Below are 57,671 nucleotides of genomic sequence, written 5' to 3'. Positions count from 1 at the left end.
AGCCTATACAAATACACATGCACCAGTAGAAGTATTAAAGCAAAAATTCGAGCCTATTTTAGAGCAAGAAGGTGTTGTTGGTTTATCAATTGCAACAAGACCAGATTGCTTACCGGATGATGTAGTAGAATATCTTGCGGATTTAAATAAGCGAACTTACTTATGGGTTGAATTAGGGTTACAGACTGTTCATGAGAAAACTGCAAATATTATTAATCGTGCACATGATTATAAAACTTATGTAGAAGGCGTTGAAAAACTAAGAAAGCACAATATTCGTATTTGTTCACATATAATTAACGGGTTGCCTCTTGAAACACCGGAAATGATGATGGAAACTGCAATGGAAGTTGCTAAACTTGATATTCAAGGAATTAAAATTCATTTACTCCACCTTCTAAAAGGTACTGCTATGATGAAGCAGTATGAAAAAGGACTTGTTGAATTCATGGATTTTGATGCTTATATTAACTTAGTAGTTGATCAGCTTGAAATCATTCCTAGCGATGTAATTGTTCATCGTATAACAGGTGACGGTCCACCGGACTTACTAATTGGACCTATGTGGAGCCTAAAAAAATGGGAAGTATTGAATGCAATTGATCGAGAGTTCGAACGTAGAAATAGCTGGCAAGGTAAATTTGCAAAAAATCGAGTACAATTAACATGATTCTAGAGCGTATTTTACCGTATGCTAGAAAACTCCTACAGTCAGCCTTAAAAGAAGGCGATATTACCGTTGATGCTACCGTTGGCAATGGTCATGATACCGTTTTTTTAGCAAAAATAGTTGGCGAAAATGGACACGTATATGGATTCGATATTCAAGATGTAGCGATCCAAAAGACAACTGAAAGAATAGCCAATGAAAATGTAAGCAAGCAAGTTACACTTGTACAAAGAAGTCACGCGGATGTAAAAGATGTAATTCCAGTTTCATTACACGGCAAGTTAAAAGGTGCAATTTTTAATCTTGGCTACTTACCTGGCAGTGATAAAAAGATCGTAACAGTACCCGCGTCAACAATTTCAGCAATTGAACAATTGATTGAAATAATGGCACCTGAAGGAATTGTTGTAGTTGTCATTTATCACGGTCATGAAGGTGGAGATATTGAAAAAGATGCATTGATGAACTTTGCTCAAAACATCCCACAAGACCTCGCTCATGTTTTAACTTATCGTTTTTTAAATCAAGCAAATAATCCCCCTTTCATATTAGCAATCGAAAAAAGAGGTTAAAAAACTGTCTAACTTTGGACAGTTTTTTTTATTGCAAAATTACTAACCACAGCAAAAACAGTTCATACTCCATGCTAAAAACATTAAAATTTGATTAAGATTTCAATAAATTTTCATTAATGGTAAATTTTTCTTAAATAATTGGTAATCATAAAAAAATCAAAAAGAAAAGGAGTTTTGAAAATGAAAAAAGCTATTTTTGCAGGTGCAGTAGTTAGTGTTTTCGCACTTAGTACACTTTCTGTAAATGCCCAAAAAATTGAGGCAGCAAATTATTATGTTCATCCACAACATGACCATGATGCTACAACAAATGATGGTGAACACCATAGACACCACCATCACCACGATAAAAAAGCAAATAAAATGTTAGAAAAACACAAAAAAGAGGTTGTTAAATATGTTTCTAATTATTTAAAACAACCTGAAGCTAATATTAATAAAGCAGTTGAGCAAAATAAACTAGAGATGAAAAAATTAATTTTTATAGCAGTTGTATCAAAACTTTCAAATAAACCATTAGAAAATATCATCGCTCAAAAAGGTAAAACAAATTCGTTTAAGGATATATTAGATAATAATAATATTAAACGTGAGCAATTCTTTGAAGAAATGAAGAGAGTTCATCAAGATTTATTTACTCAAATTAAACCAGCTAACTAATTAAAAATTATATTAGGGTGCCATTTAAGTCTAGATACTTATATGGCACCTTTTTTAACTGCACTTTTATGCACTATTCCCTCCTCGAAACCATCTCTTTATTAAAAGTTTCATCAAGTTTTTTATGCTAAACATAAAATTTATGAAGGATCTAAGCTCTATTAACAAAAAATTATTAATAATTATCTATTTACGGCTTATTAAAGACAACAACTGAATATTATGTAAAGAAAAAATGTGTTTAGACAAACCACAAAGTAGTAGAAAGATATCATCCAACTCAGGGGCGTGAGGAGTTGACTACAAATCTAAACAATTTAAATAAAATATTTCGCAATACATTTCAATTCATTGTACGGAATTCGAATTGGGTATTATTATTAATAGGATTAATCGCTATAATCAATTACTGGTCAGTTTTTTATCTAATTTCATTATTTAGAGGATTTCATACGGAATCTTCGCAAGTAAATCAGATGACACTGTGGGTAATTTATGGCTATTTTTACGGTTTCTTTGGGAGTATGATTTTAATTTTTCTACATAATTTCGTTTTGAAATATATGTTAAGCTTTCGAAAAATTAAAAGCGCAATTTCATTTATACTCCTACACTTTACTTATTTTATCTCGCTTATTTTATTGATTCTATTAAACTAAGTTTCTACTTAAATTGGTACCATTTACTTACTTTAGCTTGTTTTCGTATTTAATTTCGGTTTATACTTATAGTAATTAAATGCATCGTTTGGAGGAGCCTGTCACTATAGGGATTAGTATGTACTTTATTTACATACCCTATTGTGGCAGGTTCTTTTTTTATGCGATCAGATGGGAGATGGAAATATGCTTTATGTGCAACTGGCGATTATTTTGATTGCCTCTAAAATTTTTGGGGATTTAAGTACTAAACTTGGTCAACCTGCAGTACTAGGTAAGCTGTTAATAGGGATCATCCTTGGTCCAGCTGTTCTTGGTATTATTACAGAAACCGAAACATTGCATGAAATGAGTGAAATTGGCGTTATTCTACTCATGTTCATTGCTGGTTTAGAAACTGATATTAATGAATTTAAAAGAACTGGTAAAGCCTCTTCTTTTGTAGGATTTCTAGGTATAATATTCCCTTTATTTTCAGGTTATCTTTATGGAATAGCTATTAATTTAAGCCAATTTGAAGCTATTTTTTTAGGACTGATTCTTTCTGCAACTAGTGTAAGTATTTCAGTTGCCACACTAAAAGAAATAGGAAAACTAAAGACTAAAGAAGGAGCAACAATTTTAGGTGCCGCCGTAATCGACGATATTGTTGTCATTATTGCATTAGCGTTTGTCATGAGTTTCAGCGGGAGTGCAGTTAGCCTACCAATTCTTCTATTTAATAAGTTTATATTTTTTACATTTGCCATCTTAATTGGTTGGAAAATTGTACCATGGTTCCTAAAAAAATTTATTAAACTAAATGTTTCAGAAACATTAATCTCTGCTGCTTTAATCATTTGTTTCCTATTCTCAGCCTTCGCAGACAAAACTGGTATTGCTGCAATAATTGGTGCTTATATCGCGGGCATTTCGATTTCCGTTACTAAGTTTAAGCAAGAAGTTTTTGAAAAGGTCGAAACAATTGCATACTCTATATTTGTACCTGTCTTTTTCACATTAATTGGTGTATCAGTTCAATTTACAGGATTAAGTCATTCAATTCCAACTATCATCATATTAAGTATGATTGCCCTTTTAACTAAACTAATTGGTGGAGCATTGGGCGCAAAACTTGCTGGATTTCCAACTAAAAATTCATTAGGAATCGGTTCAGCTATGGTATCGCGAGGGGAAGTCGCACTTATTATGGCATCAACAGGTTTAGCAAATAATCTGTTAACTAAAGAAATGTTTGCGATTCTTGTTATAGTTGTGCTCATCACAACCATTGTAACCCCACCACTAATGAAGTTATTTTTTACAGAAAATAATAAAGTTTCAACGTCCTGAGCCACAAGATCGTAAAGAAAAAAGAATAAATAAATGAAAGCAGTTTGTATAGTTCCGATACAATTGCTTTTTTTTTTTGGCGTGATTCATTAGAAAGAAAACTTTTAAAAATTTCCATTTCAAAATTCATATTTTGTTCATAATCAGTTTATATAATTCGCTTATCAAATGTTGAAAGGATTTAGATAGAGATGGAAAGCATTTCAAAATATAAAGAACCAGTTTTAGCTAATAAGAGCAGTAAAATACTGGTGATGATGGGTTTAATAATTGGACTGATTTTTTCCGAGCTGGATGAAACAGTTGTTAATACAGCAATGCCGACAATTATCCGTGATTTAGGCGGATTAGCCATGTATGGTTGGGTCGGAGGTGTGTATATGTTAACCATGTCTGCATTCATGCCAATATTGGGGAAATTAGCAGATTTAATGGGGCGCAAAAAAATATATTTAATGAGTATGGCCTTTTTCATAGGTGGCTCGATTGTCTGTGGGTTTTCACATTCAATGACACTTCTCCTTATTGGGCGCGGAATTCAAGGTTTAGGTGCGGGAGGCTTAATGCCGCTTGCTATGACCATTTCAAGTGATTTATTTCCAGTTGAGCAGCGTGCAAAAGTCCAAGGATTTATGGGACCAATCATGTTTATTCCTATGCTATTAGGACCATTAATGGGAGGATATTTCGTAGATCAAGTAAATTGGCATTGGATTTTCTTTGTTAATATCCCTGTTGGTATTATAGCTGCACTTCTTCTTGCAAGTGGATTACGTGAAACAACGATGAAGAAACAAGTCGTTATTGATTGGGGAGGGGCATTTTTATTAGTTGCTACAATTGTCTCTTTGTTAATCACACCAGTTCTTGTTGAAAATAATGGTTACACTTGGGGGTCCCCATTAATTATTGGTCTTCTTTGTTTAGGAGCCGTTTTAATTGGCGTTTTTATTTTGGTCGAGTCGAAAGTAAAAGAACCAATTGTTCCACTGCACTTGTTTAAAAACCGTAACATACTTGTATTATCTTTAATTGTCTTTACAGTTGGAATCGGCTTAATGGGATCTTTTTCTTCCTTCCCATATTTTGCACAAAACGTGCTAGGACTTACTCCAACGCAGGCAGGCTACTTGACATTACCAATGATGGTAGGAGCTGTTGGGTCAGCTATGATCAGTGGATTTCTACTAACAAAAGTGCGCTACCGAGAACTATTTGGTATTGCATTTATTATGCCGATCATCGGATTCTACCTGTTTTCTCATATGAGTATTCATACAACTATTATTCAAATAATTATCTTCTTTTTCATTACAGGTCTTGGGTTAGGAGTATTATTTGGGGGAGATAATCTCATTGTTCAGGAGTCTGTTGAAAAAGAAAATAAAGGGATTGCTCTTTCGACTGTTCCATTATTCCAAACAATTGGTGCTACAGTCGGGGTAAGTCTCTTTGGTAATTTACTATCATCGACACTTATATCCAAATTACAAAGTTTAGGTGATAAACTTCCTGAAAGCATGGCTTCAAATATGAAAGGTTTAGCTGGTGCTGGTGTTCCTCACGGCTTACCAACTGAACTATTAACACAAATTAAAACATTATTCATTGAATCATTCCAGCATATTTACATGTACTCATTTATCATTGCGATCATTGCCTTTGTCTTAACTTGGTTTTTGAAAAAAGAAGTTTTATCTACAAAATCAGATGAAGAAGATATGTTAGAAGAAAAAATTGTTAAAGAACAGATATAAATACTAGGTAATAACCTCAAAAAAAGCCTTTGCTCTCGAAAATGAAGCTAAGGCTTTTTTTGTATATTTAACATTACTTTTTGTTAACTAATGAAACATTCATTTAAACCGATGCCTTTACTCTTTTGCTACTCGCTTTTAATTCTTTTAATTTAAAATATAACTTAGCATTTCCGTAGAAAAAGAATGACGTTAATCCACCGTTCTTAACAATCCCTCGTCTAATCCTTTTCATTTCATCTGGACCTGCCATTTTTTTATCAGCTAAGTAAATTCCGAGTAATCCTTGACAAATCATTCTATGAAAACGATAGTCTTTTAAATCCTTTAATGCTTGATTACTTTTAGTTGAAAAATACTCAATTCGCTTTAACATAACCTCTTTAGATGGATAATAACTGCAAAAATTTAAGTCTCCGCCTTCTTCGTCTTCCTTTTGATCAATTACATAATCTAGTAATATATGAAGGCCCTGAACATATGGAAAATAGCTCTTATATACTTGTTCAAATAAATTCTTGGAGATTGATTCATTAAACGAATAGGACACTAAACAAAAGATGCCTAAAGTTGAACCTGCACAAGCAGAGAATTCATACCATTCTAAATCAGAAAGCCCTGGCTGGTATTTTTCAAACCAATTCGTTAATCTAGGAACTCGCTCTTCTAGTTTGACGTGCTTATGTATTTGTAATTTACAATAGTAATCAGCAAGTTGAACTAAATAATCTTTAATTCCATCGTAATGCTTAGATTGCTTTAAACTACTATGACATTTTGCAACTAGTGCTTTAAGATAGCCACCATCATCTTGCTCTTCTCTATAGCGATAATATAATTGATCAGATTTTTGACATTTCACCGCATCAATCATCGACTCATGCAATGCTTCAAAATCAACTGGATCCAGTGAAGTACTACGGTCACATAGATTGTCTAAGTAATCACTAATTGTTTGGTACGCAACGATAAACTCAATGACTGGTTTTAGATTTTTTTCAGAAAGTAATGCTAAAATTGCACCACCTTCACAATGAAATGTTTTTGTATCGATACTCATTAACGCTTGTTTTCTTAGTTCTGGATCTGGGATATTCGTTGCAAAATCTCTCCAGTAGTCTAATTCTTGGTGCACAAGAGGAAAGACTGATTTATAAACTTTTGGCATTAATTGGATCGGATTTTTAGGTAGTGACATTTTTTCACTCCTCCCTATTTTCTTTAATTACATATCGTTAAAATAAGTTATACTCATATTGAAGTATATATTATGGAGGTGAACTTCGTTGCTAAGGAAGTTTTATATAAACAAAATCAATTAGATTTTTATATGCTTGGCAACGGTATAGTATGATATTACCATACAAAGGGATTCAACCCAAAATCGAACCATCAGCTTTTATCGCTTCAACTGCAACTGTTACCGGTTCTGTCACAATTGGAGCAAATAGTAGTGTATTTTTTGGAGCAGTAATTCGTGGCGACGTAAATGATACAATTATCGGGAATGATGTAAACGTTCAAGACCTATCTGTTCTTCACCAAAGTCCAAAATGCCCTCTAATACTTGAAGATGGCGTAACTATTGGACATAGTGTTATATTACATAGCTGTACAGTTAAAAAAAATGCATTGATTGGAATGGGCTCAATCGTTTTAGACGGTGCTGAAATTGGCGAAGGCGCAATGATTGGTGCAGGTAGCTTAGTTCCAGGTGGAAAAGTAATACCTCCTAACACTTTAGCTTTTGGTAGACCTGCAAAAGTAGTTCGCGAATTAACAGAAGAAGACATTGTCGATATGGATCGTATTCGCAGAGAATACATTGAAAAAGGTCAATACTATAAAAAAGTAGAAGAAGAAAATCTTTCAAAATAATTACGAAAAGGAGAAGAATCTTATTTCTTCTCTTTTTTCTATTTTTTGGATATTTTCACCAATTCACCAGACTTAGGTCCATGCACCCCTTACTCCAATCCATTTATTAAAAATTTACATATCTAAATTATTCATTTACAAAAGCTTCTAATTAAATCCATAAACACTTTTTATAATGAAGTTACAACGATCACTAAATGGAGGATGAAAAATGAACGCATTTCTTCAAATGATTCACACATACGAATGTCTTTTGTTTTATCGCGTTAATTCATTGTTCCATAAGCGTTACTTGAACTTTTTCTTTAGTAATATTACACATCTAGGTGGAGCTATTTTTACAATTGCATCAGCATTTATTTTAATCCTTTATTCAAAAGGCGCATTACACGAAGCTGCCATTCTATGTTGTTGTACCCTTACTATTAGCCACATTCCTGTGCATTTTCTTAAACGCTTTTACCCTCGTAAAAGACCATATTTAAAACTAGAAGGTACTTTTGTTCCAAAAAATCCTTTAAAGGATCATTCCTTTCCTTCTGGTCATACAACGGCAATCATTTCTATTGCGTTACCGATTATGATTTATTTACCGATTACAGCAATTATTTTAATCCCTTTAGTATTGTGCGTTGCTTTCTCTCGAATTTATCTTGGCTTACATTATCCTTCAGATGTGTTTTTCGGTATATTACTCGGAACAATTACTACATTTATTACACAATTTTTTATCTATCATATATGAGGAGGAACATTATGAGAGTAGCTATATTTTCAGACACCTATATCCCTCAAGTTAATGGTGTTGCAAAAACCTTAAATCGTTTTACTAATTATTTAAAAGAAAATGAGCATTCTTACCATGTATTTTCCCCTCAAGTTTTCGATTTACCGTCTACTGAGGATGTGACAAGACTAAAATCAGTACCGCTTAAAATTTATCCTGAATGCAAGATTTCATTTCCTAATCTTTCTAAAATTAAAAAAACGCTTAGGGAATTTAAACCTGATATTATTCATATAGCTACACCATTTACAATAGGATTAAGTGGTCTATATATTGCGAAAAAAATGAAACTTCCTTTAGTTGCTTCCTATCATACAAATTTTGATCATTATCTCCAATATTATAATTTATCGTTTTTGGAGAATATTCTATGGAAGTATTTAGATTGGTTTCATAAACCATCACAAAAAATATTTGTTCCTTCAAAAGATACTTTAACCCATCTAGTTACAAAAGGGTTTAATAATCTCTCTCTTTGGACTCATGGTGTGGATTGTTCTATATTTCGCCCGATTACTAATCAGAATGAAATTAAACAAAAATATAATATAACTTCAAAATATACGATTTGTTTTGTTGGAAGAATTGCACCTGAAAAAGATTTAGAAACTTTATCTAAAATCATTAGTTATACGAAACAACGATTTGGACATAATTTAACTTGGTTAATCGTAGGAGATGGCCCAAAAAAAGAAGAAATGATTAAAAAAACTGGTACCGAGCACATCATTTACACTGGCTATCTTCAAAAAAGTGAATTAGTTGAAATATACGGCATGTGTGATTTAATGGTCTTTCCATCTGATACAGAAACCTTTGGAAATGTAGTGCTCGAAGCAATGGCTTGCGGTACCCCAGTCATTGGAGCTAATGCAGGTGGAGTAAAAAATATTATTCGAGATTATTCGACTGGTATTCTTTGCGAACCTCAAAATTTTTCGTCTTTTTGCAATGCAATTGAGGGTTGCTTACAAGGCAATGAACTGTTAAAGCATATGTCAAAAAAGGCACGGGATTATGCGCTAACACAAGACTGGAATAGTATTTTCAATAAATTAGTAATGGAGTTTGAAATGATTATTTCACCACAGCCCCCGATTCTATTATCAAAGAAAGCCTAATAAATTTTCAGGCTTTCTTTTTTCTGAATATTTAAAATTAAACGAAATGTAGTTTTATCTTCAAGTATATCTTTAATCATCAACTTTGAGTGAATAATGAATAATTCAAAAACAAACAATACATATTGACTAGTTACAAAAGCGATTACCTGCAAGGTCGTTTTTACTTTTCGTACGTATATTTTTATTTTGTAAAACTAGGAGGACAATAGATGAATATTTCATCGTCAAATAATTTTCAACTATACGGTTTTAATAACTTAACGAAATCATTAAGTTTTAATATGTATGATATTTGCTTTACAAAAACTAAAGAAGAACGAGAAGCATATATTCAGTATATCGATGATCAATATAACGCTGATCGTTTAACAAAAATATTAACTGAAGTTACGCATATTATTGGCGCTCACATCTTAAATATTGCAAAACAAGATTATGATCCTCAAGGAGCAAGTGTTACGATTCTTGTTTCAGAAGGTCCAGTTGATAACCCATCCTCTGAAACGTTTTCCGAATCACCTGGTCCATTACCGGAATTAGTAGTTGCTGCTTTAGATAAAAGTCATATTACCGTTCATACTTATCCTGAATATCATCCAGATGATGGAATTAGTACGTTTAGAGCTGATATCGATGTATCTACTTGTGGAGAAATCTCTCCTTTAAAAGCTTTAAACTACTTAATCCACCAATTTGATGCTGATATTATGACAATTGATTATCGAGTTCGAGGCTTTACTCGCGATGTAAGCGGTTATAAATTATTTATTGATCATGATATTAACTCAATTCAAAATTACTTTCCTCAAAAAATTAAGGATATGTATCAAATGATCGATGTGAACGTGTTTCAAGAAAATATATTTCATACGAAATGTAAGTTGAAACAATTTAATTTAGATAATTATCTTTTTGGCTACACAAAAGATAAATTAGACGAAAATGAGATTAAAGAAATTGAAGAAAAAGTGAAATATGAAATGGATGAGATTTTTTACGGAAAAAACCTTTGGAATGGTCCTGATGTGGAGGATATAGATGGATGATGGATCACAGTAAAACACCGCTTTTAACGGAATTAGTCCGTTATGCAAAGGAGGACATTACAAGCTTCGATGTTCCCGGGCATAAAAGAGGAAATTCACTGGAGGAATTAAGAGAACTTTGGAGTGAAATGGCTCTTAAAATGGATGTTAACTCTTCAAAGCGTGTTGATAACTTATCGCATCCAACAGGTGTAATTCAAGAAGCAGAAACTTTACTAGCAGATGCTTTTCATTCCGATCATGCTTATATGTTGGTAAATGGTTCGACTTCTGGTGTTCAATATATGATTATGAGTGCCCTTGAACATGGAGATAAAATTCTCTTACCGAGGAATGTACATAAATCTGCAATAAATGCTTTAATTTTGGCAGGAGCTAAACCAGTATTTATTGAGCCAGAAATTGATTATGAATATGGAATTGTAAATGGTGTTTCAGTAAAATCTGTTCTCCATGCTTTAGATTTAAATTCGGATGTTAAAGCCATCCTGATCATTAATCCAACTTATTTTGGAGCAACGTCGGATTTAAAACAAATTATCGACATAGGTCATTCTCGAGGGATACCTGTTTTAGTAGACCAAGCCCACGGTGCTCACTTTTCGTTTCACCCTGATTTACCAAGTAATGCTGCCCTACTTGGTGCTGACCTAGTTACTCTTAGTTTGCATAAGACTGGCGGTGCTTTAACACAAGCTTCAGTTTTATTGCATAATGACGGGTTAATTACGAAAAATAGAGTTCGCTCTACAATTAATTTATTTCAAACAACATCTGCGTCCTATCTACTCATGTGTTCAATTGATGTTGCAAGAAAGAAATTAGTATTAGAAGGTCAGGAGCGCTTTGAAAAATTACTAAATTTAACGAAGAAAGCTAAAGAAGAAATTAACACCATTAAGGGATTAAAATGTATAACTCGAGATTCATATCGGAATGGCGTTGGTGTTTTCGATTACGATGAGCTAAAACTTGTTGTTAAAGTGTCAGATCTTGGACTGTCTGGTTTTAAGGTATACGACATGCTTGCTGAAGAATATAAAATTCAAATCGAACTTGCAGAACCTAATGTCATCTTAGCAATCATTTCATTAGGTGATAATGAAGATACGATTCGGACATTAATTAATGCGTTAAGAGATATTAGTGACCGCCATTATGGAAAACTTCCAAAGCTTGAGACTGATATAAGTGTTGCACTAAAAAATCCTAAAATGGTTATGACACCAAGGGAAGCATACTATCATCCAAAACGAATTATCTCAATTCACGATGCTAGCGGCTTAATTAGTGGTGAATCCATTATGATTTACCCACCTGGTATCCCTCTGTGCATACCGGGCGAACTAATTTCAACCGAATTGATTCAGCATTATCTGTATTTAAAAGAAGAAGGAACAATCACAATTAATGATGATGATGATCCTTATGTAATCAAAGTCGTCGATCGAAGTTTGGAGGAAAATTTAATGGATTTATGGTACACAGAGAACCATCAAGAAGATACGAAATTCTCCATCAAAGTTCAGGAACATATCCATTCTGAAAAAAGTGAATTTCAACAAATCGATTTCTTTAGAAGTGAAACATTTGGAACATTCTTTACGCTCGATGGCTATATGATGGTTACTGAAAAAGATGAATTTATCTACCATGACATGATTACGCATGTATCAATGGCTGTTAACCCACAAATTAAAAAAGTATTAATTATCGGAGGCGGCGACGGCGGTACCGCTCGAGAAGTATTACGTTACAAAAATGTAGAAGTTGTAGATATGGTCGAAATAGATGAACGAGTTGTAAGACTGTGCCAGCAATACCTACCTTTAACAGCTTCAAAATTAGATCAAGATGACCGCTTAACCTTATATTTCGAAGACGGCCTAAAATTTGTCCAAGAAGCTGAAGAAGGATATTACGATCTAATTTTAGTAGACTCAACTGATCCAATTGGGCCAGGAGAGGGCCTATTTACAGTAGCCTTCTATAACAACTGCAAACGCGTATTAAGTGAAGAAGGTATCCTAATTAATCAACATGAAAGTCCATACTACGCTAGTTATGCGCACGAAATGAAACGAGCTCATTCAAAAATAAAGGAAACATTCCCTATTTCAAAAGTATACCAATTCCATATGCCAACCTACCCATCTGGACACTGGCTATTCGGGTTTGCATCAAAAAAATATGACCCTATTAAAGACGTCAAAGCTGATGAATGGAATAAGCTAGGTATCGAAACAAAATATTATAATACTGACTTACATGTCGGCTGCTTTATGCTCCCTACTTATGTAAAGAAACAATTGGATCATGAAGAGTAATTGAAGAAGACCAGCAAAGATATTTTTGCTGGTTTTTTTGTTGTTTTATAAAAGTTTGCCCGTTTTAATAACTTTTCTATCTAAAAGGCGAGTCGTGGCGAAAATTAAGCCACCTATAAAAATTGATAAGTGGAGTTTTGCAGTATATCAACAAGAATAGGGCATTTATCAACTGGAATACAGCATTTATCAACTGGAATACAGCATTTATCAACCGGAATACAGCATTTATCAACCGGAATACAGCATTTATCAACGGGAATACAGCATTTATTAACGAGAATAAAGCATTTATCAACGAGAATAAAGCATTTATCAACGAGAATAAAGCATTTATCAACCGGAATAAAGCATTTATCAACGGGAATACAGCATTTATCAACCGGAATAAAGCATTTATCAACGAGAATAAGCAATTTATCAACGAGAATATCCAATATATCAACGAAGTTCACAACTTTATCAACAAAGTTCATATAGTGTTCGTATTTTCAGCTTTAACTTCCGTTGTATTTTACATGCTGAGCCCTCAATAAATGAGAGAAAACAGCATATGCTCAAAAACCTCTACTTTATGAACCAAGTTCACAGTTTTATGAACAAAGTACACAAAATGTTCGCATTACCTAACAAAAAAAAGCTGCCTCAAAGGAGACAGCTACGATTAATATTACAGAATTTCTTCATCCTTCGTTCCATTCATTGTAAAGCTAGCTGTTATATTAGCATTCAATGAATGAGCAACAGAACAATATTTATCTTTTGATAATTTGATTGCTTTTCGAACTTTTTCTGTATCCAATTCTCCGCCTAATATATAGTGCAAATGGATGTCTGTAAATCGTTTAGGATGCTCTTCTGCACGATCACCATTTACTTCAACTTCGAATGAAGTCAATTTTAATCTCATTTTTTCAAGGATTAATACGATATCAATCGCTGTACATCCTGCGACAGCATTAATTAATAATTCAACTGGAGTAGGTGCGCTATTCTCCCCACCTAAAGACTCAGCAGTATCCATTTTGATTTCATGGCCAGACGGTGCAGTTCCTGAAAAGGCTAATTTTCCGTCCCATTTAATACTTGTTTTCATCAGATACTTCCCCTTTCAAAGCTTAAATCAATAAATCTATTTTATTTTTTCATTTCTACTACTAAATAATGTGAAAAATCTTTTGATTTAATTTTTATATTTTCTTCAATGATTTTCGCAGCATCACTAGCTTCTAGTAGTTCTCCATTTACAACTGCATTTCCTTCTAATAAGACTAAATACGCTTGACGACCATTATTTATCTCAAAAGAAATTTCTTCATTTCCATTTAATGCAAGCGAGTAAATATTTGCATCTTGGTGAATTTTAATTGGAGCATTTCCATCAACTGGAGATACCATATGATACCATTTTCCAACTCTTTCTTCCCAATCTGAAACTAAGTCACCGTAATTTGGAGTATGACCTGCTTTATCAGGAATAATCCATAATTGAATTAATCGTAATGGGTCCTTACCTAAATTGTGTTCACTGTGATACACACCTGTTCCTGCACTCATGTATTGAACATCACCACGTCCAATTTCGTGTTTATTTCCCATACTGTCAGCGTGAGTTAATTTTCCGTTTATGACATAAGTTATAATTTCCATATCATTATGTGGATGAGTACCAAAGCCTCTATGAGCTTTAATTAAATCATCATTTAATACTCTTAGTACACCGAAATTCATATTGTTAGGATCATAATAATTTGCAAATGAAAAATGATGAATTGTATTTAACCAACCGTGATCTGCGAGACCTAATTGTTTACTATTGATTTTTTCGAACATATTTATCGCTCCTTTAATTTTAAAAATAAATTCATACTCAATATTATCTTTAATTCGAGATATTAAACCAAAAAGAATCTACGTACTTATTTGATTACTGTTTACAATTAACTTCGTCTTTAATATATATAATTTATTAAGTTAGTCTAACTCTTACTTATATTGTATCAAATTTTATCTTTAATTCAAGATATTTTTTCAAAGAAAGTTTATCAAAACTTTCTCTTTCAAATATAAAAATCCATATGGGGTTTTGTTTGCTTATAATAATTAATTCGATCTTGTAAAGTTCCTGTATGAAATTCAAACTTATGTCCATCTGGATCTGTAAAATAAATTGATTGTTTATCTCGTTGATCTCTTTTGCGACCATTCAATATATTTACATTAAGTTCTAGTAATTTATCGTACATTTTTTCAAAGTCATCTTCATCAATTGTAAAAGCCATATGGGTGTAAGATTGATGAATTTCATTTCTAGGTATATTCTTTTCTTCATTTAAAGCAAGCCAAATACCATTTAAATCAAAATATGCAGTTGTTCTACCCTTCACTAATAAAGTTGCATTAAATACATTCTTATAGAAATCGATCGCTTTTTCTAGATTAGATACAGAAAATAACAAATGATTGATTCCTTTAATCTCCATTTCACTCCCTCTTTTCATCGCTATTTATTTGATTTCCCACTCAATCCACCTCCATGACCTTCTGTTTCTCATATTACTTTCTCGTACTTTTACTAATATCTTCAACAGTTATTGTATTTACACTTAACTTTATTAAAAAGCCCTTTTTGTATTGAATTTGATTTTAATAGTGGAATTTAACAAATAATATCATACAAAATTCTACAATAAAGGTCTATCGACGATTCATAGCATTAAGACTTAAAATTAAGATTAAGTTAATTATCTTTATTAACTATTTCCGAAAAGGGAGAAGTGGAATATGACGATAACAGTACGATTTGCAACGCCTGCTGATTTTGATAGATTATTGGAATTAGACTCTCTCGTTTACAAAGTAGAATGGCAAGTGACGAAATCATTTGCAGAAGAAGCTTGGAGTAAGAATCCTTATATCTATAGAGTACTGGAGTATACTCATGAAATCCAAGGATTTATAGCATTTTTCCCAGTAGAAAAAGAGATATTTGAACAACTTTTTGAGGGGAAAATTGATGAATTAAGTTTATGTCATTATATTCTTCCATATGAAAAGAATAATTCAGTCTATCTTTATTTAGCAAACATCATCGTTGATACTAAGCATGAATTGAGTAAGGAATTTGCAAAGGTTATGATTAAAGAAATTAGCAAAGAAATTCAACGTATTCGAAACAGCGGTTGTTTAGTGAATGAGGTTGGCGCTATTGGAATTACTGAAGCAGGGAATCGCGTTTTAAGTAAATCCAAACTACATTACATTGGTAGACTTTTAGAGGAAGATACAAATCATATTTATAGAGGAAGCTGCTTTTAAGACATGCTGAATACTGATCGGAACGAATTCAATCTAGAAAACGGTTTATTTATTTTATTCATCCTCAACATTTTAATTTTTCAAACTTCTATATACATATTAAGGTATAATTCGCTTATTGTACTACGCATTGTAGATTTAAAATAAAAACTTTGAGGTGGTAAATTTGATGTCCAGACCAGAACCAAATGAGTATAACCCTCATTTTAAAGGGTATATAGGGCTAGTTCCTGAAGGTGATTTACAAACTATTTTACGAAAGCAATTAGAGGAATCCATTAGCTTTTTTAAGGCAATCTCTAAAGAAAAATCTGAGTATCGTTACGCAGAAGGTAAATGGAGCATTAAAGAAGTACTTGGACATTTAGTAGATTGCGAGCGAATCATGTGCTATCGTCTATTGGCAATTGCAAGAGGAGACAAATCTCCTTTACCATCTTTTGATGAAAATGCTTATAATGAAAATGCAAAATTTAAGCGTCTCGATATAGAACGAATTATTAATGAATATGAAACTGTACGTCTAGCTACTTTATCTTTGTTAGCAAATTTATCTGATGAAACATTAGAACTTGAAGGTACAGTATTAAATCACCCAACGACACCAAGAGCTATTGCTTATATTATTGCAGGTCATGAATTACATCACTTAAAAATCATCAACGAACGTTATCTTTAAATGAAAAGAAGAGCAGGAAACTTGTCCTGCTCTTTCCCTCTTAATTTTATGAAAAACGACTTTGTAGACGATTAGCTTCGGAAATTACTTTTTCTTCATCAATTGTTAAACAAATACGATCTTTTACGATTGCATTTCCATCTATGAATACATCACATACATCGCTACCACGAGTAGCGTATAGTAAGTGTGAATACGCGTTACTTAATGGTTGTAAATGTTCTTTATCAAATGGATAAATCGTAATAAAGTCTGCTTTCTTATTTGCTTCAAGGGAGCCAGTATGCCCCATTCCAATCACTTCTGCGCCACCGCGAGTAGCCAAGGTTAATGCCGTTTGTGCCGAGAATTTCGTAGCATCTTTATACATCCCTTTTTGTAGCAATGCTGCAATTCTTACTTCTTCAAACATATCAAGATTGTTATTTGATGCTGTGCTATCTGTTGCGATACCGACTTTTACTCCTGCTTCTAGTAAACTAATAACATCCGCTACTCCAGAACCTAATTTCAAATTACTAATTGGATTATGAGCAACACGTACATCGTATTCCTTTAAGATTGCTCTTTCTTCATCATTTAGTACTACGCCGTGAGCCATGACTGTCGGCTGATTAAATACACCTAATTTTCGAAGATGTTCGACAGGACGGTTCGAATAACGAGTTTGGATATCTTGAATTTCATAATCTGTTTCAGATACATGGATGTGCATCATTAAGTCATTTTCTTTTGCAATACGTGCACTCTCAATTAAAGCTTTAGGAGTACAAGCATATGGACTATGAGGTGCAACCATCGTTGTCAAACGGCCATTAGCAAAGTTTTTATAGTCAATTGAAAACTGCTCAGCACCTTTTAGATTCATTCTTTGCTCTTCTTCTGTTCCGAAGCTAAATATTGAATATGAAAATGCCCCGCGAATTCCAGTTTCACCAATTGTCTCCATTACATTATTTGGATCGATTCCATTAGGGTTAAACATATCAGAGAACGTTGTAGTTCCTGACTTTACCATTTCCAAAATACCTAACTGCGCACTTACTGAAGCAATCTCAGTCGTATATTGTCTTTCAATCGGCCATATTTTAGTTTCTAACCAAGGCTTTAACAGCATATCATCTCCAATTCCGCGTAATAACGTCATTAGAATATGAGAATGCGTATTTACTAGACCTGGCATCACCCATTTCCCCTGAAGATTAACTACTTGATCCGCATCCTTCATTAACTCTTCGGAATGGTTTCCAACATAAGTAATTAATTGATCTTGTACAATCATCATACCGTTATCAAAAATTTGATTTTCCTTATCCATTGTAAAAATCGTTGCATTTATATAAACTGTTTTCATTATTTTTTCCCCCTTAATTATTAGAAAATAAAAAAAATCCTGATTACGAAGAAGGATGTAAATACATTACATTCTTTTTCGTAATCAGGATTTTACGGTTCCTGGTAGAGACCCTCATACCATATCAATGAGGTTATACAATTGGTTTATGTTTTTATATTAAATCATATTAAACGATAAGTTCGTAAAGTTCAAGAATTTCTATAAATTGGTATTTTAAATGAGAGCTAATAAAGTCAATTTGTCCTTTAAGCTATCCCTTTAGCATCATAAAACTATATGCATAAATTGATTTACCTTTTTTAGTCACTTGAGTCATGATCTCGTTTATTCCTTTTATCTCTTGATGTGTTTCTAATTTTCCTGTTTTGAGATTGTAAACCTCAATTGAAAATTTATTATTTTTAGGATTATCTCTAAAATAATAAACGTAATTACCTCGAAAATAAACTTGTTCATTATAATATAATACAGTTTTATCTGCATCGATCAATGAAAACTTCTTCTGCACTTGTTCAGTTTTTGTATTAAATGTATAAACATCACCTAGTCCATCTATGTAAAAAAGCTCACCGTTTAAAAGATATGCAGACTGTTTAATATTATAGACGATCGTGCTTCTAACATCTTCAATATTAGAATAGTGTACAAGTGGCAATGTGTCTAATCTCAATGTTTTCTTATCAATCCTTAACAGAATTTCATCCTTGTTATGTTCATCAATTGATGCATTTGAAGCGATTATGTAATAAAAATATTGATCCGCTAATACTTGTGAATCCGGGTTTACTTCATCTTTCGTTTCAAATTTACTTAATTGCTTGATACCTACTTTATTATTTAGAACTACTTCTTGTAAATTGAATTCTTTTGGATTTTTTGGATCATTAGTTAATATATAAATATTCTCCCCTACTTGGCCAGAAGCTACAATATAGCTGGGTATCGTGCCGGTCTGGAAACCATTTTTATTGCCAAAACGAACATCCGAATTATATCCATCTTTTTTACTGAATCCACTGTTATAAATACTAAAGAAAAGGTCTTTTCCTTTTATGTAACCAGATCGTTCCCCAGTATATTGGCTTTTCTTCATTTGAAAATCCTTGTATTCGTCACCAAGAATTTGAATATGATTTTTATCTTCTAGAAATACTTGATTCGGACTTTTTGTGACAGATCCAAGTTCTAAACCTTTCATTTTTACACTTTTTGCTTGTCCATTTTCATCAACAAACACTGCATAACTCAAGCCATCTCCATTTATATCTTGATCAGCAGTGGTTGAAAAGTAAATAACTGCACGTTTATCTTTTAAGAAACTAGTCCTTGTTAATTCATCTTCTTTTGCAATCACTTTCGCACTAGAATCCCAAGCATATACATAAAACCAATAACCTCCGCCTAAACAGAGCGCCACTATAAAGCTTATAATTAAAATCCTTTTTTTCATAATTCCTCCAACATTAACGACCTACTAGTTCTTAATAATGAATACCGATTACAATTATATTTACTAAACTACAACAAATCTACCATTTTTTACCAAAATAGTTATATTTAACTGTTATAATTTTTTAATAAATAAGGATTTTCTCTTAATCATTTCTTAAAAATGGCCAAAAAAATATGGAGCCGAAATTGACTCCACTCCTTCAATATAATCTCTATTCTATTTTCCCAAGTATTCGTATAATCTTGTGCATTGAGTAATCTAAATCTAACAAGTCTTCTTCATCAAGCTGCCCTAACCTTTCGATAAAAATATGATAAAAATCTTCCCATCGTTTAGAGACAACTTTCTTCCCTTTTTCCGTAAGGACAATTTTTACGCTTCGTTTATCATTAGCATCTTGAATTTTGGATACATACTCTTTTTCTTCTAATTTCATAATTAATGGGGTCATTTGCTGTTTAGAAATACTAATATTTTGAGCTAGCTCTGTTAGTGAAATTCCTTCAGGTGTTTGAAATAATTCCTCAAGTATATGACTTTGCAGATGGGTTAACTCAGCCTGTTTATTCTTTAGTGAATTTTTTGAACCTGGCTTGTTAAACTTATTAAAAACTAGCGGGAGTAATTGGATAAATTTCTCTGCTATTTGGTGTGTTTTTGAATTCGTCATGCGACTTTCATACCTTCCTGTACAAAAATTTCCAAATTGACATATAGTAAATAAAGGTTTATTATTTATTCGACCTTAGTTTAGATTATAACACATTTTACAAATAAACTACATTTAAAATAGTAAACAATAATTTACTATAAAAAGGAGAGGTATTATGAAATCAAACGGATTAACTTTCGGAATCTATCCTCTTAGCGTAGCCGGTACACCTATAGGATTAGCTACTGGACCAGAAGATAATTATGAAAAAATATCATCCGCACTAAAAGAGCTTAAAGATAATGCTAATCGGCTTTTACCTAGAATGTACGCTGTCTATATGGGACCAGAAACGGAAGAAAAAGTATTTAATGCTTTAAATCGCTATAAGAACTCTGGGTTATTAGGTGATTTAACAATCGGATGCCTTATGGACCAAAGTCTGTCACTAGAATATTGGTTTAATTTCGTTCGTAAAGTAATTAAGGAATATGGTCCTTTACTTGAATCAATTCAAATTACGAATGAACCTAATTTATCGTTTATGGATGGATCGAAACCATATGTATTTGAAGCACTTGTACGAGGAATAATTATTGCAAAAGAAGAAATTACAAAAAATAATTTAAAAGTTAAAATCGGGTTTGGTTCGGTTCCTGAGGGAGAAAAAACAATTCCACATTTTTGGGAGAGCCTAATGAATATTGGTGGAGATGAATTAATTCATTCAATTGATTATGTCGGTCATAATTTTTATGTGGATGTATTTGAGGAACCACTGGAAATTGAGGAAATTGCAATCTCAGTAGAAAATATACTCCGTAAATTTCGAGATACGTTAAATCGCAATAGAATCCCTACAACAATTCCAATTCATATTACGGAAAATGGATGGCCAACCGGGAAAAATCCGTTTATTCAAATAGAAAGATCGTATGCAAAGCAATCAGACGTCCTTGAAAAAGTTGTTCGAACGGTCTACGCACTTCACCAGGAACTAAATATTACTCATTATGAATTTTTCGGTTTAAGGGATGCTGATAGCTCAAAAGACGATCTATTTCATCAATTTGGCATTATGAAGGATGATTATTCACCTAAGCCTGCTTTTTACACCTATCAAAAATTAGTTAATGAATTAAGCAAGTAAATCGATATTTCATCTTTTGAATGAAGTTAGTCAAATCGTTAAGACTAACTACTATGAAGAATTTCTTCACGTTTCTACTATATATATGGAGGTAATAATTTGACTAAACAATATAAACCCCTTATAAATGAAGAACATATGAAAATACAAGCGAACCTTAATAATCTTGACCCTGGTCATTCAGTGGATGAACTTCGCAAAATTGAAACTGCAAATATGATTTTAGCTGGTGAAGAAATAAGACAGCAAAATGAAAATCTATAAAAAAACTTGTAAATTAAGGAATCCCTCAAAATCAATTTTTGAGGGATTCTTATATTATGATTTTACAGTTGATTATTACCTCGAATATTAATTACTATATTCCCCTTCTTATGCCCTTGTTCTACATAATGATGTGCTTCAGCAATTTGATTAAGTGGATAATGCCGATCTATCACAGCTGTTAATCTGTCAGCTTCAATAAGTGCTTTAATATAATTCAAATCTTCCTTGTTCATATTTGCTACTCCAAGGATGGCTTTTTCATTACTGGTCAAATTATTCCAAAATGCTTTAAAGTACACTGAGGGCTTCCATACTGCACTTAATAAATAGGTCCCATCTTTATTCAGTAACTTTTTACAGTCTGAAAAAGAAGTCTTGCCTACCGTATCAAAAATAATGTCATAAGTTTTCCTACTTTTCGTAACATCTTCTTTTGTATAATCGACCACTTCTATTGCTCCAAGAGATCTAACCAACTCTAAGTTTGATGTACTACACACAGCAGTAACTTCTGTGCCGAAATATTTTGCGAGTTGTATCGCATAAGTTCCTACACTTCCCGAACCGCCATAAATAAGCACACTTTGCCCGTTTTGGATAATACTCCTTCTTAAAAAATGAAGTGCAGTAATAGCTCCCACAGGCACAGCTGCAGCCTGCTCGAATGACATATTAATTGGCTTTTTGGTAAGCACTCCTTGCTCAGGTAAAGAAATATATTCAGCATTAGCACCAAAAGAAAATCCGCTATACCCGAAAACATGGTCACCTATTTTAAAACTTTTCACTTTTTCCCCTACTTTGACTATTTCTCCTGCTAGCTCACAACCTGGTATTTTATTTCTCGGCTTTGTTAGGCCAAACATAAGTCGAGAAGGTAGCCAATACATAAAAGGGAAATCTGAGGCTCGTAGTTTTACATCTCCTGCTGTTACGGTTGTAGCATGTATTTTTATCAATACTTCATCATCGTTTATAGTAGGTTTTTCAACTTCTTTTAGCTGAAGAACTTCTGGTGGACCGTATTTTGTACAAATTATTGCCTTCATAGGTTCCTCCATTTAAAACTTTGATTTAGTCATTTAAACCTATGAAAAATCATTTTTAAGTATGCCTATCTATATTTGTCTTCTACTAGAATGTAACTCTGTATAAACAAAAAAAGACTGAATACAGCAAATGCCGTATTCAGCCTTAATCTTATTATTATAGACCTGCTTCAGTTTTTAAAGCTTCTGCTTTGTCAGTACGCTCCCAAGGAAGATCGATATCTGTACGGCCGAAGTGACCATAAGCAGCAGTTTGTTTGTAAATCGGACGACGTAAGTCAAGCATTTTGATAATTCCAGCTGGACGTAGGTCGAAGTTGTTGCGAATTACTTCAACTAATTTTTCTTCTGAAACTTTACCTGTACCAAAAGTATCAATAGCGATTGAAACTGGTTTAGCTACACCAATTGCATATGCTAATTGAACTTCAGCTTTATCAGCTAAGCCAGCAGCTACGATGTTTTTCGCAACGTAACGTGCAGCGTAAGCAGCAGAACGGTCAACTTTAGTTGCATCTTTACCAGAGAATGCGCCACCACCGTGACGAGCATATCCACCGTAAGTATCAACGATAATTTTACGACCTGTTAAACCTGCATCACCTTGAGGTCCACCAATTACGAAACGACCTGTTGGGTTGATAAAGAATTTTGTATTTTCATCAATTAACTCAGCTGGTACAACTGGTTTAATTACAAGTTCTTTAATATCATTTTCGATTTGAGCTTGAGTAGCTTCTGGACCATGTTGTGTTGATACAACGATTGCATCAATACGAACTGGTTTGTTGTTTTCATCATACTCAACAGTTACTTGAGTTTTACCGTCTGGACGTAAGTAAGAAACTGTTTCATTTTTTCTAACTTCCGTTAAACGGCGAGCAATTTTGTGTGATAATGAAATTGGAAGTGGCATTAATTCAGGTGTTTCATTTACAGCAAAACCGAACATTAAACCTTGGTCACCTGCTCCGATTGCTTCGATTTCTTCATCTGACATGCTACCTTCACGTGCTTCTAACGCTTGGTCTACACCTAAAGCGATATCTGCTGATTGCTCATCAATAGAAGTTAAAACTGCACATGTATCTGCATCAAATCCGTATTTTGCACGATCATAACCGATTTCACGGATTGTTTCACGAACGATTTTTGGAATATCTACATAAGTAGAAGTTGTGATTTCACCTGCAACAAGTACTAGACCTGTTGTAACTGATGTTTCCGCTGCTACACGAGCATTCGGATCATTTGCTAAAATTGCATCAAGAATTGAATCTGAGATTTGGTCACAGATTTTATCTGGATGTCCTTCTGTAACTGATTCTGAAGTAAATAAACGACGTTGTGACATTGAGTCCCCTCCTAAATTGAATTGACGGATCTCTTTTTTCTCAACATAAGAATAAAAAGTTTGTTCCTATTCCTATGTTTCCCATTTAAGATAAAGATAACTCAGTGTAAATTACGAAATTGCCACTGTATTTAAGTTTTGAGCAAAAAAAAAGCCTTCCTCTTATCAAATATTACCTGAGGAAAGGGTTCTTGGTTATTTGCCTTTCGCTCTTATCGTTCAAGACATAAAAAAAAGTCTTGCATCAGGTTCAGCACCTTTCACTAAAAGTGAGGTTGCTGGGCTTCGTAGGGCCTGTATCCCTCCACCTACTCGGGATAAGAGAGTATCCGTATGAAAAGTATCATATTAAAATTTCACTTTCTTGTCAACAACTTTCATCATTACTTTTAACATAATTCTACAATAACTTTTAATTTCTATTTAAATGGAAATTACTATTTATCATATTCTTTTGACGAAATTACACCTATTAATTAAATCATTTTACTCAAATTTATTTTTTAATGAAATTCATAACACATTTTACTAACTAATAGTATACACTATTAAAATAAATGTGTTATACTATTTATCGAGATACCTACATGGCAGACAAATATATTTAAAGGATGGTATTAGTATATGAAGACAGTTGATGTAAACTTTGAATTAAACGAATTACTTACTAGTAATCAAATGTATAACCAACTTAGCGTTTCTGAGTTAGTTGAAAAAGTCCTAACAAGACAAGAAGGAATTTTAACGTCAACAGGAGCAGTTAGCGTTTCAACAGGCAAATATACTGGACGTTCACCTAAGGATAAATTTATTGTTAAAGAGGCATCTGTTGAAAATTTAATCGATTGGGGTTCAGTAAACCAACCAATCTCTGCTGACGTATTCGAAAAATTATATAGCAAAGTACTTAACTACTTAAAAGATCGTAACGAACTATTCTTATTCAAAGGATTTGCTGGCGCAGATACTGAGTACCGTTTACCTATCCAAGTAATTAACGAATTTGCATGGCACAACCTATTTGCTCATCAATTATTTATTCGCCCAACTGAGCAAGAACTTCTAACTCATGAAGCTGAGTTTACAATTGTTTCTGCTCCGACATTTAAAGCAGACCCAGTAGTAGATGGAACAAATTCAGAGGCATTTGTTATTGTATCATTTGAAAAGAAAATAATCTTAATTGGTGGTACTGAATACGCTGGAGAAATGAAAAAATCTATTTTCTCTATCATGAATTTCCTATTACCACAAAATAATGTTTTACCAATGCACTGTTCTGCCAACGTTGGTAGCGAAGGCGATGTAGCATTATTCTTTGGTCTTTCTGGAACTGGTAAAACTACATTATCTGCTGATGCAGACCGTAAATTAATCGGTGATGACGAGCATGGCTGGTCAGATAATGGTGTATTCAATATTGAAGGCGGTTGCTACGCTAAATGTATCAACTTAACTTTTGAAAAAGAGCCACAAATTTTCTCTGCAATTAAATTTGGAACTGTTTTAGAAAATGTAGTTGTTAAATCTGATAGCCGTTTAGCTGACTATGATGATACAACTTTAACAGAAAATACTCGTGCTGCATACCCAATGCAAGCAATTCAAAATATCATTGAGCCAAGCGTTGCTGGACATCCACATGCAATTATCTTTTTAACTGCTGATGCATTTGGAGTATTACCTCCAATCAGCAAATTAACAAAAGAGCAAGCAATGTACCACTTCTTAAGTGGATTTACTAGTAAATTAGCAGGTACTGAGCGTGGTGTTACATCTCCACAAGTAACATTCTCAACATGTTTCGGATCACCATTCTTACCGCTTCCAGCTGTAGAATATGCAAAAATGCTTGGTGAAAAAATTGAAAAACATAATGTAAATGTATTCTTAGTAAACACTGGTTGGACTGGTGGAGAATATGGCGTTGGTAAACGTATGAATCTTTCTTACACAAGAGCAATGGTTCACGCTGCACTTGAAGGAGATTTAAACAACATTGAAACTACACAAGATGAGTTTTTCGGATTAGCAATTCCAACTCATGTACCTGGTGTACCTGATAGCGTATTAGTTCCATCAACAACTTGGGAAGATAAATCAGCATATGATCAAAAAGCTCTTGAATTAGTAAAAAAATTCCAAGAAAACTTCAAAAAGTTTGAAGGCTTTGACGCTCAATTAGCTGAGCTTGGTGGACCTTTAAAATAATTTAATAAATAAAAATGTAAGGGCTGTCCTAAAGTCAGATTTAATGACTTTTGGATAGCCCTTTTTTAATCAGTGATAAAAAATTAAATTTCGCTATTAATTTAATGCCATATTATAAATCCTAAAGTGCAAAAGCATCCAAACTGTTTATCTGGATGCTTTTTTTATAAAAGACATAATTATCTTTCAGTTGGTGTATTCCCCATTGATATAGAGATTCTATTCCAGCTGTTAATTTGATTGATTATAAAGACAAGATTTACATATTCCTTTTCGCTGAAGTGTTTACTAACACGATTATAGAGTTCTCCTGGCACACCTTTATTCGGGATCAATGTGATATGCTCTGTTAACTCTAACGCTGCTTTTTCTGCTTCTGTATAAAAAGCACACTCTTTCCATGTAGTAAGACAATATATACGTTGTTCCGTTTCTCCTATTTCTCTTGCTTCAGAGGTATGCATGTCAATGCAAAATGCACAACCATTAATTTGTGAAGCACGAATTTTAATAAGTTCACGAAGTTTATGGTCTATACCCGTTGATTTAGTATACTTTTCCATTTCCATCATTATTTTAATTGCTTCAGGTGCTAACTTATAATAATTAATTTGTTGTTCCATTTTATTTCCCCCTAAAAAAGTTAATTCTAAAAATAAATGTTTAGATGTATAATTGAATCGAACAATCGACGACTAACTTAATCGCCGATTGATATAGTCCATAATATATCGTTTTTTTTATTCTGTCAAACTCATTTATTTGCTCTAAAAGTAAATGTTTGACAAAGAAATAAAACATTTCTAAGATTAATTAACATAATCTCTTTTATGAAGAAGGTGTTTTGATGCAGTATAGCGTTGGAGTTGAGTATGCACTTCACTGCCTAGTTTATTTAATTGATACTCCTGAAGATTCTCCAATTGGAATAAAGGAACTTTCCTTCTTTCAAGGTGTTTCAGATACATATCTCTCAAAGATTTTTAGTAAATTATCTAAAGCTGGTATTGTAAGTTCAGTTCCAGGAGTTAAAGGTGGTTTTAAACTAGCTAAATCTCCAGAAGAAATTTCCTTTTGGGATGTAATTGAAGCAGTTGAAGGTTCTAAACCCATATTTCAATGTAAAAACATTAAAGATAATGGTTATCTATATAGAGAAAAAGGTTGTACTCCAAGTGCTACCTGCACGATTAATTTAGTCATGCTCTCTGCAGAAGAAAAAATGCATGAATATTTACGTAGTAAAACACTTTCGTGGTTAAACAAAGAATTAGCAACTGTTTTACCTAACGAAATACGTGAAGACACTCGAAAATATTTTTCGAAGAGCAATAAATAAAAACCTCTCTAATTTCCTAAAAAAGGAATTTTGAGAGGTTTTTTCTTAGCACAAAAATCGATTATTTTCTGCTGTTCTTCAATCGAACTGCACGCATTCAGAACTCCGCATTCACCCATTTTCTCCTAATGCATAGGCTAATTGTATATTTTCGATTAGGAGGGATTAAATGAAAATCAAATGGTTCGTTATTTTATTTTTATTAGTTGCTTCTATTTTAGGTGCTTGCTCAAAAGATAAACCAAAAGATGGCAATACAAAAGTAAGAGTTGCAGAGGTGACTCGTTCATTATTCTACGCACCTGAATATGTGGCCATAAGTGAAGGGATTTTTAAAAAGCATGGATTGGATGTTGAATTAACGACTACTGCTGGTGGAGATAAAACAATGACTGCTGTGCTATCAAACGGTGCAGATATTGGATTAGTTGGTCCTGAAACAACAATCTATGTATACGCTCAAGGAGCAAATGATCCAGTTAAAAGCTTTGCACAACTTACTCAAACGGATGGAACTTTTTTAGTAGCGAGAAATCAAACTGGTACATTCAATTGGGATCAACTAAAAGGCACAACGTTTTTAGGGCAAAGAAAAGGTGGCATGCCACAAATGGTTGGCGAATATGTCCTAAGTAAACATGGGATTGATCCACATAAAGATTTGAATCTTATCCAAAACATCGACTTCGCTAATATCGCGAATGCATATGCATCTGGGACTGGACAGTATGTACAATTATTTGAGCCTACAGCAAGTATTATGGAAAAAGAAGGAAGAGGTAAAATCGTCGCTTCATTCGGTTTAGAATCAGGAAAAGTACCATATACAGCTTTTATAGCAAAAGATAGTTATTTGAAAAAGAATGCTAAAACAGCTCAACAATTTACTGATGCTATTTATGAAGCCGAGCAATGGGTTGATTCTCATTCCGCTGAAGAAATCGCAAAAAGTGTTGCACCATTCTTTAAAGATACACCTTTAGATATTTCAATAAAAGTTATTGATCGTTATAAGTCTCAAAACTCTTATTCAACAAATCCAATATTAGAAGAAGATGAGTGGAATAATCTTCAAAATATCATGAAACACTCTGGCGTATTGCCAAAAGAGGTTCCACACTCAGTATTAGTTGATACAAAATTCGCTGAAAAATCTACGGAGAAGTAGAAGGTCATTAAAATGAGCTATCTTACAATTGATGATATTTCTCATGTATTTTTATCAAAGCAAAAAGCAATTAAAATATTGGATGGATTAACGTTTAATGTTGAAAAGGGTGAATTTGTTTCAGTACTAGGTCCAAGTGGGTGTGGAAAAAGCACACTTTTGTCTATTATTTCTTCTTTGCTTGTACCATATGAGGGTTCAGTAAAGTTCAAAGGCAAACCATATAATATAAAATCAGGGGAAATTGGTTACATGCTTCAGCACGATTATTTGTTCCCTTGGAAAACAATTAAGGAAAATATATTTCTAGGTCTTCAAATTCTAGATAAGGACACAGAAGAAAATAAGAATCGAACTTTAGAATTGTTAAATGAAGTTGGATTAAAAGATTACGAAAATGCATACCCAAGAGAACTTTCTGGTGGAATGAGACAACGAGTTGCATTAGTAAGAACTCTCTCTACAAGCCCATCAATTGTATTATTGGATGAACCATTTTCAGCTTTAGATTATCAAAATAAAGTAAAACTAGAAGAATTAGTTTTCAACTTATTTAAAAAGTTAAATACAACCGCTATATTAGTAACTCACGATATCGAAGAAGCTGTAGCAATGTGTGATCGGGTCATTACGCTAACTAATGCTCCTACAAAAATATCAAAAGTTTTTCATTTACCAGAGGAATTACGTACGCACTCCCCTTTTGAAGTAAGACACCAATCACTTTTTTCTTCTTACGTTTCTTCTATTTGGAAGGAGTTGGAGAAACGTGGATAAAGTATATGATGAGCTAAAATCATATCATGACAAAATAGCAAAAAAAAATCGCCGCAAAAAACTTTTAGTATTTTTTATCCAAATATTAATTATTATTATATTTTTCATAGCATGGGAGCTCTTAAGCCACCGAAGAATAATTGATCCATTATTATTTAGTGCACCAACTAAAATTTACGATTTATTCATCTCTAAAATTGCGGATGGCTCGATTTATCATGATGCTATGACTACGATTACTGAAACGCTAGTTGGCTTTATATTAGGCACAATTCTTGGCTTAGTTCTTGCCATCATACTTTGGTGGTATCCATTTACTTCAAAAGTACTAGACCCGTTTTTAGTAGTCTTTAATGCAATGCCAAAAGTTGCGCTTGGCCCAATCATTATCGTAATTTTTGGCCCTTCATATTCTTCAATAATTGCCATGGGGATTATTATAAGTTTTGTCATTACAGCACTAGTTATTTATCAAGCCTTTTTACAAGTAGACGAAAATTACGTAAAAGTAATTAAAAGTTTTGGAGCAACAAAAACTCAAATCTTTAAAAATGTCATCTTTCCTGCTAGTATACCTACCGTCATTTCAACATTAAAAGTAAATGTCGGCTTAGCTTGGGTAGGAGTGATTGTCGGAGAGTTCTTAGTTTCTAAAAGCGGACTCGGCTATTTAATCGTATATGGCTTCCAAGTATTTAACTTCACGCTCGTCTTAATGAGTGTATTAATCATCAGCGTTTGCGCTGGTGTAATGTATATTATTGTTGAATATATAGAGAGAAAAACATTAAAAAAATAAGTGAAAAGCTCACTAAAGCTGTGAGCTTTTTTTAGCATGTTTGGAAAGTACGAACACTAAGTGAACTTTGTTGATATAGTAGTGATTTTTGTTGATATAACAGTAAACTTTGTTGATATACATGATTTGAGCATTAATTGAGAGAAGCATTTACGTGTTTATTATGTTTTTTTACATGATTTTGTTCTTTCTCGAACTATTTTAATGATATTTTTTCTTTTTTTTGATTCACAGGCTACACTTTGTTCTAATTTATTGCCTTTATTTGCAGTTTTGCTAATTTAATTGCAGTTTCATCTTTTTTATTTGCACTTTTCCTGATTTAATTGCAGTTTCTCCTTTTTTATTTGCACTTCCCCTGATTTGTTTCCAGTCTCAACTTTCTTTTTTTTCCCTGCACATGATTTATTTTCAAACTAAAAAAATGTAAAAAGGCTCACTTATAAAAGTGAGCCTTTTTTATTATTTAAATAACTTAAACTTTGTGAAAATACTTCGTCACGCATGATAAAACTAAATCGTCGATCTCTTTTTATGTTTGGTGGAAATTCATCTAATAGGACAGGCCCGTTTGTTTCAAAATAATGCTTTTGTGTTAAAAGTTCACTTATTTCGGCAAAGTAAATATTTTTTATAATGATTTTGTCCTTACCTGTAACACGATACTGCCCTAGGTAATTAATTTTAGATACATTTCCACCGGTTTCTTCTAAAACTTCGCGTTTAGCAGCTTCTTCTGGCGTTTCGCCTTCTTCTACTTTTCCACCTGGAAATTCGTATCCTCTTCTTTGGTGGTCTGTTAGTAACCATTGGTCATTGTACTTACAAATAACCCAAACATGCTTTGGATTGAGTGAAAATGGATGCTTCTCAAATGATAATTCAACTGTATTATGGTAAAAATCTTTAAATATGTACATTTTAACCTTCCTACATTCATACTTGTTTATCCATTGTACTATGTCTATTAAAATGTTTCATCATTATTGAAATAATATTCCTTAATCTTTATGAAAATATTTGAATGCCTTGCATATTGGACAGTATACTATATCATAGTAGTATAACTATTTAGGAGGATTAGCGTATGACTGGAGTATTTGTTGTTAGTGGAATTATTATCGTTGTTGTGTTTGGTGCATTCGTACTTACTGTAAATAAAGGCTATGGAGTACAGCATAAAGTCGATAAGCTAGAAGACGTAAAAATGAATAATAACCATGATGAAAAATAATTCTAGCAGACGTAAGGTTTGTATATGAATAAAATATTAATTGGAATCATTCGATTTTATCAAAAATGGATATCACCTGCCACTCCACCTTCATGTAGATTTTATCCTACATGCTCTCATTACGGATTAGAGGCACTACAAACTCATGGTGCGCTAAAAGGCTCTTATTTAACGACTAAAAGAATACTTAAGTGCCATCCGTTTCATCCAGGTGGATTTGATCCAGTACCTAAGAAGAAAAATAATGAAATAAAAAAAGATACGGTCAAAGAAACTTGAAATGAATGACAAGTTTAATTTGATCGTATTTTTTTTGTCTATTTTTTTAAGCATGTCTATAAATCTTTTTAGAAAGACTTCTGACTCTTGCTTCATCCACTTCTACTCCTATACCAGGCCCATCTGGAACTCTAACTTTCCCTTTTATTAATGCTACCTCTGGATAAATAATATCGTGCTCCCAATGTCTAGATGAGGCCGATATATCTCCAGGGATCGTAAAGCCTGGAAGAGAGGCTAATGCAACGTTTTGAATTCTAGAGATTCCTGTTTCAATCATACCTCCAACCCAAATTGGAATATTCTTTTCAACGCAATAACGATGAATTTCGATTGAGTTGGTTAATCCTCCGACTCTGCCAGGCTTTACAGTAATGATTTTACATGCTTTTAGTTCGTGGGCAATTTGAACATCCTCAATGGAACAAATACTTTCATCTAAACAAACAGGGGTCGAAATTTCCTTTTGAAGAATAGCATGTTCAATAAATTGGCGCTCACCGAAAGGCTGCTCAATCATTATTAGATTAAATTGATCTAATTTTCTTAGCTGAGGGATGTCGTCTATCGAATAATCCGAATTAGCATCAATCATTAGAGGAATTGTCGGATAACTATTTCGGATAGTAGATACAATTTCGTAATCATTTTCCCTCGAAACCTTTATTTTAAATCGTTTATATCCTTCTGCTAAATAGTCACCAATTTGTTTTGTCATTTTTCCTGGCTCGTCTATACTAATAACGACCCCAACTGGTATCTCAGCTTTATTGCCCCCTAAAGCTTGCGCTAACGAAATTGAATTTTGTTTACTATACAAATCCCAATACGCACCTTCAAGCCCTGCTTTAGCCATTTGATTCCCTTTAAATTGATTTAACTGCGATGCTACTTCATTAGGATGATTAAATTGCTTATTTACTAATTTTGGAATTAAGAAATCTTGTAAAACATGAAGTGCGGAATAAATCGTTTCTTCCGTATACCACGGTTCAGAAAAAGCAACAACTTCTCCATAACCACTTAATCCATTTTCATCGATAATTTTAACAATAATACTTTCACGTTTTTCATATGTACCATAGCTTGTTTTAAATGGTATCTTTAAAGGCTGTTCAATTAAAAATAATTCAATTTGTTGAATTAACATCATTAATTCCCCTTATAAAAGCTTTAGTAGCTCTCTTCTTACTAGCTTGTTTGTTGCATTTCTTGGTAAGTTTTCTACAAAAATTATTTCTTTTGGAATTTTATATCCCGCTATTTTATCTCGACAATACTCGATTAGTTCTTCTTGGGATGGAGGATTAGAGGATTTACTGATCACAAATCCAACAGGTACCTTTCCCCAAGCTGGGTCTTCTTTGCCCGTTACACCAGCTTCAATAATGTCTGGGTGCGATAATAATACTGATTCGATTTCTGCAGGATATATATTCTCTCCCCCAGAAATAATTAAGTCACTTCGACGATCAACTACGAATAAAAATCCATCTTCATCTACATAACCTAAATCACCAGTGTAAAGGTAATCTGATGCATTCAAATCCCGATCAAGCTTATAATATCCTTTACTTACATTCGGTCCCTTGACGACAATTTCTCCTATTTCTCCAGGTAAGCAAGTTCGACCATCTTCTTTTATTTCAAGTGTACAACCGAATAAAGCTTTACCAGCAGAACCAAGTTTAGAAAGCATGTATTCAGGAGAAAGAGTTGCTATCTGTGAACATGTTTCAGTCATTCCATATGTTTGATAAACTGGTACATTTAAAGAACTTGCCTTTTGTAACAGTGGAAGTGGTGCCGGACCTCCTCCAAGTAAAGCTGCTCTTACACTTTTTAAATCAATTGTTCCTTCAACAAGTGTTAAGAGGTCATTTAAAACTTTTGTAACGACAGATAGAATGGTTACATTATGCTTTATGACACAGTCTTTAATTGTTTGTGCATCAGCTTTATTTGTTATGACAATTTTCATTCCATAAATCGCACTTTTGTATACAGTTGATAAGCCACCTACATGGAACATTGGTAAACAAACTAGCCATACATCCTGCTGCTCTAATCCTAAATTTAAGACTGAAGCAACGGCACTGTTAAAGTGGTTACGATAAGTTTGTAAAACTGCTTTTGGGAAGCCTGTTGTTCCGGATGTGTACATCATTGTAGCGATTTTATCCTCATCAAAATTATATTGGATCGTAAAATCCTTCATTTCGACATGTTCCAACTCATCTATATTTAACAATTTAATATTTTCAGGTACCTTGATTGCATTTGAATTTGTTACGATTAAAAATTCAGAATCACTATTTTCTAATTGGTATCTTATTTCATCATCACTTAATCTTATATTCAGTAAAATTGATGTAGCTCCAATATAATGAAGGGCATATACAACTTGTATAAACTCAACGGAATTATTCATTAAAACAGACACATGGGACTCGTCTTTTATACCTAATTGGTGAAATTTATATGCTAGATTTAAAACCCGGTTATGTAATTCCTTAAACGTAATTTCCTCTACATCGGTTGCAACGGCTACTCGATCAGGAGTTAATCTGACTCTTTCAAGCAAAAAATTCGGAATTTGACTCATTAAATACACTTCCTTACTGTAATGAAAATTAATTCAAAAAAGCTTGATGATTTCTCATCAAGCTTTTATCTCTTCTTTCAAATCAAGGAAAACGTGGGAATTTATCGAAATCAGGTGTACGTTTTTCTTTAAATGCATCGCGGCCTTCTTTTGCTTCATCAGTTGTGTAGTAAAGAAGTGTTGCATCTCCAGCTAGCTGTTGAATTCCAGCTAAACCATCTGTATCTGCATTCATTGCTGCTTTTAAGAAACGAAGTGCAGTTGGACTCTTTTCAAGCATTTCTTCAGCCCATTTAACTGTTTCAGTTTCTAATTCTTCTAAAGGTACTACTTTGTTTACTAAGCCCATATCTGATGCTTCTTGAGCATCATATTGACGGCATAAGTACCAAATTTCACGAGCTTTTTTATGACCTACAATACGAGCTAAATAGCCTGAGCCGTAACCAGCGTCAAAGCTACCTACTTTTGGACCAGTTTGTCCAAATTTAGCGTTATCTGCAGCGATTGTTAAGTCACAAACTACATGAAGAACATGTCCTCCACCAATTGCGTATCCAGCTACCATCGCAATTACAGGCTTTGGAATAACACGAATTAAGCGTTGTAAATCTAATACATTAAGGCGAGGAATGTGGTCATGTCCAACATAACCACCGTGTCCGCGAACACTTTGGTCTCCTCCAGAACAGAATGCTTTTCCACCTTCACCTGTTAAAATAATAACACCAATTTTTTGGTCATCTCTTGCATAAGCAAAAGCATCAATCAATTCTGATACTGTTAATGGTGTAAATGCGTTATGTACGTGTGGACGATTGATTGAAATTTTAGCGATTCCATTATATGTAGAATATAAAATTTCTTCATACTTTCTTTCTTGTACCCATTCAATAGTCATGAAATTTTCTCCTTTTCTTTTTCCAATAAAAACCCACTTACTATTGTAGCAAATTTTTTCAATTGTTCCACATGAATTGCATGGCCAGCGTGTGGAATTTTTATAATTTCGCTATTTTTTAGCTTCTCGTTCATTTTCCCCATTATTAGGCAAAACTTTTCATCATATTCACCACAAACTAATAATGTTGTTTTGTGAAATTGATTTAAATCATCCCATAAAGAAGGCTGGATGCCCGTCCCCATCCCTATTAGACTATTACTTAGTCCAATAGGAGACTGATTTAATCTACCTTTTTTAATCTCTTCTTGTGATGAAGTAGGTAGATTCTTTTGTGTAGAAAATAACGGAACGTTTTCCCAATAATTAACAAATGTTTCAATTCCATCATTCAAGATCATCGCGGATAATTTAGTATCTTGTTCGATTCGAGCTAATCTTTCACGCTCGGTATTAAGACCCGCTGTACAACTTTCTAAAATAAGTGAGCTAATTTTAGCTGGGTAGGCCAAAGCAAAATAGAGGGCTAGTCTACCTCCCATTGAATAGCCTAATAAATGCACAGAATCAATTTGCTTTTGTATTAAAAAGTCAGATAGATCTTTAGCAGCATACTCCATTTTATAACGTTCGTCATCAATTGGAGCACCAGTCTCACCATGCCCTAATAAATCAATTGCTATTACATGAAAATTTAGTTCTAGCTCTTTTATTAAATTTCCCCATGTTTCCTTTGAACCAGTGAAACCGTGCAATAAGAGAATTGTTTGCCCTTGACCAGATTCAGTGTATGAATAGGTAACTTCATTAATCTTAATTTCCATGAGCAGGAACACCTAACTTTACTTTTCGTATTTAGATTTTACAATGCTCCAAACTTTTTGATGTAGATCATAGTTTTCTTGACGATTTGTTCGGATTTCGATAACTTGTAAACCATCATTCTTTCTAGACAACACATCTTCAAAATCGAACCAATTATTAATTTTTGTATGAATTCCACCGAAAAGTGCTGTAGCATGTTCAAAATCTAATCCTAATGGAGTGCCAAACAATGCTTCGAAATGCTTTTCCTCTTTTGATTGAGGTAAAAATGAGAAGATGCCGCCTCCATCATTATTAACGAGAATAACTCGTAAAGGCAAATGATGTAACTTAGAAAGTACTAGACTATTTAAATCATGGTAGAAAGATAAATCTCCAATCAATAATGTCACATTGTCTCCAGCTGCTGCCATTCCTAATGCGGTCGCAATTGTTCCATCAATACCATTTACGCCTCGATTACAAGCAATTTTAAACTTTTTAGATTGCGAAAGTAAAAATGTATCTACATCACGAATTGGCATACTGTTTGATACAAATAAAGTACTTTCTTCCTCTAAAGACTTTGCTAAAACTTGAACAATTTTCCCCTCAAAAAGTTCATCAAACTGTTCAGCTTGCTGAAGTCCGTTTTTCGTTTTTTCATTAATAGATTTCCATTCATTCAACCAATCAGTTTGAAAATCAGTCGTCTTCTCATATGATTCGAAAATTGCATTACAAAATTCAAGATCATCACATGAAATCATTTGTGTAGCTTTTAATGTTGGATCTCTCCATAGATCACCTTCATCAATTACGATCAACTCACAATCTTGTTGCCTTTGTGTATATTGAGTAAATGTCTTAGAAACAGGCATCGAGCCAAATCGAACAATTATTTCAGACTCAAGCGAATTAGCAATATCTTCAAAACGAAGGAACGTATCGTATGTATCGATTACATTTGAATCCTCATTATTATTTGTTCTACCATTTGAAAGTGGATCACAAAGAACTGGGTAGTCTAATAAACTGCCTAAAGCAATAATCCTTTTTAAAGCATCGCCTTCAACATATGGTCCACAAACTAATAAGCCTTTTCTTTTTGATTGAAAAAGCTCGGTAATTTCACTTCTAGTTTCCTTTGAAATTGTCGCAAGAGTTTTAGTAAGTATCGTATGAGCAGAATTTTTACGTTTTCCTGCCGAAAATAAATCATCAATTGCAAAATTTGGAACTAATGGTTCTCGTAGAGGCACATTCATATGTACTGGCCCCATTGGAGCAGTCACACAAGAACGGTAAAGTCGATTAATACTTGAGCGGGCATATTGGTACATTGCCTCAGAAGCCTCTGGTAATGCCAGTTCCATGAATTTTTTTACAAAAGAACCATATAAGCCAATTTGATTCATAGCCTGCGGTGCACCAATATCTCGCAGCTCATGTGGTCGATCAGCTGTTAATACGAACAAAGGAATTCTAGATTCTCTCGCTTCAGATATTGCTGGTAAGTAATTAGAAGCCGCTGTTCCAGATGTACAAATTAAAACTGTTGGCTGTTTAGTACTTTTGGCAATTCCTAAAGCAAAAAAACCTGCTCCTCTTTCATCCACTGCAATATAAGACTTAAGTTTTGGATGCTCATTTACAAGCATCGAGATTGGAGTAGAACGCGACCCAGGGCTAATTACAACGTTTTGAATATTTAGTGCGCTTAATTCATCTACAAGTGCACCTATATATTTTGTTAATGCTTCATTATCTTTCATTTCGTAACCCTCCTAATGCGTTCAGCATTGGCAGAAACTTTACACCAGTTTCAAAAAATTCTTCCTCTGGTTTTGAATCTTGTACAACACCACAACCGGCATATAATTTTGCTTTTTCTCCCTTAATTAAGGCACTACGTATGCCTACAGCAAAATCACCATTTCCATTTAAATCAATCCATCCAATTGGAGCACCATACCAACCACGATCGACAGGTTCAAGTTCACGAATTAATTTGCACGCTTCTTCCTTAGGAAAACCACCAAGTGCTGGTGTAGGATGTAATGCTTGAATTAATTCGAATAAAGTAACGTGGTTATACAATTTCCCTTCAACTGGCGTAAATAAATGCAATAAGCTTTTAGTCGCCATAATTCTTGGTGTCGACGGAATTAATAATTCGTTACAATATTTTTTAAGAATTTCTCGGATATAGTTTACAACAAAAGCATGTTCTCCATTATTTTTTTTACTATTTAATAGCCAATTAGAAGCCTCTATATTTTCTTCCTTAGTTTTTCCTTTAGCAGCTGAACCTGCAAGGCACATTGAAGAAACTGTATTATTTTTTTTAGAAATCAATCGTTCAGGAGTAGCGCTAATAAATACAGTATCTTTTATTTGATAAGAAATAATATAATTAACATTTCTTGTTGCTTCTAGTTCATATATTACTTTTGTTGAATTTACTTCTGCCGAAAATATAGCATCTAAAGTGCGATTTAATACAACCTTTTCTAACTTTTCGTTTTTCATTTGTTGTATAGCTTCTTTTACACTTTGAATCCATTCATTTGGTTCATATTCATCCTTATTTATGCATTCCGATTGCGTAAAACTCGGTTGCTTCATTCCAAAGTTTTCTAAAAAGTCATCATATTCTTTATATTGAAGCAATAAATCCTCTACGGAAGTTTGTTCATTTATTTCATAATTAGAAGTAATAAATGTTCCTTCTTTTGTAACCGTCACCATTAATTTAGGTATATAGAAATGAGAGGTTCCAAAATTCTTCCAATCTTGATCATCTTTATAATTATCAAAAAAAGAGAAACCCCCAAGAGCTATAGGTCCTGTACCAAAGCAATGTTCTTGCTCGATATACACTTGCTCTCCAAAGCGTTTCCATTCTTTTTCTATTGCAGAATACTGTTCTTCTGTACTATGATGAAAAGGAACTAAAGTACCAATTCCTGTGAGAATTAACGAGTTTTCTTGGTTTGACCAATAAAAGCGTTCAGTAAAACCCAATTCATGATAAAAATGGTAAACGCTTAGGGGATGAATATTCATTATTTTTTCCACTTTACAAATAAAGCGTTTTGAACAAGTTTTTGCATTAAAAAGAGAGTGCTCAAAGAATGCAATCGATTCTAGCTGACCTGTTCTAAGCATTATAGTTCCCCCTAGCTTAAATATACGTTAAATACATGATATAACTAAAGATACAACGATGAATGTAGACTGTCAATTTTATGAAGTTCGTCCATACTTTTTTAAAGTAAAATGGCCTACATTTTCAAATAATAATAAAAAGGAGGATGTTAAAAATGCAACCAACAATTCAATCACCAACTTCCTCAACAGGTTTTAGAACATGGTGGAATTTGTTAAGACCACATACATTAACCGCAGCGTTCATTCCTGTTGCGATCGGTGCAATGTTAGCACATATAGATCATTCATTTCATTTACTTTTATTTCTTTCGATGCTTATTGCAAGTTTATTAATCCAAGCAGCAGCAAATATGATCAATGAGTATTATGATTATAAAAGAGGCCTAGATCATGAAGGTTCTGTCGGAATCGGAGGAGCAATCGTAAGAGATGGCATTAAACCTTCAACTGTATTAACACTCGCTTTTTCTTTTTTTGGTATTGCACTACTTTTAGGTATTTATATTTGCATTCAAAGTAGCTGGTGGATCGCAGTTATTGGTCTAATATGTATGGCAGCAGCTTATTTTTACACTGGAGGACCACTTCCAATTGCATACACTCCATTTGGAGAATTAGTTGCGGGCTTCTTTATGGGTGTCGTCATTATTGGAATTACTTATTATATCCAAGCTGGAAATTTACCATCTAATGTAATTTTACTTTCAATTCCTACTTCTATTACAATTGGAGCAATTTTAACTGCAAACAATATACGTGATTTAGATAATGATAAAGAAAATGGACGCAAAACACTCGTTATCTTATTAGGTAAAAAGAATTCAATTATCTTTATTGGTTCAATGTTTGCCGTTGCATATGCATTAGTAATTTTATTTGTCATAATGAATTTAATTACACCTTTTGCACTGATTGCTTTAGCAAGTATACCTGTAGCGATTAAAGCAACAAAAGGTTTTATTGGTAAAACTCAACCAATGGAAATGATGCCAGCTATGGCAGCGACAGCAAAAACAAATACTATAATGGGATTCCTTCTTGTTATAGGCTTAATAATTGGAAATATTTTTTCCTAATTAAGACAATTCAATTCCTCAAAAAACTTAACTCATGTTTTCTCCCTTTTTGAACAAAATATGGATAGCCATATTCATTTATTGAAAAGGGGGAGCATGATGCTTTCACAATCACAAATCCAAACATTTAAAACTGAATTACTAAAACAAAAACAACATATAGAAGAAAGATTAAATGATCCAGCCTTTACACCATATTCACTCAGGGATTCAGTCGATGAACTTTCACTTGCAGACAACCACCCTGGTGATTTAGGTACTGAATTGTTTGAACGCGAAAAAGACATTTCTCTTCATGAGCATTTAAGAAATGAATTAACCGATGTAAATACTGCGCTGCAAAAAATTGAAAATGGAACATATGGCATATGTGAAATTAGTGGTGAAGAAATTCCCTTTGAACGTTTACAAGCACTTCCTACAGCGAAAGCAACAATTGAGCATACCCATGATCAACATATTTCAAGTTCTTCTATAAGATACGATCGTCCAATTGAGGAAGAAGTTCTAAATCCTCCATTTAGTAGGGATCCTAAAGACCGCTCAATGATGTATGACGCTGAAGACGCTCTACAAGATGTTGAACGATATGGAAATTCACAAACACCTTCTGATTTTGAATTTAATAATATTGAGGAGTATGAAAACACTTATACTGAGAGCTATGAAAATGTAGGATATGTTGAAGAATTTGAAAACTTTATCGGCACTGATATATATGGTAAAGAACGAACCGTCTACCCTTCTAAAAAGCATGAACAGTATGAACAAGATCTTGATGACTATGAAGAACAAGCCTTAAACGGAGAACTATCCGAAATCGATGTAAAAGACATAGAAAAGTATTAAATTATTGCTTTCATTTAAAAACGATTACTTTTATGGTAGTCGTTTTTATATTTTCGAAATACAGACATATACTAAATCAAGACATCTTATTTAAGGAGGGTTTATGAATATAAAGTTAATCGTATTATTTTTCTCCTTATACTGCTTATTTTTTGTAGCTTCTATTTTATTTCCAATTGATTTTAATTGGTATAATAGTCTACATAAACCTAGCTATACCCCATCAGGAAAAACAATCGGTATCATTTGGGCTTTCTTGTATTCTTTTATTTCGCTAAGCGTATGTATAGTCGTTTCAATGGTCGAATCATTTAAAAAGGCAAAATGGTTTTTTATTTTATTTATTATTAATTATTTATTTAACCAGTTATTTAGTTTCTTTCAATTCGAACAAAAAGATATCCTATTAGCTACTATAGACTGCGGATTTGTATCAGTAACAGCTATACTTTTAGCAATCACTGCCTATAAACATTCAAAAACTTCATTTATTTTACTAATCCCTTATTCACTTTGGTCGATCTTTGCTACCTACCTAAATTATAATATTTACTTACTAAATATATAGATTAATAGATTAAAATAAAAAGGCATCCTAAATAAGGATGCCTTGAACATAACAAAAATTATTTTTTGTTTACGTTAGCTGCTTGTGGTCCACGGTTTCCTTCGATGATTTCGAATTGAACTTCTTGACCTTCTTCTAAAGTTTTGAAACCTTCGCCTTGAATTGCAGAGAAGTGTACGAATACGTCGTTTCCACCTTCAGTTTGGATGAATCCAAAACCTTTTTCGCTGTTAAACCATTTAACTTTACCGAATTCCATCGATAATACCTCCTAAAAATACATATATACACTATTAAAACGTGCATAAAAGAGGGATGAAGAAAAAGAACGTCATTGTCCAATCGGCTTAGGATTGCTACAACATTGAAAGTGGTCAAAACTTCTTTTCAAGACAAAGAAAAATGAGCGTTACTAAGAATTTTGTAGTGCAAATGTATCGTTAATTTCTTACCTTCAAATAAATATGCAGTTAATAGTAACTTAAATATATCATATATAAAAAAGAGCGTCAATGACACTAAGGGTAAATTGAAAGAATTTTTTATATAATTCGTCAAATTTATTTTTTTGTATATTTTGACCTAATTTAATTCAATAAAATCGTTATATTTTCACATCGATTGGCAATAATATTTGAGGATTCTGTAGTAATTTATCAAATTATTTATAATTAAAAAACTAGAATTTCATATTACAATATTTGTATAGTGAAACTATAAGGAGGAATAACAATGAAAAATTCACATGAAGTTACATATAAAATTCATGGCCATGATATGCAATTTGTACAGGTAGAGCTTGATCCAAATGAAACAGTAGTTGCTGAAGCTGGAGCAATGATGATGATGGACGATGGAATTGAGCTTGAAACAATTTTTGGAGATGGTTCTCAGCAAAGCGGCGGATTATTTGGAAAACTAGTTGGAGCTGGAAAGCGTCTTGTGACAGGTGAGAGCTTATTTATGACTAGCTTTACGAACCGAACTAGCTCATTAAAAACAGTAAGCTTCTCTGCTCCATATCCGGGAACAATTATACCGCTGGATTTACATGAATATGGAAATAAAATTATTTGTCAAAAGGACTCATTCTTGGCTGCTGCAAAAGGAACTTCAGTTGGAATCGAGTTTAGAAAGAAATTAAGTACAGGACTATTTGGTGGTGAGGGCTTCATTATGCAAAAACTCGAAGGCGATGGTCTTGCTTTCCTGCATGCAGGTGGTTCAATCTACTCAAAAACACTACAACCAGGTGAAAAAATTAAGATTGATACTGGATGTATTGTCGGTTTTACTGGTAATGTTAACTATGAAATTGAGTACGTTGGAAATGTAAAAACGGCTTTATTTGGTGGAGAAGGTCTATTCTTCGCTACACTTCAAGGTCCAGGAACAATTTGGGTTCAATCACTAACTTTAGCAAGATTAGCATCTCGAATTGGTCAATACTTACCAAATTCATCTAGAGAAGAAGGAAGTATTCTAGGTGGCCTAGGGAATTTATTAGACGGTAAAGAATAAACCATTTTTTACGCTGTAACTTAAAAAACTAGTCTCATTTGACTAGTTTTTTTGTTTGATTATTAGATTACTTCCTCTTCCAATGGTTCAGCTTCGCGCAATTTATAAGTATATGTTGGGGTATAGTCATAATCCAGCTTCATCTTTTTAACCCCTTCGATATAAGTCGATAAGAGATGGCTATTTTTAATTGATCCCTTATTTAGTGAAAAAGTGATTGGATGTTTCACTTGAACGTATTCTAAATAAATGTGCAAGGGCTTTATTTCTACTTTAAAAGGCGGGCTTAAAGGAACCATGTCATATAAATTAACAAATCTTAAACTATGCCTTACATTTTCATCATAATTTTCTTTAAACTTTATATTGCCAACTTTTGGAGAGCCAAATGTATAAACATTCGGGTTACAAATTCCATTCATTGCAATCTCATAACCTAATAAGGTAGCCAATGATCCACCTAAGCTATGCCCGGTTATGAATATTTTTTTTGAGAGAGCCTTTACTTTTACAATTGCTAAAAGCATTTCTCGACAAGATTGATAAATTGATAGAAAACCTGAGTGTACATTTCCACCACCCATCACATAAGGAAATAAATCTTGATCAATTTTCAAATCAGCTAACCAATCTAAATCTGATTTCGTTCCTCGAAATGCGATGATGATAGAATCTTCATTTTCAATAATATAACCAAACCACTCCGGCTCGCTAAAAACACATGCTTTGATTGTATCAACTAATGAATAATCTGCAGGTATCATAAATTGTCCATCTTCATCATACTGAGTATACGCCTGTTCAATGCAAAGTAGTAATTCTAAGGCTTTATCATAGTCGACTGAAAGGAATTTCAACTTATCTCTCCTTTCCTGCTTTACACAATTATATGAAAAACCTCCTAATAAAATAAGAGGAGGTTTAAGTGTGATGTAAAGTTCTTTCGTGTATATTCCATATTTCTGAAGCATATTGACGTATAGTACGATCACTTGTAAAAAAGCCTGATTTTGCGACATTATGAAGACTTTTTAATGCCCAGTCTTGTTTGTTTTGGTAAGTATTATTAATACATTCATGAGCTTTTACATATGAAGAGAAGTCCCTTAATAAAAAGTACTCGTCATTATAGGACATGAGTGAATCAAAAATCGGCTCAAATTCTTCTCTTGGTAATGGAAATAATCCATGGAGTAATTGATCTAATACCTTTTTAATTCTAAGATCATGATGGTAATAATCACTACTTTTGTATCCACCGTATTGGTAATAATTTAAAACCTCGTCCGCTGTAAGTCCGAAAGTAAAAATATTCTCCTCGCCAACTTCTCTTAAGATTTCAATATTTGCTCCATCTAGCGTCCCAATCGTAAGTGCGCCATTCATCATAAATTTCATATTTCCAGTTCCTGATGCTTCCTTACTTGCTGTTGAGATTTGTTCACTGACATCAGCTGCAGGGAAAATGATTTCTCCTAACGAAACACGGTAATTTTCGATAAAGATGACTTTTATAAATTGACTTATATAGCGATCATTATTAACGATATCTGCCACAGAATGAATTAATTTAATAATCTTTTTCGCAAAATAGTAACCCGGAGATGCTTTCGCTCCAAATATAAACGTTCTAGGATGCATTTTAAAATGTGAATCTTCCTTCAAACGATTATATAAATACATGATATGTAAAACATTTAGTAATTGTCTTTTATATGCATGCATCCGTTTCACTTGAATATCAAATATTGAATCTGTGTCTAACGCAATTCCATTTGTATAGTGAACATAATTTTCGAGCACTTCTTTTCTCTTTTTCTTTACATTCATAAATTCTGATAAGAAGGCTTCATCTTTTTGATAGTTCAATAGATTGTCAAGTTGAGTTGGTTCGTGGATCCACCCGTCCCCAATCGACTCGTTTATTAAGCTACTAAGCTCTGGATTACATTGAAGTAACCATCTTCTATGAGTTATGCCATTTGTTTTATTATTAAACTTAAATGGCTCATGCTCATAAAAGAGCTTCATTTCTCTTTGCTTTAAAATTTCAGTGTGAATTTCTGCAACTCCGTTTACACTCTTACTACCTACAATTGCAAGATGAGCCATTTTTACGACCCCATGAGCAATTATAGCCATTTGTTCTATTCGATCCCAATCACCTGGGTATTTGTTCCAAAGCTCTTTACAATATCTTTCATTTATTTCTTCTACAATCATATAAATCCTTGGCAATAAAGGCTTAAATAAATCAACTCTCCATTTTTCAAGCGCTTCAGAGAGCGTTGTATGATTCGTATAGGAAATCGTTTGAGTTGTAATTTCCCAAGCTTCATCCCATGATAGCTTTTCAACATCAATTAAAATTCTCATCAACTCTGGAATCGCTAAAACTGGATGTGTATCATTTACATGAATCGCAATTTCTTCGTGAAGCTTACGAATATTACCGTATTGCTCTTTATATGAATCTACTATTCTTTGAATGCTTGCAGAAACAAGAAAATACTGTTGCTTTAGACGTAAAATCTTTCCTTCATCATGTGTATCATCAGGATATAAGAATTCGGAGACCGCTTCTGCTTCTCTCTTATATTTCATCAATGTTTTATTCGAGGAATGTGTAGACGCTTCTGCACTCCATAATCTTAATGTATTTACCGTATTTGTATGATAACCAATAATCGGTAAATCGTATGGTACTGCTGTGATTGCTTCTGCACTGTGAATTCTGAACTCTAATCGATTTTTGTTATTATATACTTCTACTTCCCCACCAAATAGTACCTCAATTGCTTCATCATCTCTTCGAACTTCCCAAACATTTCCGTATTTCAGCCATTGTTCTGGGAGCTCAACTTGATAGCCATCTACAATCTTTTGGTCAAATAGGCCATGTTTGTAGCGTATGCCACATCCATGACCAGGTAAGTCTTGAGAAGCTAAGGAATCAAGAAAGCACGATGCTAGGCGGCCGAGGCCACCATTTCCTAGACCTGCATCACTTTCAAATTCCTCCAGATCACTTAAAGTAATGCCTAATTTCCCAAGACCTGTTTCACATAACTCTCTAAGGCCTAGATGAATTAAATTACTTTTCAAAAGTTTACCTAGTAAGAATTCAATTGATAAATAATAAACTTGTTTTTTTCGCTCTAAACGGTATTGTTCACTCGTTCCTAACCAATTACCGCTTATATGTTCACGTATCATCGTACCAAGTGTTTGAAACTGCTCCTGAGTAGTGCTTTCTGCAATATTCTTTCCATGCATACTTTCTAGTTTTTCTTTAAAACACCACTCAAATTCCTCCACACTAGAAAACATGGAATCACCTCACCCTATAAGATTTTTACTTTGAAGATTGCATATATAATTTTGCATATTCTTTAGCAGATTTTAACCAACTTGAATCTCTATTTATTGCATTTTTCCTTACTGATTTCCAATTCTTTTTATCCTCGTATACACTAAGCCCTCGTTCAATTGTGTGAAGCATATCGTGAGCATTAAAGTTCGTAAATGTAAAGCCGTTTCCGCTCTTCGTCTCTTCATTATATGCCTGGACAGTATCATTTAGCCCCCCAGTCTCCCTTACGATTGGGACACAGCCATACTTCATTGCAATAAGCTGCCCTAAACCACATGGTTCAAATAAAGAAGGCATTAAGAATAAATCTGCACCTGCATAAATTTGGTGGGCAAAACTTTCATCAAATCCAATATAGGCCCTTACTTTGTCATAATAATTATGTTCCATTGCTTTAAAAAAGTTCTCGAACTCTTCTTCACCAGTACCTAAAATGATTACTTGAACGTTATGATCCATTATTTGAGGGAATACGTGTGTAATAAGGTCAATTCCTTTTTGACTTGTTAAACGAGAAACCATCGCTATAACTGGAATATTTTCGTCCGTTTTTAAGGCAAGCGACTCTTGCAGTTTCAATTTATTTTCTGCTTTATTTTCGATTGTAAATTCATCGTAATTAGCATGTATTTTTTGGTCAGTAGCTGGATTATAAATTGTTTCATCAATTCCGTTAACGATTCCGAAAAGTTTGTGATCTTGCTCACGTAATAGTCCATCTAGCTGCTCTCCAAAAAACTCATGCTTGATTTCTTCTTTATAAGTTGGACTAACAGTTGTTACGATATCACTAGAAATGATTCCGGCTTTCATAAAGTTGATACAATCGTAAAATTTTAAATAGTCATCGCTAAAATATTGCTCATCAATTCCTAAAATGTCATCCATTACTACTTTAGAAAATACACCTTGGAATTGAAGATTATGGATTGTAAAAACAGATTTCATTTTTGGATTAATATCTTTTAATGCGCCATATTCTTTCATGAAAAATGGGATCATTGCTGTATGCCAATCATGACAGTGAATAACATCAGGGATAAAATCTAACTCCTTAATGCATTCAATCGCTGCTAATGAGAAAAATGCATAACGCTCTCCATCATCGTAGTGACCATATAACTTATCTCGATTGAAATAATACTCGTTATCAATAAAATAATAAGTCGTACCTTCAACCTTTAACTCAAATAATCCACAATACTGTTTTCTCCATCCTAGATTTATAGAGAGTTCTTTTACAAGCCTAGCTTCTTCTCTATATTTAGCTGGAATTAACGAGTAGAATGGAAGCATTACTCTTACATTCATATTTAATTTATTTAAATATTTAGGGAGGGCGCCTGCAACATCTGCAAGCCCTCCCGATTTAACAAATGGTACGCACTCTGAGACAATATATAAAACATTTACCACTGAATCAACGCTCCTTGAACTGAACCTTTTTGAAGCACTACTGGCTCATTTAAGCTTCCTTTTATTTCAACGCCATCTTCTATTCGAACATCCTTATCTAATATAACTCCATCTAATATACAATTATCGCCAATGTTTGATTTTTGCATAACAACACAATTGCGAATAATCGTATTTTTACCAATTTTCACCGCTCTTGAAATAATACTATTTTCAACAGTTCCTTCTATTACACATCCATTAGCTACAATTGAATTTTTTACAATTGCTTCTTTTGAATATTTTGTTGGTGGCTCATCTTTAACTTTTGTAAAGACAGGATAAGATTTTAAGAATAATTGATTCCAAATTTCAGGATTTAATAATTTCATACTTTGCTCGAAATAATCCTCAATTGTTTGAATGATTGCCACTTGTTGAGGAATTTCATATGCTTTTAATTCGACTTCATTATTTTGATCGCGCACAACGTCCATAATTGTTTCATAGCCTTTTTCATGGAAGTTTTCAAAAAGCTTTAACAGTAACTCTTTTTCAAGTATATAGATATTTAAAGATTTACCAAATTGCTTTAACTCGGTAATTTGTGCATCTGTTTCGATATGTCTCTTTAAAATTGGTCTAAAATCGACTGAGCAAATAGTATATGTATTTGCTACAACTACATACTTTTGAGTCGCACGTTGTAAAAATTGGATATGCTTATCAATAAAATCAAAAGTACCAAAAGCTCCATCACTAGGTTCTGGTGTAAAGATAAATAGCCCATCTTTTTTTCGATTTAAGTCCCAGTGTTTACCTGAGCCTAGATGATCAATAATTGATCGATAAGGTTGATCGGGAAATACAGCGACACTCGTAATACCTGAATTCACCATATTACTTAACATAAAGTCGATCAAACGATATCGACCTGCATAAGGAAGTGTTGCTAATGGTCGATGTTGTGTTAACGGCTTTAAAGATTCAAAATGTGTTGACGCCTCAATTATTCCTAGCATAGTATGTTTCATCAAATAACCCTCTCAATCTATTTTTCTTTTTGAGGAATGAGCCACCTCTTAAACTTCGCTCGTAACTAAAATTACCTCTTCATAATCTTTCTCAGGACCTAATAGACTTCCATCAGGAATATTCATCCCAGGAGCTACTACCGCATTTTCAATTCGAACATCCTTTCCAATTACACAACCTGGCATAATGACAGAATCCTTAATCATACTGCCCTCTCCGATTGTTACACCTTGGAATAACACTGAATGTGATATAAAACCTTCAACAACGCAACCTTCATTAATTAGTGAGTCTTCAACGATTGCTGTAGGTGCAATATATTGTGGTGGTTGATTCGGATTAACTGAATATATGCGCCAATCGCGGTCGTATATATTTAGTTCACTTTCTTCATTTAATAAATCCATATTTGCTTCCCATAAGCTTTTTACTGTACCTACATCTTTCCAATAGCCTTTGAAAGGATAAGCAACCACTTTTTTCTTTTCTTCTAGTAATAATGGAATAACATCTTTACCAAAATCATTACTAGACTCTGGATTACGGTCATCCATCTCTAAAAACTCTTTTAAAACATTCCATTTAAAAATATAAATTCCCATTGAAGCTAAATTACTTTTCGGATTTTGAGGTTTTTCTTCAAATTCTACAATGTCCATTTCCTCATTCGTATTCATAATTCCGAAACGGCTAGCTTCTTCATAAGGAACCTCGATGACAGAAATAGATACATCCGCATCTTTTTCAACGTGATAGTCTAGCATTTTGCTATAGTCCATTTTATAAATATGATCACCTGAAAGGATTAACACATATTCAGGTTGATATTGTTTTAAATAATTTAAATTTTGATAGATCGCACTTGCAGTACCTGTATACCATTTAACGCCAGACGCTTCTGAATATGGCGGTAAAACAGTAACTCCACCATTTAAGCGATCTAAATCCCATGCACTTCCGATACCGATATAAGAGTTTAGGACAAGTGGCTGATATTGAGTTAGCACCCCAACAGTATCAATGCCTGAATTTGTGCAATTACTTAAAGTAAAATCAATTATTCGATATTTACCTCCGAAAGCTACGGCTGGTTTTGCTAGTTCTTTTGTTAAAGAACTTAACCTACTCCCTTTTCCCCCTGCTAGTAACATTGCTACGCATTTTTTCTGAACCATTGCTGCTAATCCCCTTTCGCATTTTGACTGGACGTATGATAGTAAAACTAAACGCAGGTAGTGCTATTTCAATACTGTATGGTAAACCATGAAATGGTAATTCTTCTGCTTCAATGGATGAACGATTGATTTTACTATCGCCACCAAATTGCACATAATTGCTTGAAAGTAATTCTTTATATCGGTGCTTTGCAGGTACACCAATTCGATATGAGTCATAAGAAATCTCTCTAAAGTTACAAATTACTATGACATAATCTTCTTTGTTTTTCCCTTTACGGATAAATGAAAATACACTTTGATCTGAATTATTTGCATCAATCCAAGAAAATCCATCCCAATGATTATCAACTTCATAAAGTGACTTATTTTTTTTATAAATTGATAATAATTCTTTGAAGTATTTGTTCATCTTCGTATGAGATTCATAATCTTTTATCATCCAATCAACTTGCTCTAAATCCTTCCATTCATCGAACTGACCAAATTCACTTCCCATAAATAAAAGTTTCTTACCCGGATGAGATAAGTAATAACCAAATAATGCTCTTAGTTGAGCAAACTTTTCTTCATATGTACCAGGCATTTTATTGAGCAATGATTTTTTACCATGTACTACTTCATCATGTGAAAAAGGCAAAACAAAGTTTTCCGAGAAGGCATATAAAAACGAGAAAGTCATCTTATTGTGATGATGCTTCCTTTCAGCTGGTTGAGTTTCCATATAGGTCAAAACGTCATTCATCCAACCCATATTCCACTTGAAATTGAATCCTAGTCCACCCTCGTATGTAGGTGCAGTAACTAATGGCCAATCAGTAGAATCTTCCGCAATCATTAATACTTGTGGATCATGCTCAAATACCACTTCATTTAATCTTCTTAAAAAAGAAGCTGCAAAAGGATTTTCTTCATTTCTATTTTTCCAATACAAAATATTGGCAACCGCATCTACTCGGAAACCATCAATATGAAAGTATTCCATCCAATATAAGGCATTTGAAATAAGAAATGATTTTACTTCTGGTTTAGATAAATCAAAATTCGCTGTTCCCCATACTTCATTTTCTCTAGCATCGTAACCTTCATATTCATATGTTGGTTCTCCATCAAACATGTATAATCCATGAGAATCCTTACAAAAATGACCTGGCACCCAATCCATTATGACACCTATCCCATTCTGGTGACATTCATCTATAAAATTCATTAATTCATGAGGATTTCCATATCGACTAGTGGAAGAGAAATACCCTACCCCTTGATATCCCCACGATCGATCATATGGATGCTCGACTAACGGTAAAATCTCAATATGAGTAAAACCATGCTCTTTAACATATGGAATTAATTCCGTAGCTAATTCTGCATATGTGTAGAAATCACCATTCTTCTTCTTTTTCCAAGACCCTAAGTGCACTTCGTAAATTAAAACTGGTTCTTCATAAACAGACTTTTTAAATTTCTGCTTACGGTATTTTGCATCTTTCCATTTGTATCCTGAAAGATCGTAAACAACAGAAGCAGTATTCGGTCGAAGTTCACTAAAGAAAGCATAAGGATCACTTTTTAATAAAATATCACCCTTTTTGGTTGAAATTTCATATTTGTATACCGTCTCATGACCAATTTCTGGGATAAATATCGTCCATATCCCTTGATTATTCAACCTTTCCATTTTATGCTCTAAACCATTCCAATTATTAAAGTCCCCTACAACTGAGACACCCTTCGCATGTGGAGCCCACACTGTAAAAGTAGTTCCAACTTTATTCCCTTTTTTTACTACATGTGCACCAAAGCATTCATGGCTATGGAATAAACTTCCTTCATGGAATAAATGCACATCAAACTCAGTTGGCCGTGTCAAAAGCAACATCCTCACCTCATTACAATCTCTTAAATTCTTCTATCTCTTAATATTCTACAAATATATCTAATCACCTTGTATTTATGCAAAAAAAATTCAAAATTTTTTTCAACAAAATGAATAGTCATTCATGAAAACGTTGCCATTATTGCGTTTGTCGTAAAAATGTCGAATTTGTCGAACGAATATAATTGTATATTTATTCACTTCCCCTTTGAAAACCCTTGTAATAATTTGTAAATTTTTGATTTTTCATAAAATTCCATACATAATTCGCGTTTTAAAATCATATAATCTTTGTATTTAAAAAGAATTGTAGAAGATTGTCGGATTGAGAAGGAGAATTGTTTTTAGAAAAAATTTTAAAAGTTTTAAAATTTTTATAGAATCCTTGCTGCTAAATTGGAAGTAAATTCTAACTTTAGGATGCAATAATGACAATTCAACTCTTATGTCGAATCTTCTATGTACAAAATTTAATAAGATAACAATCTGAAGAGATGACAGTGGAGCAAAATAAAAGGATCCTCGCATGTTTACGAAGATCCTTTTTAGATTATCTATTATTTTTTTGGACGCCTAAATCTCCATGTGTTTACTCGTTGCTAATGCTTTTAACCGAATGCCTGAAATTAGGAATACACCACATAATATGACAATAAAGCCGAACAGCATTCCTAAAGATATATGTTCTTTTAAAATAAGAGCTCCCCAAATCATTCCAAATACAGGGATTAAAAATGTAACATTTAATGTCTTAGTCGGTCCAACACTTTCGATTAGATAAAAATACAATAAATACGCTACTGAAGTACAAAATAATGCTAATCCTATAACCGACAATATAGCCAATATCGTCACGTTAATTGTCGAGGTCGGTAAATTTAGTAATGTAAATGGTAAAAGTATAATTGAGGCACCGATTTGTTGTCCAGCTGCGAGTGATATTGGTGGAACTCCAATAAATGCCTTCTTTGCGTAAACACCTGCAAGTCCATATGAAATGGTCGATAAAACAGCAAGTCCCACTGCAATTTTAACATCGAAAGTAAATGGAATAGAGCTCCATCCTACAAGTAAGATTACTCCGATTACTCCTATAACAATCCCAAGCCATTTTCGCATACTCAAACTTTCCTTCATCCATATCCATACGACAAGTGCAGTAAATAAAGGTGTCAAAGAGTTTAAAATTGATGACATAGAAGCTGTTAGATACAATGTTGATATAGCTATTAAAGTAAATGGAATTGCAGCATTTAACATCCCAATTATTAAAAATTGTTTCCATCTCTTCTTAAAGTGTAATGACTTCTTTGTGAAAACTAAATATAATACCAAGGCAATAGAAGCAAATGTAACTCTTGCTTGAATTGTTAGAAAAGGTCCAAAAACAGGTGAAGCGATTCTAATAAATAAAAAAGAGGCCCCCCATAACGCTGCTAGGCTAAATAACGCCATTCCATCTTTTAATTTCATTTATTTAACCCCTTTCTAAAACTTGAAGGAGTGTAATCTAAATGCTGGCGAAACATGTTGGAAAAATGTGCTGAGCTTTTAAAACCAAGATTATGTGCTATTTCTGTTATCGTTTCATCAGTCTCTCTTAGCAATCTCGCAGCCTCATTCATTTTCAACTTAGTTGCATATTCTAGCGGAGAGAAACCTGTAGACTTTTTAAATAATCTCTGTAAGTGAAATTTACTTACTCCTACTTCAATTGCTAACCGATCTAAAGATAAACTACTTCGATACTCTTTTTCAATAAAGCGTTTGGCTGAAAAAATTATATCCTCCTCACTTGTGTGAAGTAAGTCAGGTTGACATCTTTTGCATGGACGATAACCATCATTTATTGCTAATGAAAGTGATGGATAAAACGATACATTTTCTATTAAAGGGGTTCTTGACTTACACGAAGGCTTACAACAGATTCCAGTAGACTTTACTGCATAAATAAAAACGCCATCATAGTTTTCATCACATTCCTCAACTGCAGTCCACATAACTTGATTATTTAATCCGTTCATTCGATCACTCACCTCATCTTTAGCTATTCACATTTTAGCATCAAGATCCTTCGCTAGCTTTCAATTTCTTGCTTTCTAATTTCAGATTAAATATTAAGGGTAAGTATAAAGAAGGAATGACTTTAAATATAGTCTATCTCCTAACAATTCTCTCAAATTGAAAATCTTTTCTATTTTTCCGTTAAAGTATTTAAAGATATTCATCATTTCATAAACAAATTATAGAAGTAAAAACAGTTGTTGAAGATTCCATAATAGTAATAATATTTATGAATAATACTGATATTGCAATTAAGTGCTAGGATATAATCGTGTTGGAGTTTAAACTAAGTGATACGGCTATTAGTTTTAAAGTGAGAAATATGTATGTAACCCGAATGAAGTTCAAAGGAAGAGTGCAGGTTTACACCATGGAGAGCTACTTCTGAAATGCGTTGTTTCTATTACTATATTTGTAAAAGAGATTGAAAATATTTTGCACGTATGTGGAAATATTTATTTGTTTGTTAGTATCTATAAACACAAATTATCTTTTCTAATTATAGATGTGATTAATTGATTTTATTAAAGAACTAGGGGATGAATTCGATTGGGACAATAATACTGAGTTGAATGAAGGATTAGTAACGAATGCCCTTTTAGATGATGAAATTAAAGCGTTTAAAAAAGCAGAAGAATAATCAGACTATTTTATAAAGTGAATATTCTTGGCTTTTATATTAATAATTAGGTTCGTCCATTTTTTTTTCAAAAAGCATTTTATTTGAGAAGTTCACATTAAAACATTTTCATTATTTGGGAATATTACGTTTAACGTTACCTATTCGGAGTTTAAGATGGATGCTCTATATAAATAGCTCTAGAAGGCATCTATTTGTCCAGTTATACTACTGAAAACCACCATTAAATAAGATCCGGTGATATGATTTGCTGCGAGGCGTTATTGGATTCGACTGTTTATATAAATCGAACGGAGTTATCACTGCTACAGTGATGATAGAGGAAATCTTTCTCATATTGTTGTTTGAGTCCCTAATTATAAAGACAAATAAAAAGCTCAGTTACCTGTGTTATCACAAATAACTGAGCTTTAGTTATGACCCGTACGGGACTCGAACCCGTGTTACCGCCGTGAAAGGGCGGTGTCTTAACCGCTTGACCAACGGGCCAAAAAAAAATATGGCAGAGAAGAAGGGATTCGAACCCTCGCACCGGTTACCCGATCTACACCCTTAGCAGGGGCGCCCCTTGAGCCACTTGGGTACTTCTCTATCATAATGGCTCCGCAGGTAGGATTCGAACCTACGACCACTCGGTTAACAGCCGAGTGCTCTACCACTGAGCTACTGCGGAAAAATTAATTATAAATTTAATGGTGGGCCTAAATGGACTCGAACCATCGACCTCACGCTTATCAGGCGTGCGCTCTAACCAGCTGAGCTATAGGCCCATTAAATTTTATAAAAAAGCGGGTGATGGGAATCGAACCCACGACCGAAGCTTGGAAGGCTTCTATTTTACCATTAAACTACACCCGCATAATATGGGGCGACCGATGGGAATCGAACCCACGAGTGTCGGAACCACAATCCGATGCGTTAACCACTTCGCCACGACCGCCATAAAGAGTGCCGACTAAAGGACTTGAACCCTCAACCTACTGATTACAAGTCAGTTGCTCTACCAATTGAGCTAAGTCGGCTTAATTAAATTATTTATCTTAAATATTGTACGTTTCCATAACTAGTTCAACTTATTTAAGATGGTGGCTCGGGACGGAATCGAACCGCCGACACGAGGATTTTCAGTCCTCTGCTCTACCGACTGAGCTACCGAGCCATCTTAAATGGCGGTCCCGACCGGGATCGAACCGGCGATCTCCTGCGTGACAGGCAGGCATGTTAACCGCTACACCACGGGACCATTTGGTTGCGGGGACAGGATTTGAACCTGCGACCTTCGGGTTATGAGCCCGACGAGCTACCAGACTGCTCCACCCCGCGATAATGTGGATACTATTTTAATTAGATCCATGAAGTTTATTTCTTTAAGACCATCCCAATCTCAGGATGTTTATGCAAGTAGCGGCTCGATTGGTATGCTGAAGTAATTCCTTCGAAGCATATTCGTTCGTGCTCCACCCCGCGATAATGTGAATCCTAACTAAGTTAGATTCATTAATATGAGATTTAATAAAAATGGAGGAGTAAGAGGGATTCGAACCCCCGCGGGCTGTTACACCCCTGTCGGTTTTCAAGACCGATCCCTTCAGCCAGACTTGGGTATTACTCCATTGATAAGTGGTGGACCTTGTAGGACTCGAACCTACGACCGGACGGTTATGAGCCGTCTGCTCTAACCAGCTGAGCTAAAGGTCCTAAAAAAAATAAGTAGCGGCGGAGGGAGTCGAACCCACGACCTCACGGGTATGAACCGTACGCTCTAGCCAGCTGAGCTACACCGCCATAATAATTCATTTAAGTTTTCTAAGTGGAGCCTAGCGGGATCGAACCGCTGACCTCCTGCGTGCAAGGCAGGCGCTCTCCCAGCTGAGCTAAGGCCCCATGTTTTAAATGGTCGGGAAGACAGGATTTGAACCTGCGACCCCCTGGTCCCAAACCAGGTGCTCTACCAAGCTGAGCCACTTCCCGTTTAGAATTACAGGTGATACAATATGGCGCGCCCGAAAGGACTCGAACCCATAACCTTTTGATCCGTAGTCAAACGCTCTATCCAATTGAGCTACGGGCGCATATTATAAATGGTACCGAGGGCCGGACTCGAACCGGCACGGGGTCAACCCCCGCAGGATTTTAAGTCCTGTGTGTCTGCCATTCCACCACCCCGGCAGCATATGTGGAGCGGAAGACGGGGCTCGAACCCGCGACCCCAACCTTGGCAAGGTTGTATTCTACCACTGAACTACTTCCGCGTATACTGCTTTTAAATTATAAATGGTGCGGGTGAAGGGACTCGAACCCCCACACCGAAGTACTAGATCCTAAGTCTAGCGCGTCTGCCAATTCCGCCACACCCGCAAATATTTTCTTTTTGAGAAAATGGTGAGCCATGAAGGATTCGAACCTTCGACCCTCTGATTAAAAGTCAGATGCTCTACCAACTGAGCTAATGGCTCAAAAAGAGTGCCGACTAAAGGACTTGAACCCTCAACCTACTGATTACAAGTCAGTTGCTCTACCAATTGAGCTAAGTCGGCATATGGTGGAGGATGACGGGCTCGAACCGCCGACCCCCTGCTTGTAAGGCAGGTGCTCTCCCAGCTGAGCTAATCCTCCATCAAACCAAGCGACGTTCTACTCTCACAGGGGGAAACCCCCAACTACCATCGACGCTGAAGAGCTTAACTGCCGTGTTCGGTATGGGAACGGGTGTG

General features: G+C 33.9%; 52 protein-coding genes, 22 tRNA genes, 1 rRNA gene and 2 riboswitches (1 of these 77 running past the window's edge). Of the genes, 26 read left to right on the top strand and 49 right to left on the bottom strand.

What is annotated here, in order from left to right; translation table 11 throughout:
- From mnmL to ACFCYN_RS05705, 5 genes are all read left to right on the top strand, one after another.
- On the top strand, positions 1-670 hold the 3' portion of the coding sequence (gene mnmL / locus ACFCYN_RS05725) for a tRNA modification radical SAM protein MnmL/YtqA (protein ID WP_098170626.1). It extends 293 nt beyond the left edge of the window; 670 of the gene's 963 nt are visible here — the last part of the coding sequence; its start codon lies off the left edge, out of view; its stop codon occupies positions 668-670.
- Positions 667-1,242: a tRNA 5-(aminomethyl)-2-thiouridylate-methyltransferase MnmM gene (gene mnmM / locus ACFCYN_RS05720; protein WP_172447140.1), complete on the top strand. Its 576-nt coding sequence runs from the start codon at positions 667-669 to the stop codon at positions 1,240-1,242. Before mnmL ends, mnmM begins: the two co-directional genes overlap by 4 nt.
- 183 nt (positions 1,243-1,425) lie before the next feature.
- Complete coding sequence (locus ACFCYN_RS05715) at positions 1,426-1,905, top strand: hypothetical protein (RefSeq protein WP_172447139.1); 480 nt, start codon at positions 1,426-1,428, stop codon at positions 1,903-1,905.
- An 845-nt stretch (positions 1,906-2,750) separates the two neighbouring features.
- A complete protein-coding gene (locus ACFCYN_RS05710) occupies positions 2,751-3,896 on the top strand; it encodes a cation:proton antiporter (protein ID WP_172447138.1) in 1,146 nt (381 codons plus the stop codon).
- 191 nt (positions 3,897-4,087) lie between these two features.
- The gene (locus tag ACFCYN_RS05705) at positions 4,088-5,653 is read left to right on the top strand and encodes an MDR family MFS transporter (RefSeq protein ID WP_375948081.1); all 1,566 of its coding nucleotides are present in this window, start codon (positions 4,088-4,090) and stop codon (positions 5,651-5,653) included.
- 103 nt (positions 5,654-5,756) lie between these two features.
- On the opposite strand, the gene ACFCYN_RS05700 is transcribed toward ACFCYN_RS05705, so the two are convergent.
- The gene (locus ACFCYN_RS05700) at positions 5,757-6,851 is read right to left on the bottom strand and encodes a tetraprenyl-beta-curcumene synthase family protein (RefSeq protein ID WP_375948079.1); all 1,095 of its coding nucleotides are present in this window, start codon (positions 6,849-6,851) and stop codon (positions 5,757-5,759) included.
- A 152-nt stretch (positions 6,852-7,003) separates the two neighbouring features.
- On the opposite strand from ACFCYN_RS05700, the gene ACFCYN_RS05695 reads away from it, so the two are divergent.
- From ACFCYN_RS05695 to ACFCYN_RS05670, 6 genes are all read left to right on the top strand, one after another.
- Positions 7,004-7,531: a gamma carbonic anhydrase gene (locus tag ACFCYN_RS05695; protein WP_098119553.1), complete on the top strand. Its 528-nt coding sequence runs from the start codon at positions 7,004-7,006 to the stop codon at positions 7,529-7,531.
- A gap of 211 nt (positions 7,532-7,742) precedes the next feature.
- On the top strand, positions 7,743-8,276 hold the full coding sequence (locus tag ACFCYN_RS05690) for a phosphatase PAP2 family protein (RefSeq protein ID WP_098119554.1): 534 nt from the start codon (positions 7,743-7,745) through the stop codon (positions 8,274-8,276).
- 11 nt (positions 8,277-8,287) lie between these two features.
- Positions 8,288-9,439, top strand: coding sequence for a glycosyltransferase family 4 protein (locus ACFCYN_RS05685; RefSeq protein ID WP_172447134.1), 1,152 nt, complete (start codon positions 8,288-8,290; stop codon positions 9,437-9,439).
- Positions 9,440-9,651: 212 nt separating this feature from the next.
- Positions 9,652-10,488 (top strand): adenosylmethionine decarboxylase, encoded by an 837-nt coding sequence (gene speD / locus ACFCYN_RS05680; protein ID WP_098119556.1) that lies wholly within the window; start codon positions 9,652-9,654, stop codon positions 10,486-10,488.
- Positions 10,485-12,815: a polyamine aminopropyltransferase gene (speE, locus tag ACFCYN_RS05675; protein ID WP_216853997.1), complete on the top strand. Its 2,331-nt coding sequence runs from the start codon at positions 10,485-10,487 to the stop codon at positions 12,813-12,815. The genes speD and speE overlap by 4 nt, the downstream gene beginning before the upstream one ends.
- A gap of 137 nt (positions 12,816-12,952) precedes the next feature.
- Entirely contained in the window at positions 12,953-13,351 is a 399-nt protein-coding gene (locus tag ACFCYN_RS05670; RefSeq protein ID WP_375948077.1) for a hypothetical protein, read from the top strand.
- Positions 13,352-13,485: 134 nt separating this feature from the next.
- On the opposite strand, the gene ACFCYN_RS05665 is transcribed toward ACFCYN_RS05670, so the two are convergent.
- The 3 genes from ACFCYN_RS05665 to fosM form a co-directional block, all read right to left on the bottom strand.
- Positions 13,486-13,911 (bottom strand): OsmC family protein, encoded by a 426-nt coding sequence (locus ACFCYN_RS05665; protein WP_098119557.1) that lies wholly within the window; start codon positions 13,909-13,911, stop codon positions 13,486-13,488.
- Positions 13,912-13,952: 41 nt separating this feature from the next.
- Positions 13,953-14,648 carry a pirin family protein gene (locus ACFCYN_RS05660; RefSeq protein WP_172447132.1) on the bottom strand — a complete coding sequence of 232 codons (696 nt, stop codon included), beginning with the start codon at positions 14,646-14,648 and terminating at the stop codon, positions 13,953-13,955.
- A gap of 227 nt (positions 14,649-14,875) precedes the next feature.
- Positions 14,876-15,298, bottom strand: a complete 423-nt coding sequence (gene fosM, locus ACFCYN_RS05655) for a FosM family fosfomycin resistance protein (RefSeq protein ID WP_172447131.1) — start codon at positions 15,296-15,298, stop codon at positions 14,876-14,878.
- A 301-nt stretch (positions 15,299-15,599) separates the two neighbouring features.
- Here fosM and ACFCYN_RS05650 point away from each other — a divergent pair, with 301 nt between their 5' ends.
- Both ACFCYN_RS05650 and ACFCYN_RS05645 read left to right on the top strand, forming a co-directional pair.
- Complete coding sequence (locus ACFCYN_RS05650; RefSeq protein WP_375948075.1) at positions 15,600-16,133, top strand: hypothetical protein; 534 nt, start codon at positions 15,600-15,602, stop codon at positions 16,131-16,133.
- Positions 16,134-16,302: 169 nt separating this feature from the next.
- Positions 16,303-16,812 (top strand): DinB family protein, encoded by a 510-nt coding sequence (locus tag ACFCYN_RS05645; RefSeq protein ID WP_375948073.1) that lies wholly within the window; start codon positions 16,303-16,305, stop codon positions 16,810-16,812.
- A 46-nt stretch (positions 16,813-16,858) separates the two neighbouring features.
- Here the strand turns inward: ACFCYN_RS05645 and ACFCYN_RS05640 are convergent, their stop codons facing one another.
- The 3 genes from ACFCYN_RS05640 to ACFCYN_RS05630 all read right to left on the bottom strand — a co-directional run bounded on the left by ACFCYN_RS05640 (position 16,859) and on the right by ACFCYN_RS05630 (position 20,292).
- Positions 16,859-18,184, bottom strand: a complete 1,326-nt coding sequence (locus ACFCYN_RS05640) for an amidohydrolase family protein (RefSeq protein WP_375948216.1) — start codon at positions 18,182-18,184, stop codon at positions 16,859-16,861.
- A 43-nt stretch (positions 18,185-18,227) separates the two neighbouring features.
- A riboswitch (purine riboswitch) is annotated at positions 18,228-18,327 on the bottom strand.
- Between the two features lie 92 nt (positions 18,328-18,419).
- Entirely contained in the window at positions 18,420-19,619 is a 1,200-nt protein-coding gene (locus ACFCYN_RS05635) for a hypothetical protein (protein WP_375948071.1), read from the bottom strand.
- A 214-nt stretch (positions 19,620-19,833) separates the two neighbouring features.
- Positions 19,834-20,292 carry a MarR family winged helix-turn-helix transcriptional regulator gene (locus ACFCYN_RS05630; protein ID WP_375948069.1) on the bottom strand — a complete coding sequence of 153 codons (459 nt, stop codon included), beginning with the start codon at positions 20,290-20,292 and terminating at the stop codon, positions 19,834-19,836.
- A gap of 157 nt (positions 20,293-20,449) precedes the next feature.
- Between ACFCYN_RS05630 and ACFCYN_RS05625 the strand changes: the two genes are divergently transcribed.
- Together ACFCYN_RS05625 and ACFCYN_RS05620 are read left to right on the top strand one after the other, a co-directional pair.
- Positions 20,450-21,424 (top strand): hypothetical protein, encoded by a 975-nt coding sequence (locus ACFCYN_RS05625; protein WP_375948067.1) that lies wholly within the window; start codon positions 20,450-20,452, stop codon positions 21,422-21,424.
- A 99-nt stretch (positions 21,425-21,523) separates the two neighbouring features.
- The gene (locus ACFCYN_RS05620; protein WP_172443654.1) at positions 21,524-21,688 is read left to right on the top strand and encodes a hypothetical protein; all 165 of its coding nucleotides are present in this window, start codon (positions 21,524-21,526) and stop codon (positions 21,686-21,688) included.
- 62 nt (positions 21,689-21,750) lie between these two features.
- Here the strand turns inward: ACFCYN_RS05620 and ACFCYN_RS05615 are convergent, their stop codons facing one another.
- Positions 21,751-22,740 (bottom strand): NAD(P)-dependent alcohol dehydrogenase, encoded by a 990-nt coding sequence (locus ACFCYN_RS05615; RefSeq protein ID WP_172447125.1) that lies wholly within the window; start codon positions 22,738-22,740, stop codon positions 21,751-21,753.
- 157 nt (positions 22,741-22,897) lie between these two features.
- Positions 22,898-24,094 carry a methionine adenosyltransferase gene (metK, locus tag ACFCYN_RS05610; RefSeq protein WP_172447124.1) on the bottom strand — a complete coding sequence of 399 codons (1,197 nt, stop codon included), beginning with the start codon at positions 24,092-24,094 and terminating at the stop codon, positions 22,898-22,900.
- Between the two features lie 209 nt (positions 24,095-24,303).
- Positions 24,304-24,418, bottom strand: a riboswitch (SAM riboswitch).
- Between the two features lie 300 nt (positions 24,419-24,718).
- On the opposite strand from metK, the gene pckA reads away from it, so the two are divergent.
- Positions 24,719-26,305, top strand: a complete 1,587-nt coding sequence (gene pckA / locus ACFCYN_RS05605; RefSeq protein ID WP_172447123.1) for a phosphoenolpyruvate carboxykinase (ATP) — start codon at positions 24,719-24,721, stop codon at positions 26,303-26,305.
- Positions 26,306-26,484: 179 nt separating this feature from the next.
- Here the strand turns inward: pckA and ACFCYN_RS05600 are convergent, their stop codons facing one another.
- Complete coding sequence (locus ACFCYN_RS05600) at positions 26,485-26,928, bottom strand: carboxymuconolactone decarboxylase family protein (protein WP_375948064.1); 444 nt, start codon at positions 26,926-26,928, stop codon at positions 26,485-26,487.
- 224 nt (positions 26,929-27,152) lie between these two features.
- Between ACFCYN_RS05600 and ACFCYN_RS05595 the strand changes: the two genes are divergently transcribed.
- The 4 genes from ACFCYN_RS05595 to ACFCYN_RS05580 all read left to right on the top strand — a co-directional run bounded on the left by ACFCYN_RS05595 (position 27,153) and on the right by ACFCYN_RS05580 (position 30,388).
- Complete coding sequence (locus ACFCYN_RS05595) at positions 27,153-27,644, top strand: RrF2 family transcriptional regulator (RefSeq protein WP_375948062.1); 492 nt, start codon at positions 27,153-27,155, stop codon at positions 27,642-27,644.
- 175 nt (positions 27,645-27,819) lie between these two features.
- Positions 27,820-28,812 carry an ABC transporter substrate-binding protein gene (locus ACFCYN_RS05590; RefSeq protein WP_375948215.1) on the top strand — a complete coding sequence of 331 codons (993 nt, stop codon included), beginning with the start codon at positions 27,820-27,822 and terminating at the stop codon, positions 28,810-28,812.
- Between the two features lie 12 nt (positions 28,813-28,824).
- The gene (locus ACFCYN_RS05585; protein ID WP_375948060.1) at positions 28,825-29,589 is read left to right on the top strand and encodes an ABC transporter ATP-binding protein; all 765 of its coding nucleotides are present in this window, start codon (positions 28,825-28,827) and stop codon (positions 29,587-29,589) included.
- Positions 29,582-30,388: an ABC transporter permease gene (locus ACFCYN_RS05580; protein ID WP_172447118.1), complete on the top strand. Its 807-nt coding sequence runs from the start codon at positions 29,582-29,584 to the stop codon at positions 30,386-30,388. The genes ACFCYN_RS05585 and ACFCYN_RS05580 overlap by 8 nt, the downstream gene beginning before the upstream one ends.
- Before the next feature lie 440 nt (positions 30,389-30,828).
- Here the strand turns inward: ACFCYN_RS05580 and ytkD are convergent, their stop codons facing one another.
- Positions 30,829-31,308: an RNA deprotection pyrophosphohydrolase gene (gene ytkD / locus ACFCYN_RS05575; RefSeq protein ID WP_172447117.1), complete on the bottom strand. Its 480-nt coding sequence runs from the start codon at positions 31,306-31,308 to the stop codon at positions 30,829-30,831.
- 167 nt (positions 31,309-31,475) lie between these two features.
- On the opposite strand from ytkD, the gene ytzI reads away from it, so the two are divergent.
- Both ytzI and yidD read left to right on the top strand, forming a co-directional pair.
- Entirely contained in the window at positions 31,476-31,622 is a 147-nt protein-coding gene (gene ytzI / locus ACFCYN_RS05570) for a YtzI protein (protein WP_098119575.1), read from the top strand.
- Positions 31,623-31,646: 24 nt separating this feature from the next.
- Entirely contained in the window at positions 31,647-31,901 is a 255-nt protein-coding gene (gene yidD / locus ACFCYN_RS05565) for a membrane protein insertion efficiency factor YidD (RefSeq protein WP_375948057.1), read from the top strand.
- Positions 31,902-31,947: 46 nt separating this feature from the next.
- Here the strand turns inward: yidD and menC are convergent, their stop codons facing one another.
- The 6 genes from menC to ACFCYN_RS05535 all read right to left on the bottom strand — a co-directional run bounded on the left by menC (position 31,948) and on the right by ACFCYN_RS05535 (position 39,382).
- Positions 31,948-33,051 carry an o-succinylbenzoate synthase gene (menC, locus tag ACFCYN_RS05560; RefSeq protein WP_375948055.1) on the bottom strand — a complete coding sequence of 368 codons (1,104 nt, stop codon included), beginning with the start codon at positions 33,049-33,051 and terminating at the stop codon, positions 31,948-31,950.
- Positions 33,052-33,063: 12 nt separating this feature from the next.
- Complete coding sequence (locus ACFCYN_RS05555) at positions 33,064-34,506, bottom strand: o-succinylbenzoate--CoA ligase (protein WP_375948054.1); 1,443 nt, start codon at positions 34,504-34,506, stop codon at positions 33,064-33,066.
- A gap of 82 nt (positions 34,507-34,588) precedes the next feature.
- Complete coding sequence (menB, locus tag ACFCYN_RS05550; RefSeq protein WP_172447113.1) at positions 34,589-35,407, bottom strand: 1,4-dihydroxy-2-naphthoyl-CoA synthase; 819 nt, start codon at positions 35,405-35,407, stop codon at positions 34,589-34,591.
- Positions 35,404-36,231: a 2-succinyl-6-hydroxy-2,4-cyclohexadiene-1-carboxylate synthase gene (menH, locus tag ACFCYN_RS05545; RefSeq protein ID WP_375948049.1), complete on the bottom strand. Its 828-nt coding sequence runs from the start codon at positions 36,229-36,231 to the stop codon at positions 35,404-35,406. Before menH ends, menB begins: the two co-directional genes overlap by 4 nt.
- A gap of 18 nt (positions 36,232-36,249) precedes the next feature.
- On the bottom strand, positions 36,250-37,986 hold the full coding sequence (gene menD / locus ACFCYN_RS05540; protein WP_375948047.1) for a 2-succinyl-5-enolpyruvyl-6-hydroxy-3-cyclohexene-1-carboxylic-acid synthase: 1,737 nt from the start codon (positions 37,984-37,986) through the stop codon (positions 36,250-36,252).
- The gene (locus ACFCYN_RS05535) at positions 37,976-39,382 is read right to left on the bottom strand and encodes an isochorismate synthase (RefSeq protein WP_375948045.1); all 1,407 of its coding nucleotides are present in this window, start codon (positions 39,380-39,382) and stop codon (positions 37,976-37,978) included. Before ACFCYN_RS05535 ends, menD begins: the two co-directional genes overlap by 11 nt.
- A 155-nt stretch (positions 39,383-39,537) precedes the next feature.
- On the opposite strand from ACFCYN_RS05535, the gene ACFCYN_RS05530 reads away from it, so the two are divergent.
- The 3 genes from ACFCYN_RS05530 (at position 39,538) to ACFCYN_RS05520 (ending at position 41,878) form a co-directional block, all read left to right on the top strand.
- Entirely contained in the window at positions 39,538-40,461 is a 924-nt protein-coding gene (locus ACFCYN_RS05530) for a 1,4-dihydroxy-2-naphthoate polyprenyltransferase (protein WP_172447109.1), read from the top strand.
- Between the two features lie 99 nt (positions 40,462-40,560).
- On the top strand, positions 40,561-41,310 hold the full coding sequence (locus tag ACFCYN_RS05525; RefSeq protein ID WP_172447108.1) for a TraR/DksA C4-type zinc finger protein: 750 nt from the start codon (positions 40,561-40,563) through the stop codon (positions 41,308-41,310).
- A gap of 103 nt (positions 41,311-41,413) precedes the next feature.
- Positions 41,414-41,878: a TspO/MBR family protein gene (locus ACFCYN_RS05520; RefSeq protein WP_375948043.1), complete on the top strand. Its 465-nt coding sequence runs from the start codon at positions 41,414-41,416 to the stop codon at positions 41,876-41,878.
- A 58-nt stretch (positions 41,879-41,936) separates the two neighbouring features.
- Here the strand turns inward: ACFCYN_RS05520 and ACFCYN_RS05515 are convergent, their stop codons facing one another.
- Positions 41,937-42,137 carry a cold-shock protein gene (locus ACFCYN_RS05515; RefSeq protein WP_098121901.1) on the bottom strand — a complete coding sequence of 67 codons (201 nt, stop codon included), beginning with the start codon at positions 42,135-42,137 and terminating at the stop codon, positions 41,937-41,939.
- A 473-nt stretch (positions 42,138-42,610) separates the two neighbouring features.
- Between ACFCYN_RS05515 and ACFCYN_RS05510 the strand changes: the two genes are divergently transcribed.
- Positions 42,611-43,399 (top strand): TIGR00266 family protein, encoded by a 789-nt coding sequence (locus ACFCYN_RS05510; RefSeq protein ID WP_172447106.1) that lies wholly within the window; start codon positions 42,611-42,613, stop codon positions 43,397-43,399.
- 62 nt (positions 43,400-43,461) lie between these two features.
- Here ACFCYN_RS05510 and ACFCYN_RS05505 read toward each other — a convergent pair whose 3' ends face one another.
- The 31 genes from ACFCYN_RS05505 to rrf form a co-directional block, all read right to left on the bottom strand.
- A complete protein-coding gene (locus ACFCYN_RS05505) occupies positions 43,462-44,256 on the bottom strand; it encodes a lipase family protein (protein WP_375948041.1) in 795 nt (264 codons plus the stop codon).
- Between the two features lie 64 nt (positions 44,257-44,320).
- Positions 44,321-46,729, bottom strand: coding sequence for a glycogen/starch/alpha-glucan phosphorylase (locus tag ACFCYN_RS05500; RefSeq protein WP_375948039.1), 2,409 nt, complete (start codon positions 46,727-46,729; stop codon positions 44,321-44,323).
- 25 nt (positions 46,730-46,754) lie between these two features.
- Positions 46,755-48,188, bottom strand: a complete 1,434-nt coding sequence (gene glgA, locus ACFCYN_RS05495; RefSeq protein WP_375948037.1) for a glycogen synthase GlgA — start codon at positions 48,186-48,188, stop codon at positions 46,755-46,757.
- Positions 48,182-49,201 carry a GlgC family sugar phosphate nucleotidyltransferase gene (locus ACFCYN_RS05490; RefSeq protein WP_375948035.1) on the bottom strand — a complete coding sequence of 340 codons (1,020 nt, stop codon included), beginning with the start codon at positions 49,199-49,201 and terminating at the stop codon, positions 48,182-48,184. The genes glgA and ACFCYN_RS05490 overlap by 7 nt, the downstream gene beginning before the upstream one ends.
- A gap of 48 nt (positions 49,202-49,249) precedes the next feature.
- A complete protein-coding gene (locus ACFCYN_RS05485; protein WP_375948033.1) occupies positions 49,250-50,377 on the bottom strand; it encodes a glucose-1-phosphate adenylyltransferase in 1,128 nt (375 codons plus the stop codon).
- Positions 50,325-52,256 (bottom strand): 1,4-alpha-glucan branching protein GlgB, encoded by a 1,932-nt coding sequence (glgB, locus tag ACFCYN_RS05480; protein ID WP_375948031.1) that lies wholly within the window; start codon positions 52,254-52,256, stop codon positions 50,325-50,327. Before glgB ends, ACFCYN_RS05485 begins: the two co-directional genes overlap by 53 nt.
- Before the next feature lie 570 nt (positions 52,257-52,826).
- Positions 52,827-53,726, bottom strand: coding sequence for a DMT family transporter (locus ACFCYN_RS05475; protein ID WP_375948029.1), 900 nt, complete (start codon positions 53,724-53,726; stop codon positions 52,827-52,829).
- Entirely contained in the window at positions 53,723-54,277 is a 555-nt protein-coding gene (locus ACFCYN_RS05470; RefSeq protein WP_375948027.1) for a bifunctional transcriptional activator/DNA repair enzyme AdaA, read from the bottom strand. The genes ACFCYN_RS05475 and ACFCYN_RS05470 overlap by 4 nt, the downstream gene beginning before the upstream one ends.
- A gap of 1,097 nt (positions 54,278-55,374) precedes the next feature.
- Positions 55,375-55,446 (bottom strand) — tRNA-Glu (locus ACFCYN_RS05465).
- A gap of 11 nt (positions 55,447-55,457) precedes the next feature.
- A tRNA-Ser gene (locus ACFCYN_RS05460) sits at positions 55,458-55,548 on the bottom strand.
- A 7-nt stretch (positions 55,549-55,555) separates the two neighbouring features.
- Positions 55,556-55,630, bottom strand: a tRNA-Asn gene (locus ACFCYN_RS05455).
- Positions 55,631-55,650: 20 nt separating this feature from the next.
- Positions 55,651-55,727 (bottom strand) — tRNA-Ile (locus ACFCYN_RS05450).
- 17 nt (positions 55,728-55,744) lie between these two features.
- Positions 55,745-55,815, bottom strand: a tRNA-Gly gene (locus ACFCYN_RS05445).
- Between the two features lie 6 nt (positions 55,816-55,821).
- Positions 55,822-55,897, bottom strand: a tRNA-His gene (locus tag ACFCYN_RS05440).
- Between the two features lie 9 nt (positions 55,898-55,906).
- Positions 55,907-55,979, bottom strand: a tRNA-Thr gene (locus ACFCYN_RS05435).
- Between the two features lie 61 nt (positions 55,980-56,040).
- Positions 56,041-56,116 (bottom strand) — tRNA-Phe (locus ACFCYN_RS05430).
- 8 nt (positions 56,117-56,124) lie between these two features.
- Positions 56,125-56,200 (bottom strand) — tRNA-Asp (locus ACFCYN_RS05425).
- Between the two features lie 3 nt (positions 56,201-56,203).
- Positions 56,204-56,280 (bottom strand) — tRNA-Met (locus tag ACFCYN_RS05420).
- Between the two features lie 196 nt (positions 56,281-56,476).
- Positions 56,477-56,569, bottom strand: a tRNA-Ser gene (locus ACFCYN_RS05415).
- Between the two features lie 9 nt (positions 56,570-56,578).
- Positions 56,579-56,655, bottom strand: a tRNA-Ile gene (locus ACFCYN_RS05410).
- Positions 56,656-56,668: 13 nt separating this feature from the next.
- Positions 56,669-56,742, bottom strand: a tRNA-Met gene (locus ACFCYN_RS05405).
- Positions 56,743-56,768: 26 nt separating this feature from the next.
- Positions 56,769-56,841: transfer RNA gene (locus tag ACFCYN_RS05400), tRNA-Ala, on the bottom strand.
- Between the two features lie 10 nt (positions 56,842-56,851).
- Positions 56,852-56,928 (bottom strand) — tRNA-Pro (locus ACFCYN_RS05395).
- Between the two features lie 24 nt (positions 56,929-56,952).
- Positions 56,953-57,029, bottom strand: a tRNA-Arg gene (locus tag ACFCYN_RS05390).
- A gap of 10 nt (positions 57,030-57,039) precedes the next feature.
- Positions 57,040-57,126 (bottom strand) — tRNA-Leu (locus ACFCYN_RS05385).
- A gap of 8 nt (positions 57,127-57,134) precedes the next feature.
- A tRNA-Gly gene (locus tag ACFCYN_RS05380) sits at positions 57,135-57,209 on the bottom strand.
- Between the two features lie 23 nt (positions 57,210-57,232).
- A tRNA-Leu gene (locus ACFCYN_RS05375) sits at positions 57,233-57,315 on the bottom strand.
- Between the two features lie 22 nt (positions 57,316-57,337).
- Positions 57,338-57,413 (bottom strand) — tRNA-Lys (locus tag ACFCYN_RS05370).
- A gap of 8 nt (positions 57,414-57,421) precedes the next feature.
- Positions 57,422-57,494 (bottom strand) — tRNA-Thr (locus ACFCYN_RS05365).
- A gap of 3 nt (positions 57,495-57,497) precedes the next feature.
- Positions 57,498-57,573, bottom strand: a tRNA-Val gene (locus ACFCYN_RS05360).
- Positions 57,574-57,578: 5 nt separating this feature from the next.
- Positions 57,579-57,671: ribosomal RNA gene (rrf, locus tag ACFCYN_RS05355) — 5S ribosomal RNA — on the bottom strand; the annotation flags it as partial.

Origin of the sequence: Gottfriedia sp. NPDC056225 (assembly GCF_042267765.1) — a bacterium.
Lineage (GTDB): Bacteria > Bacillota > Bacilli > Bacillales > Bacillaceae_G > Gottfriedia.
Note: the sequence above shows the minus strand (reverse complement) of the source record. Positions and strands in the feature narration are given on the sequence as shown.

Coding starts and splice junctions, on each gene's coding strand:
- ACFCYN_RS05485 (WP_375948033.1), bottom strand. CDS start 50,377: ATGGTTCAGAAAAAATGCGTAGCAATGTTACTAGCAGGGGGAAAAGGG.
- speD (WP_098119556.1), top strand. CDS start 9,652: ATGAATATTTCATCGTCAAATAATTTTCAACTATACGGTTTTAATAAC.
- ACFCYN_RS05500 (WP_375948039.1), bottom strand. CDS start 46,729: ATGTTTTCTAGTGTGGAGGAATTTGAGTGGTGTTTTAAAGAAAAACTA.
- menH (WP_375948049.1), bottom strand. CDS start 36,231: ATGGAAATTAAGATTAATGAAGTTACCTATTCATACACTGAATCTGGT.
- fosM (WP_172447131.1), bottom strand. CDS start 15,298: ATGGAGATTAAAGGAATCAATCATTTGTTATTTTCTGTATCTAATCTA.
- ytzI (WP_098119575.1), top strand. CDS start 31,476: ATGACTGGAGTATTTGTTGTTAGTGGAATTATTATCGTTGTTGTGTTT.
- ACFCYN_RS05645 (WP_375948073.1), top strand. CDS start 16,303: ATGTCCAGACCAGAACCAAATGAGTATAACCCTCATTTTAAAGGGTAT.
- pckA (WP_172447123.1), top strand. CDS start 24,719: ATGAAGACAGTTGATGTAAACTTTGAATTAAACGAATTACTTACTAGT.
- ACFCYN_RS05530 (WP_172447109.1), top strand. CDS start 39,538: ATGCAACCAACAATTCAATCACCAACTTCCTCAACAGGTTTTAGAACA.
- ACFCYN_RS05535 (WP_375948045.1), bottom strand. CDS start 39,382: ATGCTTAGAACAGGTCAGCTAGAATCGATTGCATTCTTTGAGCACTCT.
- ACFCYN_RS05525 (WP_172447108.1), top strand. CDS start 40,561: ATGCTTTCACAATCACAAATCCAAACATTTAAAACTGAATTACTAAAA.
- menD (WP_375948047.1), bottom strand. CDS start 37,986: ATGAAAGATAATGAAGCATTAACAAAATATATAGGTGCACTTGTAGAT.
- ACFCYN_RS05520 (WP_375948043.1), top strand. CDS start 41,414: ATGAATATAAAGTTAATCGTATTATTTTTCTCCTTATACTGCTTATTT.
- ACFCYN_RS05625 (WP_375948067.1), top strand. CDS start 20,450: ATGAAATCAAACGGATTAACTTTCGGAATCTATCCTCTTAGCGTAGCC.
- speE (WP_216853997.1), top strand. CDS start 10,485: ATGATGGATCACAGTAAAACACCGCTTTTAACGGAATTAGTCCGTTAT.
- ACFCYN_RS05615 (WP_172447125.1), bottom strand. CDS start 22,740: ATGAAGGCAATAATTTGTACAAAATACGGTCCACCAGAAGTTCTTCAG.
- ACFCYN_RS05695 (WP_098119553.1), top strand. CDS start 7,004: ATGATATTACCATACAAAGGGATTCAACCCAAAATCGAACCATCAGCT.
- menB (WP_172447113.1), bottom strand. CDS start 35,407: ATGACTATTGAATGGGTACAAGAAAGAAAGTATGAAGAAATTTTATAT.
- ACFCYN_RS05555 (WP_375948054.1), bottom strand. CDS start 34,506: ATGAGTCAAATTCCGAATTTTTTGCTTGAAAGAGTCAGATTAACTCCT.
- ACFCYN_RS05510 (WP_172447106.1), top strand. CDS start 42,611: ATGAAAAATTCACATGAAGTTACATATAAAATTCATGGCCATGATATG.
- yidD (WP_375948057.1), top strand. CDS start 31,647: ATGAATAAAATATTAATTGGAATCATTCGATTTTATCAAAAATGGATA.
- ACFCYN_RS05715 (WP_172447139.1), top strand. CDS start 1,426: ATGAAAAAAGCTATTTTTGCAGGTGCAGTAGTTAGTGTTTTCGCACTT.
- ACFCYN_RS05490 (WP_375948035.1), bottom strand. CDS start 49,201: ATGAAACATACTATGCTAGGAATAATTGAGGCGTCAACACATTTTGAA.
- ACFCYN_RS05690 (WP_098119554.1), top strand. CDS start 7,743: ATGAACGCATTTCTTCAAATGATTCACACATACGAATGTCTTTTGTTT.
- glgB (WP_375948031.1), bottom strand. CDS start 52,256: ATGTTGCTTTTGACACGGCCAACTGAGTTTGATGTGCATTTATTCCAT.
- ACFCYN_RS05585 (WP_375948060.1), top strand. CDS start 28,825: ATGAGCTATCTTACAATTGATGATATTTCTCATGTATTTTTATCAAAG.
- ACFCYN_RS05475 (WP_375948029.1), bottom strand. CDS start 53,726: ATGAAATTAAAAGATGGAATGGCGTTATTTAGCCTAGCAGCGTTATGG.
- metK (WP_172447124.1), bottom strand. CDS start 24,094: ATGTCACAACGTCGTTTATTTACTTCAGAATCAGTTACAGAAGGACAT.
- mnmM (WP_172447140.1), top strand. CDS start 667: ATGATTCTAGAGCGTATTTTACCGTATGCTAGAAAACTCCTACAGTCA.
- ACFCYN_RS05660 (WP_172447132.1), bottom strand. CDS start 14,648: ATGTTCGAAAAAATCAATAGTAAACAATTAGGTCTCGCAGATCACGGT.
- ACFCYN_RS05600 (WP_375948064.1), bottom strand. CDS start 26,928: ATGGAACAACAAATTAATTATTATAAGTTAGCACCTGAAGCAATTAAA.
- ACFCYN_RS05700 (WP_375948079.1), bottom strand. CDS start 6,851: ATGTCACTACCTAAAAATCCGATCCAATTAATGCCAAAAGTTTATAAA.
- ACFCYN_RS05665 (WP_098119557.1), bottom strand. CDS start 13,911: ATGAAAACAAGTATTAAATGGGACGGAAAATTAGCCTTTTCAGGAACT.
- menC (WP_375948055.1), bottom strand. CDS start 33,051: ATGTTAATTCAACAAATTGAATTATTTTTAATTGAACAGCCTTTAAAG.
- ACFCYN_RS05685 (WP_172447134.1), top strand. CDS start 8,288: ATGAGAGTAGCTATATTTTCAGACACCTATATCCCTCAAGTTAATGGT.
- ACFCYN_RS05515 (WP_098121901.1), bottom strand. CDS start 42,137: ATGGAATTCGGTAAAGTTAAATGGTTTAACAGCGAAAAAGGTTTTGGA.
- ytkD (WP_172447117.1), bottom strand. CDS start 31,308: ATGTACATATTTAAAGATTTTTACCATAATACAGTTGAATTATCATTT.
- ACFCYN_RS05710 (WP_172447138.1), top strand. CDS start 2,751: ATGCTTTATGTGCAACTGGCGATTATTTTGATTGCCTCTAAAATTTTT.
- ACFCYN_RS05705 (WP_375948081.1), top strand. CDS start 4,088: ATGGAAAGCATTTCAAAATATAAAGAACCAGTTTTAGCTAATAAGAGC.
- ACFCYN_RS05650 (WP_375948075.1), top strand. CDS start 15,600: ATGACGATAACAGTACGATTTGCAACGCCTGCTGATTTTGATAGATTA.
- ACFCYN_RS05630 (WP_375948069.1), bottom strand. CDS start 20,292: ATGACGAATTCAAAAACACACCAAATAGCAGAGAAATTTATCCAATTA.
- ACFCYN_RS05595 (WP_375948062.1), top strand. CDS start 27,153: ATGCAGTATAGCGTTGGAGTTGAGTATGCACTTCACTGCCTAGTTTAT.
- ACFCYN_RS05470 (WP_375948027.1), bottom strand. CDS start 54,277: ATGAACGGATTAAATAATCAAGTTATGTGGACTGCAGTTGAGGAATGT.
- ACFCYN_RS05635 (WP_375948071.1), bottom strand. CDS start 19,619: ATGAAAAAAAGGATTTTAATTATAAGCTTTATAGTGGCGCTCTGTTTA.